At 41.6% G+C, this 43,094-nt stretch carries 30 protein-coding genes and 1 tRNA gene; 14 read left to right on the top strand and 17 right to left on the bottom strand.

Annotated elements, in window-relative coordinates; translation table 11 throughout:
- From V7K79_RS28135 to V7K79_RS28125, 3 genes are all read right to left on the bottom strand, one after another.
- The coding region (locus tag V7K79_RS28135) for a hypothetical protein (protein ID WP_335052574.1) at positions 1-529 on the bottom strand (529 nt) is incomplete at its 3' end.
- Between the two features lie 316 nt (positions 530-845).
- The gene (locus V7K79_RS28130) at positions 846-2,618 is read right to left on the bottom strand and encodes an alpha/beta hydrolase (RefSeq protein WP_335052572.1); all 1,773 of its coding nucleotides are present in this window, start codon (positions 2,616-2,618) and stop codon (positions 846-848) included.
- Between the two features lie 507 nt (positions 2,619-3,125).
- On the bottom strand, positions 3,126-4,049 hold the full coding sequence (locus tag V7K79_RS28125; protein WP_335052570.1) for a DMT family transporter: 924 nt from the start codon (positions 4,047-4,049) through the stop codon (positions 3,126-3,128).
- Positions 4,050-4,326: 277 nt separating this feature from the next.
- Here V7K79_RS28125 and V7K79_RS28120 point away from each other — a divergent pair, with 277 nt between their 5' ends.
- Positions 4,327-6,480: a cytochrome-c peroxidase gene (locus V7K79_RS28120; RefSeq protein ID WP_335052568.1), complete on the top strand. Its 2,154-nt coding sequence runs from the start codon at positions 4,327-4,329 to the stop codon at positions 6,478-6,480.
- A gap of 222 nt (positions 6,481-6,702) precedes the next feature.
- On the opposite strand, the gene V7K79_RS28115 is transcribed toward V7K79_RS28120, so the two are convergent.
- Positions 6,703-8,001 carry a serine hydrolase gene (locus V7K79_RS28115; protein ID WP_335052566.1) on the bottom strand — a complete coding sequence of 433 codons (1,299 nt, stop codon included), beginning with the start codon at positions 7,999-8,001 and terminating at the stop codon, positions 6,703-6,705.
- An 813-nt stretch (positions 8,002-8,814) separates the two neighbouring features.
- Positions 8,815-9,993, bottom strand: coding sequence for a GNAT family N-acetyltransferase (locus tag V7K79_RS28110; protein ID WP_335052564.1), 1,179 nt, complete (start codon positions 9,991-9,993; stop codon positions 8,815-8,817).
- A gap of 486 nt (positions 9,994-10,479) precedes the next feature.
- On the opposite strand from V7K79_RS28110, the gene V7K79_RS28105 reads away from it, so the two are divergent.
- Positions 10,480-10,800: a DMT family transporter gene (locus V7K79_RS28105; RefSeq protein ID WP_335052562.1), complete on the top strand. Its 321-nt coding sequence runs from the start codon at positions 10,480-10,482 to the stop codon at positions 10,798-10,800.
- Between the two features lie 56 nt (positions 10,801-10,856).
- On the opposite strand, the gene V7K79_RS28100 is transcribed toward V7K79_RS28105, so the two are convergent.
- Both V7K79_RS28100 and V7K79_RS28095 read right to left on the bottom strand, forming a co-directional pair.
- A complete protein-coding gene (locus V7K79_RS28100) occupies positions 10,857-12,521 on the bottom strand; it encodes an FAD-dependent oxidoreductase (protein WP_335052560.1) in 1,665 nt (554 codons plus the stop codon).
- Between the two features lie 64 nt (positions 12,522-12,585).
- Positions 12,586-12,795, bottom strand: a complete 210-nt coding sequence (locus tag V7K79_RS28095; protein ID WP_335052558.1) for a hypothetical protein — start codon at positions 12,793-12,795, stop codon at positions 12,586-12,588.
- Between the two features lie 398 nt (positions 12,796-13,193).
- Between V7K79_RS28095 and V7K79_RS28090 the strand changes: the two genes are divergently transcribed.
- Both V7K79_RS28090 and V7K79_RS28085 read left to right on the top strand, forming a co-directional pair.
- A complete protein-coding gene (locus V7K79_RS28090) occupies positions 13,194-14,012 on the top strand; it encodes a class I SAM-dependent methyltransferase (protein ID WP_335052556.1) in 819 nt (272 codons plus the stop codon).
- Positions 14,013-14,189: 177 nt separating this feature from the next.
- Positions 14,190-16,454: a cation:proton antiporter domain-containing protein gene (locus V7K79_RS28085; protein ID WP_335052554.1), complete on the top strand. Its 2,265-nt coding sequence runs from the start codon at positions 14,190-14,192 to the stop codon at positions 16,452-16,454.
- Between the two features lie 199 nt (positions 16,455-16,653).
- Here V7K79_RS28085 and V7K79_RS28080 read toward each other — a convergent pair whose 3' ends face one another.
- The 5 genes from V7K79_RS28080 to V7K79_RS28060 form a co-directional block, all read right to left on the bottom strand.
- The gene (locus V7K79_RS28080) at positions 16,654-18,066 is read right to left on the bottom strand and encodes a TolC family protein (RefSeq protein WP_335052552.1); all 1,413 of its coding nucleotides are present in this window, start codon (positions 18,064-18,066) and stop codon (positions 16,654-16,656) included.
- A gap of 259 nt (positions 18,067-18,325) precedes the next feature.
- On the bottom strand, positions 18,326-18,997 hold the full coding sequence (locus V7K79_RS28075) for an ABC transporter ATP-binding protein (protein WP_335052550.1): 672 nt from the start codon (positions 18,995-18,997) through the stop codon (positions 18,326-18,328).
- A 58-nt stretch (positions 18,998-19,055) separates the two neighbouring features.
- Entirely contained in the window at positions 19,056-20,336 is a 1,281-nt protein-coding gene (locus tag V7K79_RS28070; RefSeq protein WP_442938977.1) for an ABC transporter permease, read from the bottom strand.
- 155 nt (positions 20,337-20,491) lie between these two features.
- A complete protein-coding gene (locus tag V7K79_RS28065; RefSeq protein WP_335052548.1) occupies positions 20,492-22,078 on the bottom strand; it encodes an efflux RND transporter periplasmic adaptor subunit in 1,587 nt (528 codons plus the stop codon).
- Between the two features lie 101 nt (positions 22,079-22,179).
- Positions 22,180-22,671, bottom strand: coding sequence for a hypothetical protein (locus V7K79_RS28060; RefSeq protein ID WP_335052545.1), 492 nt, complete (start codon positions 22,669-22,671; stop codon positions 22,180-22,182).
- A 478-nt stretch (positions 22,672-23,149) separates the two neighbouring features.
- On the opposite strand from V7K79_RS28060, the gene V7K79_RS28055 reads away from it, so the two are divergent.
- Positions 23,150-24,043 (top strand): tetratricopeptide repeat protein, encoded by an 894-nt coding sequence (locus V7K79_RS28055; protein WP_335052543.1) that lies wholly within the window; start codon positions 23,150-23,152, stop codon positions 24,041-24,043.
- A gap of 234 nt (positions 24,044-24,277) precedes the next feature.
- On the opposite strand, the gene V7K79_RS28050 is transcribed toward V7K79_RS28055, so the two are convergent.
- Positions 24,278-24,676 (bottom strand): response regulator, encoded by a 399-nt coding sequence (locus V7K79_RS28050; RefSeq protein ID WP_335052541.1) that lies wholly within the window; start codon positions 24,674-24,676, stop codon positions 24,278-24,280.
- 470 nt (positions 24,677-25,146) lie between these two features.
- Here V7K79_RS28050 and gyrA point away from each other — a divergent pair, with 470 nt between their 5' ends.
- The 3 genes from gyrA (at position 25,147) to V7K79_RS28035 (ending at position 28,664) form a co-directional block, all read left to right on the top strand.
- On the top strand, positions 25,147-27,696 hold the full coding sequence (gyrA, locus tag V7K79_RS28045) for a DNA gyrase subunit A (RefSeq protein ID WP_335052539.1): 2,550 nt from the start codon (positions 25,147-25,149) through the stop codon (positions 27,694-27,696).
- Positions 27,697-27,705: 9 nt separating this feature from the next.
- Positions 27,706-28,170, top strand: a complete 465-nt coding sequence (locus V7K79_RS28040) for a GNAT family N-acetyltransferase (RefSeq protein WP_335052537.1) — start codon at positions 27,706-27,708, stop codon at positions 28,168-28,170.
- 308 nt (positions 28,171-28,478) lie between these two features.
- Positions 28,479-28,664, top strand: a complete 186-nt coding sequence (locus tag V7K79_RS28035) for a chlorophyll a/b-binding protein (protein WP_104904897.1) — start codon at positions 28,479-28,481, stop codon at positions 28,662-28,664.
- 126 nt (positions 28,665-28,790) lie between these two features.
- Here the strand turns inward: V7K79_RS28035 and rpoD are convergent, their stop codons facing one another.
- The 3 genes from rpoD to gyrB form a co-directional block, all read right to left on the bottom strand.
- Complete coding sequence (gene rpoD / locus V7K79_RS28030) at positions 28,791-29,960, bottom strand: RNA polymerase sigma factor RpoD (protein WP_104904896.1); 1,170 nt, start codon at positions 29,958-29,960, stop codon at positions 28,791-28,793.
- Positions 29,961-31,486: 1,526 nt separating this feature from the next.
- A complete protein-coding gene (locus V7K79_RS28025) occupies positions 31,487-32,113 on the bottom strand; it encodes a fasciclin domain-containing protein (protein WP_335052535.1) in 627 nt (208 codons plus the stop codon).
- 297 nt (positions 32,114-32,410) lie between these two features.
- On the bottom strand, positions 32,411-34,348 hold the full coding sequence (gyrB, locus tag V7K79_RS28020; protein ID WP_335052533.1) for a DNA topoisomerase (ATP-hydrolyzing) subunit B: 1,938 nt from the start codon (positions 34,346-34,348) through the stop codon (positions 32,411-32,413).
- 232 nt (positions 34,349-34,580) lie between these two features.
- On the opposite strand from gyrB, the gene miaA reads away from it, so the two are divergent.
- Complete coding sequence (gene miaA / locus V7K79_RS28015; protein ID WP_335052532.1) at positions 34,581-35,486, top strand: tRNA (adenosine(37)-N6)-dimethylallyltransferase MiaA; 906 nt, start codon at positions 34,581-34,583, stop codon at positions 35,484-35,486.
- A 56-nt stretch (positions 35,487-35,542) separates the two neighbouring features.
- Here the strand turns inward: miaA and V7K79_RS28010 are convergent, their stop codons facing one another.
- The gene (locus tag V7K79_RS28010; RefSeq protein ID WP_335052530.1) at positions 35,543-36,292 is read right to left on the bottom strand and encodes a Uma2 family endonuclease; all 750 of its coding nucleotides are present in this window, start codon (positions 36,290-36,292) and stop codon (positions 35,543-35,545) included.
- Between the two features lie 302 nt (positions 36,293-36,594).
- Here V7K79_RS28010 and glcD point away from each other — a divergent pair, with 302 nt between their 5' ends.
- The 5 genes from glcD to V7K79_RS27985 all read left to right on the top strand — a co-directional run bounded on the left by glcD (position 36,595) and on the right by V7K79_RS27985 (position 42,819).
- Positions 36,595-38,067, top strand: coding sequence for a glycolate oxidase subunit GlcD (glcD, locus tag V7K79_RS28005; RefSeq protein WP_335052528.1), 1,473 nt, complete (start codon positions 36,595-36,597; stop codon positions 38,065-38,067).
- 249 nt (positions 38,068-38,316) lie between these two features.
- Complete coding sequence (locus tag V7K79_RS28000; protein WP_335052526.1) at positions 38,317-39,555, top strand: glycoside hydrolase family 10 protein; 1,239 nt, start codon at positions 38,317-38,319, stop codon at positions 39,553-39,555.
- Positions 39,555-40,118, top strand: coding sequence for a hypothetical protein (locus tag V7K79_RS27995; protein ID WP_335052524.1), 564 nt, complete (start codon positions 39,555-39,557; stop codon positions 40,116-40,118). The genes V7K79_RS28000 and V7K79_RS27995 overlap by 1 nt, the downstream gene beginning before the upstream one ends.
- A 316-nt stretch (positions 40,119-40,434) precedes the next feature.
- Positions 40,435-42,684, top strand: a complete 2,250-nt coding sequence (locus V7K79_RS27990) for a sensor histidine kinase (protein ID WP_335052522.1) — start codon at positions 40,435-40,437, stop codon at positions 42,682-42,684.
- A 63-nt stretch (positions 42,685-42,747) separates the two neighbouring features.
- A tRNA-Lys gene (locus V7K79_RS27985) sits at positions 42,748-42,819 on the top strand.
- The last annotated feature ends 275 nt before the right edge of the window (positions 42,820-43,094 follow it).

Raw genomic sequence — 43,094 nt, 5'->3', positions numbered from 1 at the left:
TGTTATCTCTAAAGCCACCGACAAAATCTGTGAGTACTGGGTTATTAAATAAACCTTGACCATTACTAATCCAACTTGTGGACTTGAATACTCCTTCATCTTGCCAAACTTCAATTAAATCAGCAGCACCATCTCGATCAACATCTCCAGTTACATACTGTGTGTTATACCTAAATCCACCGACAAAATCTGTGACTACTGGGTTATTAAATAAACCTTCACCATTACTAATCCAACTTGTGGAAGAGTATACTCCTCCATCTTGCCAAACTTCAATTAAATCAGCAGCACTATCTCGATTAACATCTCCAGTCACATACTGTGTGTTATCTCTAAAGCCACCGACAAAATCTGTGACTACTGGGTTATTAAATAAACCTTCACCATTATTAATCCAACTTGTGGACTTGAATACTCCTTCATCTTGCCAAACTTCAATTAAATCAGCAGCACTATCTTGATTAACATCTCCAGTTACGTACTGTGTGTTATACCTAAAACCACCAACAAAATCTGTCACAAGAGCCATAAAGTTCCTTTATGCTTTTCAAAGTATTGGTAAATATCTTCTCATCAAGCTATAAAGTGTTTATTAGGCTGTTAATAATATTTAACTAACTAAGTAAGTAGGTGGATGGAAAAATTTATAATTATGTCATTGTCAATAGGACTTACGTACTGTACAAAAAGACTATCATGTGTATGAACGAAAATGCGTTGTTTCAGGCTATTGGCTACTAGCTTTAGATCAAAGCGCGATCGCTAGCTAATGGTGAAAAATCAAACTTGAATGGCTGAAAAGCTATATCCATATTTAATTGCTTCTGTCAATGCGTAAGTCCTAGTCAAATAAAAATCATTACATGCAGCAATGCAACACCAATATCCAACATCCAAAATCCAAAGCTGACTATGGTGTTGGGGACTTTCTTTGCAGGTTTGGCTGCTTTTCTATCCAGCAATTGTACTAATTCGGCTGTATTTAATGATTTGATGAGATTCAAACCAAGCAACTTACTAGAAATGCTTTGAGTATAGGCAGCGTTTAAATAGGGTGTGTATTGCGGCTTGCCTGCAATGTATGTTTGGAAGAAAGGTAAACTTAAAGCATTCATGTAACCACGCGCTTGGGAAGCATCGCCAATCATATCGGCAGGTAATGCTACTTGTTGATTTGCAGGGTTTGCATTACCAATGGTGGAAAAGTGTGTGCCACCAACAAGCATGACAAGATACTTTTGGGAATTCGCTAACCAGGAGAAAGGTAAAATTTGCTCGGATAAAGCTGGTGCAACTGTATCATCACTACTGCTGACAATCATCACTGGAGTTTTTATTTGATTTAAGCCAGCTTTGCCGAAAATCGAACTCGTAATGGGATTAACTGCGATCGCAGCTTTTACTCTCTCATCCCGGAAGTTATAATCTTTGTCAGACTTGCTGATGCTCAATTCTAAAGCGCGACACTGGAGCAGTAAAGACATATTCCAGGTTTTTTGCAGTGCTGCTGGTTGACAGTCTTGTTTTAGCTGCTGAAAGTTAATTTTAGCGCCTGCTAGGGCCAAGGCTGTGTAGCCTCCCAAAGATTGACCAAATACTCCCACTTGTTGCAGATTTAAACGACCTTTAAATCGTGAATCAGATTGATTGCCTTTTTGCAATTGATTCAGTATATATGTTATATCCAAAGGTCGGTCTTGAAATTCGCTTGGTTCTGCTACTTCAATGGCGCGTCCTTTTAACAGAGAACGCAATTGTTTCGCATCACTACCAGGATGATTGGGAACGACGACGGCAAATCCGTAAGAAGCTAGATGAGTAGCTAAATATTGAAAGTTACTGCTATCTAAACCCAAACCGTGAGAAATTACAATTATCGGTGCAGCATTCTGGACATTGGGAATGTAAACATCAGTTAATAAAAGCCGATTACGGGTTGAGTCAAAAAACTTCAGGATGTATTTTTGCGACTTAAACTTTCCCGGAACCTTTAAATCGGGTAATTGCGAAAAATTTGGTTGAGAAATGCTATCAGCTTCTATTTTAGACTTTTGAGAAACGGCTGCGATCGCTTGATGGGTTTGGTTAACAAGTTCCTCTAATTGTGTACCTATTTCCAAAGTCTCGGCGACATCAAGGCGAATGCTGCTGGTGGGATATTTACGTAACACATTTAAAAGTGTCAAGCCTCCCGATTCACCAGAGGCTAAAATTAGCGCTGAACGCAAAGCACTCAATTTTGGTTCTGGTTGACTAGTTTTAATTACTTGCGCCAACCGATGCAGTAAAAATTCTCCTTGCGGTGTGTAGAGAAGTTGCGAAACTATTACCGGACTAACTTTCACACGATTAAGTAAAATCCGCCGCAATTCTTGAAGCTGTTCTAGAGGCAGATATTGCTGATAGGCTGCTAAGTCTTCGTCAATTACACCTGTTTTGGCGTAGTTCTCTAAAGTGGTTACTGAAATCGAAAGCTCTAAAGCTGAATAAGATGCATAAATCCGCTCTGCTGCCAAGACGGAACTACTAATTCCAAATGTTGGCAGCACCATTGAAAGAACCAGCAATAAAGAATTTTTTCTGAGGGTGCTGGCCCAATTACCAAACAAACTATTCATCGCTCAACTATTTCGGTGGTCTGATTTTATCGGGTGTTGGCTTTGGTAGTTATTCGGGCGCCCTGCTTAATTTACTTAAAGTTATTAGCCTCAATTTTATCAAAACAGAATTTAGGAGTCAGGAGTTATCAATTAAGATAAATTATGTATGAATTGCGAATGTAGCTTGCTGAAAATGGTGGGTGATGATGGGTTGGAAATGCTTACTTCATCTTAGTTTTGGTAGTTTTAAAAAGTAGTTATTTCCAATTCATTAGTAATGTATTCTGACTCCTGAATTCTGATTTTTGAATTCTTCTTCAAGGAGATTTCGGCTATAAAGTCAACAATCAAATACTACAAAATCACGCAGATGGGTAAAGTATCCAGCTGACTTCAGTAGTTTGCCTTCACTATTAAATCATAACAAATAAAAAATAGTCTGCCTCAGTATTTATGTTGTAGCTTTGAATATTGCCCAAAATCACTATATGAAAAAGCCAGTAAAAATCCTGAAAAACATTGCAATTAATTAGCTTTTCCCAAGGCGATCGCTACTGAACCTGTAACTACTAAACCCGCTCCAAATATTGCTATGAGGGTGAAGTGTTCTGGTGGTGTCCAATCAGGTGCAATAACTGATACAACTACAACTGATATTAATGTCACAATCGGAGCTAAAGCTATTACTGCACTTACTCGCGATGCTTCCCAATGTTGTAATGACTCAGAAAAAGCACCGTAAGCAATTAAAGTATTCAAGGCACAAAAAATCAACATTCCTAAATGGAAAGTATCAAGTATAAAAATTGATTTAAATCTAGCTAGAGGAGTGAATAATAAAGCACAACCTCCATAGATAATTAACATGATACTGGTGGAAGATAAAGATTGTAATAATTGCTTTTGTGCCAAAGCATAAATAGCCCAGGCTGTCGAACCTAGCGCGATTAAAATACTACCTAGTATATATGTGCCATGTGCTGTAATTAAATTCGTTAGTTGTTCGCGAAAAAATAAAAGATAACCGCAAATCATCACACTAACGCCAATCCATTGAGACAGCCGATAACGTTCTTTAAAAATTACTAACCCTCCGAAACCTAATAAAAGGGTAGATAATTGAATAAGAACTTCAGCGTTAGCAGGCGATGTTAATGCTAAACCTTGGGTAAACGAAAAGTAATTAATCCCTAAGAATATTGTGGCGATCGCTAATAATTTTCCAGAAGCAGAGCGCAATTGTTCTAATTTTGGTAATTTGCCGCGTATCCCTAAATACACAGCAAGCAGTATAAATGATACCAAAAAGCGAAACCAAATAACGGTATAGACATCAAGTACTTGTAGAATTACTGCTAGAGCAATAGGTAAAATTCCCCACAAGAACACTGTCAATAGCGATAATCCTAGCCCTAAGCGCCACCGACCAGAACTTTGATGTAGTAACATTTAAATATCCTACACCAAGTAGGACTGATAATAAGTTTTAGATATATATAACTGATTTTATCAAACTCTTGTTGAGAATAGATGTTAGTAACTTAGTTAATTCAAATTCAATATAAAATAATCAACTGACCAAACTCAATTAATTATTCGTAGCTCCAAGAGGGTATTTTTTGTTTACATAAAGTTCGTAATTTGCGTGTTCATTTTACATGAATATTAAATTTCAAACTTCCTCGTAAATGTATACTTTATCTCGGTGTTACTTTAGAAAAAAACTATGGGAATTATACCCATAATCAGTTTAGTAATCTTTATCACAGGATTATCAAGTTACTTATTGCTGACCTCAAGAGGTCGATTTTTGCTCAAATCTTTAGTGACAAAAATAAAGCAGCAAGAGTGGAAATTCAGATATAGCAAGCCTAAATACTTGAGATCGAGATTTTCAAGGACTATAACAATTGCTGCTATTATTCTGGTAGCAGTAATAGCCGGAAATACTGTATCAGCAGTTACAGGCCCGTCTCCAGTTTCGCTCAAAAGCGTATCGGTTCCAGAACCTGATAATCTTGGAGACTTCGTAGCAGACAAAACAGCTGCAATTGAGTTAGGAAAGACTCTTTTTTGGGATATGCAGATTGGGAGCGATGGAAAGACCTCCTGTGCTAGTTGTCACTTTCATGCTGGAGCCGACAATAGATCCAAAAATCAGATTGCTCCTGGGCTTTTGCGGGTCAACGCCAATGGTACAGCGAATCCAGATTCAGTTTTTAATGTCGGCGGACTACCAAACTATCAGCTTAAACCACAAGATTTCCCCTTTCACAAGCTGTCAAACCCAAACGATCCTAAGACTATTGTATCTGACTATAACGATGTCAGTTCTTCTCAGGGGATTTTCAATTCAAAGTTTGTGGATATCACACCTGGTAATGCAGAAGACAAAGTTACAACTGACAAAGATCCAGTGTTTAACGTGGGAGGTATCAATGTGCGGCGCGTTGAGCCGCGTAATACCCCAACCGTGATTAATGCTGCATTCAACTTCCGCAACTTTTGGGACGGAAGGGCACAAAATATCTTTAATGGGGTGAATCCGTTCGGTTTAAGAGATCCTAATGCCACTGTTGTCAAGGCTCTAAACCCAATTAGAGCAGAATTTGTGAAAGTCAGCCTCAAGAACTCGTCTTTGGCATCTCAAGCTGTCGGGCCGCCACTCAGTTCCTTTGAGTCATCCGCAGATGGTCGCAGTTTTCAAGAAATTGGTGATAAGTTTGGGAGTGACAAGTTGGGGCTAGTTGACAGAATATCTTTTACCGCTGCTGAGGGTAAAAAGCTCCCCCGAAAACTTGCGAAAAAGTTATTACCTCTTAGACCGCTAGTTAAACAGATTGTGCATCCACAAGACAGCGTTTTAGGTAAATATAGTAGATCGCCTCAACCTGGACTTGAAGATAAAACCTACGAGCAGATGATTCAAGATGCCTTCAAGCCGGAGTGGTGGAATTCTACTCGCCTCATCCAAGTTGACTCTGACGGTAAACGGAATATTGTCAAAAGGCCCGATCGCTCCTTGGAGACTAATGAATACACAGTGCTAGAGTACAACTTCTCCCTATTCTTTGGGCTGGCAATTCAGTTGTACGAGTCTACACTCATTGCTAATGATACGCCCTACGATCGCTACTTGGAAGGAAACACCAGCGCCCTAACTGCCCAACAGCAACGAGGGAAAGGGCTATTTGAGGGCAAAGGTCTGTGTATTGGTTGCCACACTGGAGTAGAATTAACAGCGGCTTCAGTGAGCAGCGTGGCTAAAGAAGGACGAATCAAACGTGCGCCGTTTGGCCCAAAATCCCCTGAAGACAATGGCTTCTTCAATATCGGTGTCAGACCGCCCACAGACGACCCCGGTTTGGGTGGTCATGACGGTTTCCCGGGTAGTAATCCGCTTTCAGAGGCACGATTGGCTCAGTTGGGTAAATTTAAGGATCTCCTTGGCGAAAACCCCCCAACCCTTAGTCCACCATTGAATTCCAGTGAAACTGTATTTGCAAACGGAGCTTTCAAAGCACCTGGACTTCGAAATGTGGAACTCACTGCTCCCTACTTCCACAATGGAGGTCAGGGGACTCTAGAGCAAGTGGTTGATTTTTACAATCGTGGTGGTGATTTTGGAGTACTTCCGCCGCTAAATCTGTCACCACAAGAAAAACAGGATTTGGTCACCTTTTTAAAAGGACTGACTGATGACCGAGTTCGGTATGATAAAGCGCCCTTTGACCATCCACAATTGTTTATCCCTAATGGACATGTGGGTAACTCTAATTCCGTTGTCAATGACGGCACTGGTAAAGCTAAAGATGACACAGTGGAAATTCCTGCTGTTGGTAGGAATGGTAATAGTGGTACACCAAATTTCCTGAGTTAATTCCATTTCACGACGAAATACCTAAATACAGATAGATATGTAGGGATGTACAGATGTACGTCCCTATTTTTGCTATTTAGTGCAATATTGGTGGTAATTTGTCCGATTAAATATGATCGGTTTGTGGTCAGCACAGAACGTGCTTAAAAATCCAGGACTAAAGTTTTTCTATGAACTTATTCATTTACCAAAGTTGATCTGGTGGACTAGACGATCGCTTGACTAAGGAGTGCGATCAAGTATCGGTTGTATATTACTAACTTTGGTATTGTCTAGGTAATTATAGACTCTTCTAGAAACTTCACGCACAAAATCTCCAGCTTTGGGATCGTAGTTTGGTCTTTGTACCAAAACACCTGCTAAATAGCTTTTGCCGTTGGGCATTTGAATAATACCCGCATCACCAATGATAAATCTCAATGTACCAGTTTTATGGGCGATAGTAGCTCCTTGACCAATACCTGCTGGTAGTAAACTATTGGTTTTGACATGGCGCATAATGCCTAAAACTTGATCGCGGCTAGTTGGGGATAACAAACGATTATTAGAAACTAACGCCGCCAATCTGACCAAATCTTTAGAACTAGTTGTATTTGTGCCAGCAATGTCTGGAAGTAGATTCCGAAGCGCTGTATTTTGCAATCCCCAACTGCGAAAACGTTGGCTAACTTTTGCTGCACCACCCAAGCGATCGAGAATCAGATTTGTGGCGGTATTATCGCTGATTGTCATCATCAACGTAGCAGTTTCTAGGACGCTAAATTTAGTGCCGATGGGTTTATATTGCATAATTCCAGATTCGCCAACCTTTAAATCGCGCCGCATCACTAATTTATCAGTGAGTTTAATTCTACCTGCGTCTATTTCTTGGAAAAGAGCCACTAATAAGGGAAATTTAATTGTACTGGCAGCAGCAAATCTTTTTTCACCATTAATATCTATATAGTTACCTGTAGATAAATCTAAGAAAAATATTCCCGTATTCAATGTTTTATAACTTGCTAACAAACTGCGAATCTGAGAAGTGATATCAGTCATTTCTTGACCAAGATTCACAACTCCAGCAAATGTAGATGCATCTGTAGATTTGATGGTAATATCTTCTCTGTTTTCTCCCACAAGGGGATTACTTTGGCGGTTAAATGAATTGAATTTAAAAATCCAATGCGAATGAGAATCTCCTTTAATTGATAGATTTTGGGAAGTAACATCATAACCAGGAGCTAACTCGACGACAAAACGAGTGGTTTGAGAGTCTGGTTTGCCAAGGCGAATTTCTTTTATCGCTTTACCAAAACTTTGTTTGACAGTATCGGAATTAAAATTAGTTCCAGGTAAGTCAATCACCAATCGATTCGGATTATCTAATAAAAAGGCTTTTGGTTCTATTCCCGAAGTGGTAGTTAAGTCTAATTGATTTTGGCTAGAATCATAGTACCAAGACTGTAATTGTGAAGCTTTAGCTTGTCCTGCAACTAGAACCAAACTACTCAAACCAATCGCCAGTAGATGTGATTTCATGTTGTAAATGTGGGTGTGCAAGTAAGAAGAAACTAATCAGGTTTACTTAGATTGTTTTCTGATGACTGTGCTGAACTTCCGGAGAAAAAGTTATAAATTCCGTTGAGTTATTTTTACCAGATGATATTTGGGGTTAGATAAGCACGATAAATTATCATTACTTTTTAAAAGTAAATCGCTGACAATTTTGTTTGTGGTGAGTTGACAACAACAGAAATTGTTAATCTAGCGCAAGGACGAGTAAAGGATTAATTATGTTTCCAACTTATCTAAATAGAATTCATGAGTAAATCAAAACCTCGATTCATAGAAGCAAATCGAGACTGTAGGTTTGATGGGAGGGTGTGAAGTATTATGTACTTACACTAAGTTCTGCTGAACTGCCAACTTAACCAAAAACATCTTGATAAACATTCGACCCAAATCCTATGAGGAAGCTAGTAAAATCCGGGATTACCTTATTTATTATTGAAACAAAAACCTCACCGGAACCTAATAAGCTAAACCACATCTAGTTTACATAATCTGAAATTGTACATTTATTGTGGGGTGGGCGTCTCGCCCGCCCAGTATATGCAAGGTTATTTGTGGAACAGCTTACCAATTTAATTAATGATTGCAACACATCCTTGGGTGAAGACGCGATGAATCGCGTCTCTACAAATGGTCTATTTGTCGCATTCTTTTTTTAAACTGGTATAACTTTAATCTCTCTGGCTAGTTTGACTACACAAAACTTTTCCTCTGCGACTTTCAAGAGGGACAGACTTTAACTTTAGTTCAACGCAGGGAAAGGTTTGTTGATAGCTCATATTAAAAAAAATCAGCCACCCAAGGAGAACTACCTGCAAATATTTGCGTAGCTGCGGAAATAGCGGTTTCTGTTCCATGCAGTTTTCCAGCTATTTGCAAATGGTAGGGAGAGAACAAACTTGTATATAGTGGTGCTAATTCTCGAACATCTAGCTGCAACTCACCCTTTCCACCTTTTGTAACTTCACCGTGTCCATTGGCAATAGAAAGAATGAATTTACCATTGTTTGCATCTAGCAAATTATCTTGAATGTCTAAGTGCAGTTCAGTCTGAATTCCTGGTGGATAACCCCGCATCTCCAGCGCCTTGACTACATCTACTATCCGCAGCATCCAACGCATCGTATACTTGAGCTTGGCAGTTTGCTCTGGTAGCAATAATGTCAAAGAATCGCTCACAGAACTTTTCCATTGCACTTGGTCAACTTGGGAGCGATGACTGGCAAGAAAAGACCAAAATGTTTGTGCAGCTGCAGCTGTGAGAATTACCCAATCTTTGATTCGCAGAATTGCGCCATCTTCTGCTGGATGTTGACTAAAAAGGATGTAACCTTCAGGTTTCTCTTTTGTACCGATAAAATATGCGTAAAATGTTTCTTTATCATCTGGCTGGATTAAGCGCTCCCAGATTACGGGATGCCGATCTAAATATCCATGTGTTAATCTGGCCTGCTGCTGATATAGTTCGTGAAAGACTTGATGATTGATACTCACTATTGGTTGCAAAGGTAGGGGTTGCTCCCGCAGTTGGATGCTTTTAGTCGGAACTTCCCAATTACACCAGCTACCCCCCTGCTCATATCCGACTTTTCGATACAAGCCTTGAACTGCTGGATAAAGAGCAGAGAGGGGTATACCTCTAGCATAAAGTTCCTTGAGCGTCTGCTGCATGAGAGCGATCGCAGCTCCTGAACCACGGTATTCTGGAACAATACCCACTGCGGCAATTCCCGTCATTGGTACACGCTTACCACCCCACCACTGACCCATATCCAGAGTTGCCAATCCACCAATTAATTGCTCTGAATGACGAATAATGCGAAAGTTTTCTAAGCCAACCTGGTTGATATAGACTTCCTCGGTGCCAAGTGTGTTGACAAAACACTGGTCAAAGATAGCCCCAAGCTGCTGAATATCCTGTGGATGGGCAAGAGTGCTGTATTCAAATCGAGCCGTCATCTCTCATACCATTAGTAGGACAAAAATACAATCATACTACAGCAGATGTTGCCCCAATGCTTGAGCAATTTCATCGCCATAAAGCCCCGGAATCAGCCTCAATTATACTACTGTACGTTTGGTTTAAAATGTTGGAATACTTGTATCACAATCAATAGACCTGCCTTAAAAATAGGAACTGAGGACTAGGGATTGGGGACTGGGAAAGAGATATTTTCATTATTGTTCCTTGTGAGCACCGCTCATGGAGTCTCTTGCACAAATGCAAAATTTGCCCACCCTGCGGGATCTTGCTACATCCCCTAACCCCTTCTCACAAAATTGGGAGAAGGAGAGCCAAATTTTAAAGTCCCTTTCCCAAGCTTGGGAGAGGGATTTGGGGTAAAAGCTCATTGATTCATGCAAGAAGTTTAATATAGCAATCCTAAATGAGATTGTGAAAATTTTTTAGGGCGAGTTGCTTTTAACAAACTACTTACAAAAAATATGTCAACAAGTTGGATTTACCTTATATTAGCAATCCTTTTTGAGGTTTCAGGCACAACTTGCATGAAATTATCACAGGGATTTACTAAAATAGTTCCTTCAGTATTAATATTTGTCTTCTATGGACTTTGTTTCGCTTTTTTGACCTTTGCCCTCAAAAGACTTGAAGTGAGTGTCGCCTATTCTGTTTGGGCTGGATTGGGAACTGTTTTAATTGCTCTTATTGGTGTTATTTGGTTTCGGGAATCTGCCACATTAATCAAACTTGTGTCGATCGCCTTTATCATCATCGGCATAATTGGCATCAACGCCAGTCAATAAAGCAGGCAGGGGAGAGGGTTTGCAGATTTTACACAGCTTAGTATTCGTTGCTTTAGCTAAACATTACTTAGGTAGCGGTGAACAAATTGAATAGCGATCGAACCTTCTCCCACACCGGAGGCCACCCGTTTAATTGAGCCATAGCGGACATCTCCGGCTGCAAAGATTCCGGGAATGTTGGTTTCTAATAAGAAAGGAGAGCGTTCTAAAGACCAACCACGAGGAGATTTGCCATTGTGCATCAAGTCTGGGCCTGTGATGATAAACCCCTGAGCATCACGTTGAATAACGCCATCGAGCCAATCAGTTTTGGGGCTAGCACCGATGAAGATAAATAGCGATCGCGCCGACACGGTTTGGGTTTGTCCAGTCTTGGCATGATTAATCACAATTGCTTCTAAATATTCTTCTCCCTTGACTTCCACGACGCTGCAATTTGTGCAAACTTGGATATTTTCAGTAGCGGCAATTTGATCAATCAAGTATTGGGACATACTTGATGCTAATGACTCTCCCCGCACCAACATAATCACTTTGCTGGCATACTTACAAAAGTGCATTGCTGCTTGTCCAGCAGAGTTTGCTCCACCTACCAAGTAAACCTCTTCGTTGGTGCAGGCGATCGCCTCAGTCATGGCAGCACCATAATAAATTCCTGCTCCTGTGAGCTTCTCGGCTCCTGGAACGTTTAGCCAACGGTAGGAAACGCCGGTTGCAACTAAAAGTGCATGGCAACTAATCTCGCTACCATCTGCTAATTGCAGAACTCGATAAGGATCTTCCAGTCGAACCCCAGTTACTACTTGAGGAGTGAGAATTTCTACCCCAAATCGTCGCGCCTGGGTGACTCCCCGCCTTGCCAAATCGCTGCCACTCAAACCAATGGGAAACCCTAAATAGTTCTCAATCCGCGAACTCGTCCCTGCTTGTCCTCCTGGCGCTTCCCGCTCAATTAAGACAGTACTCAATCCCTCAGAAGCGCCATAGACTGCGGCTGCCAGTCCTGCGGGACCAGCACCCACAATCGCTAAGTCATAGAAAGGGCGTTCTGCTTGAGTTTGCAGTCCAATTTTGGCGGCAATCTCTAAATTAGATGGTTGAATTAATCGGGAACCATCGGGAAACAGCACCAATGGCAATTGTTGTCTGCCATCAGCTTGTGAGTATTCCACTAATTTTGCGGCATCCGGCTCCAGTTCAATATCTAACCACTTGTATGGAATCTGGTTACGTGCTATAAAATCTTTCACCTGATGTGAAAAAGGCGACCAGCGATTACCAATGACTCGAATGCCTTCAAAGGGTGGGCGGAATCCAGCTAGCCAGTCATCTAGCAAATCATCTAAAACCGGATATAGTCTTTCTTCAGGTGGATTCCAAGGCTTGAGTAGGTAATAATCAAGTCTGGCACTATTAATCGATTTAATCGCAGCATCGGTATCTGCATAGGCTGTCAACAAAGCGCGTTTTGCATCGGGAAAGATGCCTTTTGCCTGTTCTAGAAACTCTACGCCTCCCATTTGGGGCATACGTTGATCTACTAGAAATAAAGCAATTGGTTCATTCCGCAATTTTAGTTGCTGTACCACATCCAGAGCCGTAATACCTGAATCTGCCCGGACAATGCGGAAGCGATCGCCATACTGATGACGCAAGTCTCGTGACACCGCTTGCAACACTTCTGGATCGTCATCGACGGTTAAAATTGCTGGTTTTGCCATAACTAGTGTTACTTCACAATTGCAGTGTCTAGCCGTTATCTTCAAAAATCTGTCGTCAAAATATCTACTCTTTAACCAGTTGCTTTAAACGAAAGTAAGCCTCTTCTGGTGTCAGCGATTCTGATTTACTTTCATTAGGTATATAAAATATCCAAGTATCAGGAAAGTAATGTACCACAAAGCTGGGAATCAAACCCAAGCTCACTGCTTGCTTTCCGAGTTTTTCAGCTTGTTCCTCTAAACTAAGTTGGTCATGAAATGGGTGTTTAACCATACTTTTTCATCTCCCTGTACTTTATTTGACTCTGGAAGAAGGTTCAAAACCAGTATTGCATAAATCGCCTTTCGGTAATTCACCATTCACCATGTTCCAGAATGAGCTTGAGAATATTTTGGTAGTAGACCTAAATAATTTTAAATATGCTTTCGTAGAGAATCATAAAACTATTTGGGTCATTCACGCTAATCTGAAATCGAATTGAATAAGGCAGCAGAACACTCTTTCCATTGAGGTTGTGGATTATGCGTTGTTCGTAAATAGCGTAGGCGCAGCCTGTCGTAGACATCGCACCAGTTGCAGCTTGCTTGTGCTGTTAGAGTTGGGTTCAGCAGCGAACAACTCAAGATTGCAACAAGAGTTACTATAAAGTGGAGAAAATTTGATATTTGGTTATGACCGATCAAGATAGCTATAAGCAGCAACTAAAAGAATTTTATGGTAGTAGAACGGCTTATGACCATGAACAAGGTACTCGCCATCCTTTAGAAGCCAAGCTTCTACTTGAATTTGTACCGCTAAATTTGGGACAGAAAATCCTGGATGTGGCGACTGGAACAGGTTTAGTTGCGATTCCCGCAGCTCAAAAAGTTGGTTTAGATGGCAATGTGATTGGCATTGACATGACCTCTGGAATGTTACATCAAGCTAGACAAAAAATTGCAGTAGCCAAATTACAAAACATCGAGTTAATTGAGGCAGATGCAGAATATTTCGACTTTAGTGATAGCAGTTTTGATGTTGTCTTTTGCTGTGAGGCAATTGTACTTTTTCCTGATATCCTGGCTATTTTGCAAAAGTGGTATCACTTCTTAAAAGTAGGAGGGTATGTGGCATTTACCTGTCCTCCGGAAACTGCTTATATGGCATCTCTTCAGCAGAGGATATGCGCTAGAGTTTTGGGCGAATCATTACCACATATCCTTGAACCACTGGGGACTCCAGAAAAATGTCGGAATTTGCTCAATCAGGCAGGTTTTAGAGATATCGAAATTAAGATTGAGCCATCAGGACATTATCGTTCTCTTAGCGATAACAGATTATCTGGGACAGCAATTAATATAAATTTTAAAGGTAATCCTTTATTGTCAAAATTATCACAAGAACAATTAAATCAGTTGGAAGTTGAGTACAGTATAGAAATTGAGAAACTAGCAACTGATCAAGGTCTTTGGCAAGACACTACAAAGTTGTTTGTTCGCGCTCGAAAATAAGTTGATGAGCAAAGCTTTCTTCCTGAACTGACAGCTTCGGGCTATCGCACATGATAATCTTGCGATTAATAATCACAATCACAGTTTAATCTCCTAGACCGATGTATAAGTAAACGTTTTCAGATTTACTTGAAGCAGCCCCTTTTAAAATTTCTAATCCAACCTGTGGACGCTTATATGCAAAACCTGTCCCTAATATTAGTGCCTGTACTCGCTGCACAGAAAGTAGCAGGTGACGGTGTAATTAAACCTCTCGGTCATCATGAACTGCTGTTGGTGCTGGTGCAACTGTCACTATTGCTTTTAGTAGCGCGGGGATTAGGTGAGTTGATGCGCCGGATTAACCTACCGCCTGTTGTTGGGGAATTATTGGCGGGTGTGCTGCTTGGCCCTTCTCTATTTGGTTTGCTCCTTCCAGACTTACAAGCGCACATCTTTCCCAAAAGTCAAGAACAGTCTAATTTACTTTCAGTAATTTCTTGGTTAGGCGTGTTATTTTTGCTGATTGTGACTGGGTTGGAGACGGATCTCAAGCTGATTCTTCGTAAGGGTAAAACGGCTCTTTTGATTTCACTGGGCGGAATTATTATCCCTTTTATCACCGGATTTGGACTGGGTTGGCTATTGCCAGATAGTTTTTTAACTGACCCGGAAAAGCGATTAGTATTCAGTCTGTTCATCGCCACAGCAATGAGTATTTCGGCAGTCCCAGTGATTGCGAAAGTGTTGATGGACTTAAACCTGATTCGCCGTGATATTGGTCAAGTCACTTTAGCTGCTGGGATGACTGACGACACCATCGGCTGGATTTTACTTTCTGTGGTTTCAGGTTTAGCTAGTAGCGGCAAATTTGATCTTGGGACAATTTTCCATTCTGTGAGTGCAGCTATATTGTTTTTAGCGATCGCCTTTACAATTGGGCGTACCATTGTAGACCAGATTTTGCGCTGGGTTGATGACTATGTTGGTGGAATCTCCGCTAGTATATCGGTTGTCTTGATTCTTTCGCTTGCAGCAGCAGCACTTACCCACGCATTAGGTTTAGAAGCTGCATTAGGTGCTTTCGTGCTGGGAATTCTATCCGGTCAATCCCGTCGGTTTAGTAATGAAGCTGGACACATGCTAGAAGTTTTCACAGCAAGCTTTCTAGCGCCAATTTTCTTTGCTTCAGCTGGCTTGAAAGTTAACTTGCTAGCTCTGTTAGTCCCTCAAACGTTGCTATTTGGCTTGATTGTTCTCGTTGTTGCCTGTGTTGGTAAATTTACAGGTGCTTACCTCGGTTCTCGCGTTGGTGGCTTGAGTCATTGGGAAGGTTTGGCAATGGGTTCCGGGATGAATGCTCGCGGGGCGATGGAAATTGTCGTTGCCACGATTGGTTTATCTTTGGGAGTGCTGAATCCCCAGATGTACTCGATTATTGTGATGGTGGCGATAGTTACTTCCCTTATGGCTCCACCCCTTTTGCGCTGGTGTTTGTCGAATGTGGTTATGAGTGAAGAGGAAGCTCGACGTTTGCAACAAGAAGAACAGGATAGCCACAGTTTTATCAAGCAGATTCAGCGTGTTTTAATACCTACTAGTGGTGGGCCCAACATCCAACTGGCGGCGCAACTAGTCGGTTACATGGCTCACCAAAACTCGATAGAAGTTACATCTCTATTTGCTCTAAGTGATAAGCAGCCTCAAAGCAGAACCCGCCGAATGGCAGCAACCCAGGTTAAAGATACCGCCGCCGAGCAAGCTCTGGCTGCTGTGACTGAGGAAATGCAGCTACCTGCTGATACCACTCTGCAAACAAAAACAGAGTCTGGGCGTAATAAAGCGGAGGTAATTTTGAATGAAGCAAACAAAAACTATGACTTAATCGTACTAGGAGCTTCTGAACAGATAAGCCCCCAGAAAGCATTGTTCAATTTGCTTGTTGATCGGGTTGTCCAAGAAGCGCCTTGTGCAACAATGGTGGTGAAGTCGCATCTACCCCACGCGAAAGGCGAGATTTGTAAAATCCCTCAACAACAACTCAACAAGATTCTGGTACCAACGGTGGGGACAGAATATAGTAAAAATGCTGTAGAGATGGCAAGTACGATCGCAGCTCAAACCGGAGCATTAGTAATGATCGTTAACGTGATTAATTTGCCACAGGTTGAGTATATTCTTTACGAACAGCGATCGCTAGCTCCAGTGAAAGAAATTGCTCACGATATGCTCGAACAGCAAGCAGAAATTGGCCGTAATCTGGGTGCTGATGTCAAAACTTATATTCTTCAAGGAAGCAGCCCAGAAAGAGAAATCCTCAAATTTGCCAAAACCGAGGAAGTTGACTTAATTATTCTAGGAAGTAGTATCCGAATGGTTACGGGTCGCGTTTTCTTCGGTCATAGAGTCGATACAATTCTGAGTAAAGCCCATTGCCCAGTAGCAGTAATTACTGTGCCATAAAAGTGCTGAGTGTTGAGTGCTGAGTTGTGAGTATAAACCCAGTAGCTTCAAGGTTTTGAGCAATCAACACTGTTTTAACATATCTGATTACAGCTATACATTTATGTAAAAAAGAATGTAGAGACGTAGCAGTGCTACTTCTCTATAAGGATTGTGGATAATGCATATTTAATTTCACCAGATGTCTAATGATTTGGTCTTAGCGCAAAGCCCTAGATGTTACCGATCTTTGCAAATTAGCTAGAGCGCGATTGTAATCTAAAATAGCTTCAACTCGATTACCTTCTGCTCTTGTCAGGTCATTTTCAGCATCAATTACTTCTGTTTGAGTGCCCACACCAGCTTGGAACCTTAACCTTGCTAAATTTAGAGCTTCCCTGGCTTGATTTAAAGCCACACTAGAAGTCTGCACATTATTTAAATTGGATTGCAATTGAGCATAATACTGTTCTACATCAAAGCGAATTTGGTCGCGCTGGGTAGCAAATTGAGTCTCTGCGATCGCAATATTAGCTTTCGACTGATCTGCACGCGCTTTTGCTGCTCCCCCTTCAAATAAAGTTAGATTTCCTTGAAGTCCTGCTGAATAACCATCAGTAATGCTCGCACCATCATTATACCGATCTAGCAGATTGTAGTTGCCTACCAAACTAACTTGCGGCCCTAGCTGTGAAAGAGCCTGTCGTCGCTGTTGCTCGGAAATATTACGTTGTGCCAAATACTGTTGCAACTCTGGACGATTTTGAAACGCTTGGATAATACTTTGTTCTACCGTTTGTGGCCAAAGACCGGCTAACTGTACAGGGTCTGAGGCACTGATATCAACTGACTGCGATATACTTAACAACGTGGCAAGCTGACGACGGGAAATTTGCTGCTGTGAGAAAGCATTAGTTAGTAGTTGTTGGGCGTTTGCTAAATTCACCTGAGCTTGCAGCACATCGAACCGCGTACCTACTCCAGCCTGTTCTCTAGCTTGAGTATCCCGTAAACTAGCCTGGGCATTTATCACAGCAGACTGATTAATTCTGACCAGTTGATCTGCTTGTTGCAAATCGTAGTATTGAGTTGTGACATTCAAGCTAATTGTCAAAGACTGATTTTCAACATTTAATTGATCTACCTGTAGCTGTTCTTCTGCGGCTCGGATAGTCGCTTTTATGTTCCCAGAAGTATAGAGATTATAATTCAGTTGGGCTGAACCATTAAAAGTGGTGGTGGATTGAGATGAATTGTTACTAAAACCACTACCACTATTAGTCACGCTACTGTTAATCCCAAGAGTAGGAAACAAGGCAGCTTGAGCCTCGCGGAGCGCCGAGCGACTGCGTTCTAGCTCTAATATAGCTATCTGTAAGTCTCGATTGTTACGTTTTGAAAGTTCCAAAGCTTGTGCCAAACTGATTGGCACAGTTCCCTGAATCTTTACTTCCTCCGGTTTAGTCGGAAATTGCAGAGGATTGGAATTGGGATTGAGGCGAGCGGGAACTTGTACAGAGCTTGAAGAATTCTGTGCTTTTAGCGGAGTTGCTGCACTTACTATAGTTGGAAGAAGAATGGCGAACGCGACAGTAACCCAGGCAGGATGCACGAAGAATAAGCTGAAATTCATAATCTAGATATAGTCATTAATTAGGTTTTTTGAGGATATAATCAAAAGTTTTCAGTAAGAATTCAGCACTCAGGAGTCAGAAGCCAGAATTTAAAAGCAATGAGCGCATAACTCTTCTATTGATTGAAAAGAATTCACTCTTCTTCTCTAACATTCTGACTCCTGAATTCTGACTCCTGAATTCTTATAGTTTTCATCCTGATTGACCTGACAATGGTTTAAATCCTAAATTCCTCCTCAGAAGGTTAATCTTAACAAATTAGCCGACAATTAAACCATCCTGAACTCGAATAATCCTTTGGGTTTGGGCAGCGATATCTGGTTCATGAGTGACAATCACAATCGTGATTCCTTGATCGTTAAGTTCAGTCAGTAAACTCATTACCTCATGGGAAGTTTCAGTATCTAAAGCTCCTGTCGGCTCATCTGCCAAAACTAATGCAGGTCGGTTGACCAAAGCACGAGCGATCGCTACTCGTTGTTGTTGTCCGCCAGAGAGTTGACTAGGACGGTTGGCTATACGTCCCCCTAATCCTACCTTTTCTAAGGCTTCTAATGCCCTTTCTCGGCGTTTTGGCTTGGGCAAGTTAGCGTAAACCATTGGCAACATCACGTTTTCCAACGCTGTCGCCCGCGCCAATAAGTTAAATTGTTGAAACACAAAACCTATCCTTCGGTTGCGGATATAGGCTAATTCATCATCATCAAAAGTCGTTAGGTTTCTGCCTTCAAAAATATAGTCTCCAGTTGTGGGACGATCCAGACATCCCAAAATATTCATCAGCGTCGATTTACCCGAACCTGACGCACCCATAATCGAGACGTATTCTCCTTCTTCAATAGAAAGTTCAATTCCCTTGAGTATGGGAACACTAACTTCTCCCAAGTGGTAGGTCTTAGTAATAGATTCCATCCAAATCATTGTTGGCATAATAATTAAGAGTTAGGAGTTTTGAATTACGAATTACGAATTACGAATTACGAATTATTTAGTCACTACGTAAAGCATTGATTGGATCTAATTTAGATGCATTGCGTGCTGGAATTACCCCAGCCACTAAGCCTACGCTCAATGAGAGTCCAAAGCCAGCAATGATTGACAATAAAGAAATTACAAAGGGAAATTTGAAAGTGTTTGCAGCCACAAAGGCTAATACAATACCAGTTGCCATACCAATACATCCGCCAACAATGGAAATCACGATCGCTTCCGCTAAAAATTGATTAAGTATTGCGGAATTAGTTGCTCCTACGGCTTTGCGAATCCCGATTTCTCGCGTCCGCTCGACCACAGAAACTAGCATAATGTTAGCAATACCAATGCCACCAACTACCAAAGAAATTCCCGCGATCGCTACCACCATGACTGTAAATAAACCCACAATACTAGTAAATGTGCTAACAATATCAGCTTGATTAGTCAGCCGAAAATCATCAGCTTGTGGCGGATAAATGTTATGACGTAGCCGTAAAAGATTGGTAACTTGAAACTGAGCGGCTTCTAACTGCTCTTGGTTCGCGCCTTTGACTAAAATTCCACTTACAGAAACGCCTACTAGGGCATTATTCCCAACTAGTCTCTTCGACATACTAGTTAGAGGAATAAAAATCTGGTCATCTCGATCCATTGGCCCTTGAGCGCCTTTAGGTTCCATCACCCCAATTACTTCATAAGCCTCTCCTTGAATCCGAATTCTCTCACCGATCGGATTTACACCTTGTGCAAAGAGTGTTTTTTGAACTGTCGGGCCAAGAATGGCAAGCTGTGCGGCAGTATCTAGTTCTTCTTGAGTAAAATATCTCCCTTGTTGGGGGTGAGTATTTCTGACTTCTGGGTAATTTAAATCAGTGCCATAAATGGTTGTTGAAGTGTTCTGTCCGGCATAGACAACTTGAGCAGTCCGTTGGAGATAAGCAGAAACCAGTTGTGCTGATGGCGCTTGTGTAGCGATCGCTTTCGCATCTTCCCAAGTCAAGGTACTGCTAGAACCTACTCCTTGACGGACATTCCCGCTTCTTGCCGCACCCGCCAAGATTTGGATCACATCTGTACCCAATGCTTGGATCTGTTGCTCAACTCCTTTTTGCACTCCCTGACCAACAGAAGTAATGGCAATAACTGAAGAAATCCCAATAATCACGCCCAACATAGTTAGACCTGTGCGTAATTTGTTACTCCACAAAGTCTCTGCCGCCATTGTCAAGATTTCCAGCAATGGTACTGTGCGGGTATTCTTCGCTTTGTAAAAGCCCTTAAATATCTTAAACATAATGTTCTATTTAAAGAAGAATACAGAATTCAGAATCCAGAATTCAGAATCAATTAGTGGAGGAATTAAGCCCACATATTTACCCGCCAGTCAAACTTTAATTCATACTGAATTCTGACTGCTGACTCCTGAATTCTTTATTGTTAAAACTAACTTTAAGGGGAACCACCGCCTTGAGAACGACCACCACCGCCGGAACGACCTCCGCCGCCACCTGCTCCTCCGGCTCCACCACCACCTAGACCAGGGAAAACTCCTCCTCTTGGTGTTGATTGCGGACGCGATCCTGGTGGGAAACTGAGCAACACCCTTTCGTCTCCTGTCAATCCAGACTTAACTTCGGTAAAGTTATTCGCGGTGACGCCAGTCTCAATGCGAGTGAACACAGGTCTGTTATTTTTTCCTTGCACAAACACGCCTGTGGCATTTTCTTGGCGAACCACTGAAGCTGTTGGCACTACTAAAACATTTTGCACTTGACCGACTTGAAAATCTACTTCTGCATTCATCCCAGACCGCAGTAGTCTTTGAGAGTCCAAAAGTGATACTCTCACTTCAAAACTGGTGACGTTTTGCTCTACTATTGCTTGGGCAGCAATTTGGCTGACTTTACCTTCAAAAGTTTTTCCTGGGTAGGCATCTGCTTTAATCGAGACTTTTTGCCCAAGGCTGATTTTGGAAATATTTGTTTCCGCTAAATTGGCAACAACTTCATTTGTGGAAGCGAGAGACAAGATTGAAGAAGAAGAAGAAGAAGCTACTTCACTACTGGCAGTTGTGGGTGTCACGAAAGCGCCTGGATCGGCATATTTCTTTGTCACCACACCATCAAAAGGTGCGCGAATAATCGTGTCATTGATTTCGGCTTGGATGTTTTGCAGCGAACCACGAGCCGATGTTACCTGGGCGCGGGATGCATTAATATCTTCTTGGCGCGTTCCAGCTTTCAAAAGTGCCAAAGCTTGCTGTCTCTGCTTCACCACAGCTCGGACTTGCTCGATGTCTTCTGGACGTGATCCAGCTTTTTGCAACCCCAGTGCTTGCTGTGCTTCATTTACACTAGCTTGGGCGCTGTCACGAGTGGCACGGTTTTGGTTAAGAGTCTGAAGGGAAATACCGCCTGCCTTGTAAAGCTGTTGATTACGAACAAAATCATCTTCTGCTTGGCGAAGGGTGGCTTGAGCGCTCTGCAAACGTGCCTGTGCTTGGGCAATATCTTGAGAGCGATTACCTGCGATCGCTTTTTGCAGATTCGCTTGGGCTTCGTCTAATGCTCCCTGTGATTGGGCAATATCTTGAGGACGATTACCTGCGATCGCTTTTTGCAAATTTGCCTCGGCTTGTGCCAATTGTCCTTGAGCGGAGGTAAGTTGCCCCCGGAGGTTGGAATCATCCATGTAAGCGACAATCTGTCCTTGTTTGACAATATCTCCTTCTTTCGCCAGCAGGCTTTTTAAGATGCCGGAATTTTTTGGGCTAAGGTTGATTGACCGCTCAGGTTTCACCGTTCCGTTCGCTGAAACTGTGATTGTTAGACTCTGCCTTTCTACAGGTCTTGTCAGCACTCGGCGTCTGGCTTGTTGCTGGGAAACAACCGTTACTTGATAATAAATTGCATAGCCAATTCCACCCAAAAGGCAAAGAGCAATTAGCCAAGAGAGCCAATTACGTCTGACCTTTTTTTTCTTTAGCTCTGGAACCAAAACTGATGAATCTACGGTATTTGGTGTATCAATTTTCATATCCATTTTGTCTATAAAAAACGGCTACCGAGCTATTTATTCACGGCTAAAACTATAGCCTGGTAGCCTAATACTGACAATGATTTTGAGTTTTTAGTGTTTTAAAGGTTGATTTGCAGTACTAATCCACTAGGAAGTCTGAAGTAATCATCACGCACTCTCACCAATCTCCCAGCAGGAACAACTTCTTGATTGGGAAGCAGAATATCCCCGTTAGGAAGTCTGAAGTAACCTTGATCGCGCAGTCTGACTACGGATCTAGCAGGAATAATTTGCCCATTGGGATATCTGATATCACCATTACCAAGTCTGACTACTCTGCCATTAAATTGGTTGTCACGGTTCCAATTATCCCGATATCTGGGGTTTCTGACTTCTCTAGAATTGGATCTGCCGTCACGGTTCCAATTATCCTGATATCTGGGGTTTCTGACTTCTCTAGAATTGGATCTGCCGTCGCGATCCCAATTTTGATTGCGATCGCCAACAACATAGACTTTTGTCTGAGCATTTGCAGGCGCAGTCAAGAGACTGGGAATAACGAGCAAGGCAGCAGCAGCTAATACCATCGATATACGGTTTGGTTTCAACATGGAATTGACTCCCTATTTAGATTAAAGTTTTATTCTGCCGAGGTATCGATTAAGCAATCTTAGACAGTTGCTTTTTTTGATATCAAAGTATTTAATATTTACCTCATCGTATAAATTCATACATAACAATTATCGTTTAAAACATGCAAACTGATGTATGACCAAAGTCACTAGTAATTCCAGACTGATGTATGACCAAAGTCATCAATTGTTTAATGGGTATGGGGCATTGGGAAGAGGACAAGGGGACTCTTGAGAATTGGGGACTTCTCCTAAAGGAGACGCTGCGCGAACGGAGGAAAAACTTGTTGCAATTTCTTACCTCTTGTCACCTTGTCCCCCTTGTCCCCTCCTGCTCCCCTGCTCCCTGCTTTCCACATCTCTTTCTCGAAAATTGGTAAGATTTTGCTACCGCCAACAGCGCAGATCGATTAAGCTAGCTGAAAGATTCTTTGATTAGTGGCTTAAAGGCGGTAGTGTGCCTAAACATGTTCGTTTGATTTCTCTTTTAATGGTCTGTAGTTTGTGGAGTATGCCAAAAGCCGCTAACGCGCAGGCATTAATACCCCATACACTGCAATTAGATACGACAAAGTTAGAAAAGCAAGGGTTGAGCTTGGCACAAGAGGCGGCTCAACTAGCTCAGTTTCAACAGGTTGAATTAGCTTTGCCACGAGCGCGGCTGGCTAGTCAACTGGCTCCTGGGAATGACAAAGTATGGTTGCTGCTAGGTGGATTGCAGTTGCAATCCAAAGAGTTTGATGGGGCGATCGCTAGTCTGAAAAAAGCACAATCTCTCAACCCCAAAAATGGTGATATTTTGTTTGCCTTGGGTTCAGCGAATTTTCAACAGAAAAATTACCAGGCTGCTGTTGTCAATTATCAAGATGGTTTAAAATTAAAACCCAACGATCCAGAGGGATTATTTGATTTGGGTAATGCTTATTATTTGCTGGGTAAATTGCCAGATGCGATCGCACAGTACAATAAAGCCGTTTCTCAAGATAAAAAATTCTGGCCGGCGCTCAACAATATTGGCTTAATCAACTACGAACAAGGTAATATCCCTGAAGCAATTAAGCGATGGCAATCTGCTGTAACCCTTGAGAAACAAGCAGCAGAACCGTTATTGGCCTTAGCCGTGGCACTGTATACTAAAGGCGATCACCAACAAGGACTAACCTTGGGAGAAGCTGCACTCCGTATCGATTCGCGCTACGCTAATTTGAATTTTCTCAAAGAAAATCTCTGGGGCGATCGTTTACTGTCTGATACGAAAAAATTCCTAGAATTACCACGTGTTCAAGCAGCTATACAGCAACGAGAAAACTCATCATCAGCGCCTACGCCAAGAATACAGCCTACTCAATAGACAGTGCTGAGTGCTGAGTGAGGAGTTATGAATTTACGAGTTCAAATATTTAATTGTTAATTCCAAACTTATAACTCCAAACTCTTTACTCAGCACTCACTACTCAGCACTCCTCCTTACCACTTGCCTAAAAGTACTTTTCGTAGTACATCTATACTAAATAAATACAGCAATTAGTTGCCCAAAAATATTGGCGGGCAAGTATTCCTGAAATTAAGTCGTTAATTCTCAGTGTTAGTCTGTGGGTAGAAGTGCGATGATTTGGTCAACGAACTGTTGATGGTCAACAACTGGTTTAGAAATGTAGCCATTAGCACCGCTTTGCTTGAGAAAATTCTCGCGATCGCCTTCCATAGCATGTGCTGTTACCAGAATTACAGGTAAGTTTGCTGTTTTTGGATCGGATTTTAACATTTGTGTAATCTTGATTCCATCAACAGACTTGCCTTGGTAAACACTTCTGGAGAGAGAAACATCCATTAAAATCAGGTCGGCTTCTCCTGATTGGGCAATTTTTATGACTTCTTCCACATTTTCAGTGTGTTTCACACCCAAGCCACCACGCTTGGACAAAATTTTGGAAAAAACACGAGCATTAATTAGATCGTCTTCGACAATTAAAACAGTTTTCATGAGAATTTTAGTTATAGAGGTGAGGAGATTCAAGAATTCCAGAATACAAAATTAAGAAATGCAATCATGATGAAAAGGAGTCAGAAGACAGAATTCAGAATTCAGAATAACTCAGCAGTAAAGTCAGAAGTAACAATCACAGAAAGAATTTTTTCTTCTGCATGATTAAAATAGCTTGCTCTAAACCTCAATTATCTATCCAGTCCCACAAAATCCATTCTGGATTCTGTCTCCTGAATTCTGAATTCTTCTTTGGTAAGTATCATGGCTACTAAGTTTATGTAGATTATACTCGTATGCATCCTTTTTAATAGTCAATGTATATCCTTGTCATCAAGGATGATACTACTGCTTTTTTTTCTGTGACTATCAAAATTTTGTTATGAATCTCATTTCATCCGTTATGCTGTGGTTGCCGCAGTGTTGAGTTGCATCAGCTTTTGTGTAGTTAAATTTCAGGGAAAAAACTCATGGCAAAACAGTTAAACCTTCTCTCAACGGGACAGGTAATTCCAACAGCCCTGCACACGGAGATGCAACGGTCTTATCTAGAATATGCCATGAGCGTGATTGTCGGGCGAGCGCTACCAGACGTGCGTGATGGCTTAAAACCAGTGCATCGACGTATTTTATATGCAATGCACGAACTCGGTTTAGTACCAGATAGACCTTATCGAAAATGTGCTCGTGTAGTGGGTGATGTGTTGGGTAAATACCATCCTCACGGCGACCAATCAGTTTACGATGCTTTAGTCAGGCTGGTGCAGGATTTTTCTAGCCGCTATCCCTTGCTGGCAGGACATGGTAACTTTGGCAGCGTCGATAATGACCCGCCAGCAGCGATGCGTTATACAGAAACGCGCCTCGCACCCATCAGCCATGAAGGAATGTTGACAGAAATTGGTGAAGAAACTGTGGAATTTATCGGAAACTTCGACAATTCCCAGCAAGAACCAACAGTGTTACCTGCTCAGTTGCCGTTTCTGCTACTTAATGGTTGTTCTGGTATTGCCGTAGGAATGGCGACAAATGTACCACCTCACAATTTGGGGGAAGTTGTCGATGGGTTAGTTGCTTTAATCGACAACCCAGATTTGCCAGATGAAAAATTATTTGAGCTAATTCCAGGGCCAGATTTTCCCACTGGTGGGGAAATAGTTGGTGAAGCGGGAATTCGGGAAGGATATACCACAGGTAAAGGTGGAATTCTGCTGCGGGGAGTCGCGACTCTAGAAGAAATTCCAGCCGCTAAAGGAAGCAAGCGCCGGACGGCAATTATCATTACAGAATTGCCTTATCAAGTGAATAAAGCTGCCTGGATCGAGAAGGTAGCGGACTTAGTAAATCAAGGACGCTTGCAGGGAATTTCCGATCTTCGAGATGAGAGCGATCGCGAAGGGATGCGGGTAGTAATTGAACTCAAACGCGATACCAATCCCCAAGAAGTTCTCCAGAATTTATATCACCAAACTGCTTTACAAATGACCTTTGGGGCGATTCTCCTAGCAATAGTGGATGGACAACCCCGCCAGTTAAGTTTGCGTCAACTATTGCAGGAGTTTTTGAAATTCCGAGAAGAGACGCTGAACCGTCGCTACAATTACGAGTTGGGTAAAGCCCAAAGTCGTGTGCATTTGGTAGAAGGTTTGCTGAAAGCGCTGTCTAATTTGGATGAGGTAATTCAAATTTTGCGCCAAGCTCCCGATGGTAGTACGGCAAAAATTAATCTTTGTAGCCAACTAGATTTGACTGAGGTACAAGGAGATGCAATTCTAGCTATGCCGTTGCGTCGCCTCACCAGTTTAGAACAGCAAAATTTGCAGCAGGAATTTGAGCAGATAAGCGAACAAATTAAATTGTTGGAGCTATTACTAAACGATCGCCGCGAATTATTGAAGGCGCTGAAAAAAGATTTGCGATCGCTCAAGCGCAAGTACAACGATCCCCGACGCACGAAAATTGCACAAGAGCAAACGTCTAGAGCAGAAGAGCAAAAGTCTAAGGCAGAGGGGCAAAAAAGCAGAGAAGCACAGGAGGAAGAACTTAAATCTTCTCAACCAGTAGAAGAAGCGATTTTAGAATTTACCCAACGGGGTTATGTCCGCCGCACCCAGCCATCTGGGAGAAAGTCAAAAGCTGAAAATGGTCTGCACGATAATGACTTCATTATCCAAACTGTTTTAACTGACACGGAAAAAGACTTACTAATACTAACTGGTGGTGGCAAAGTCTATCCGGTGAATGTAGGAGAAATTCCCCCAACTACTGGACGTTCTCCACGGGGAAAACCTTTGATTACTATGCTCAGTAGTACTGCTCAAGGCGCTCAAGAAGCTGTGGTCAGCCGCTTTTTGCTCCCGGAAAATCTCGAAACTCAGCAGATGATTCTCCTAACAAAAGAGGGAAGAATTAAGCGTTTATCTTTGGGAGAATTCACTAACCTGACTCGGCGCGGAATCACGATATTGAAACTAAAAGATGATGATGAATTGTCATTTACCCAGTTCACTAAACCGGGGGAGCATCTAATTTTAGCTAGTTCCGGTGGGCGACTGTTGCGCTTTGCAGTCAATGATGAACAATTACCGATTATGGGACGCACAGCGATGGGTTTACAAGCATTTCGACTATTGAAAAATCAGCAAATGGTTGGCTGTGTCACTGTCGGTAAAGATGACCAACTGCTGCTAGTTACTCAAGAAGGATATGCCAAGCGGATGGCTGCGAGTCAGTTAAGAGCGGCGAATCGCGGCGATTTAGGTACGCAAGCGCTGAAATTTGCTAGCAAAACTGACAACTTAGCTGGTATGGTAATGGCGATGCCAACTCTTGGAGACGCTACGCGAACGGCAGGCTACGCCAACGCATCTGGCGAAGTAGCTTTAGTAACGAATAAGGAGCGGGTAGTGCGCATACCTGTGGAAACAGTGCCGATTTTAGGTAGGGATGTCAAAGGTGAAAGCATCCTCAAACTCAGCCGCGATGAAAAAATCATCACCGTGGCGGAAGTGCGATCGTAAATTAGGGTAATGTTCAACTTGCGACAAGCCAACTTGCAGGACTTAGAGACACTAATTCAACTGCATCTTGAACTCCTGCAAGAGGCTGGCGAAATTAAAGGTGATTCTGACACCACAAACCTAGCAGAGGCGACTCGAAAATATCTTGGCGAAAAAATGCCGCCAGGTGAGTTTTTAGCTTGGATAGCTGAAGTAGATAACCAAATTGTTGCCACTAGCGGCTTGGTATTTTTTCAACGCCCCCCTTACAACGGCAATCTCTCAGGCTTAGAAGCCTACATTCTGAACGTTTATACAATTCCGATGTGGCGAGGCCAGGGAATTGCAACAGCATTATTAAAGGAAATTATTAGCTTTGTGAGAGCGACAGAGGCAAAACGCCTCTGGCTCCACGCAACTGAGAATGGTAAACGTATCTACGAGAAGCTTGGTTTTGTCTCAACTTCAAAAGAAATGGAAATGGTCTGGTACTAACTTAAATTCTCAATAAATTTTTTATTTTAAAATGCGATATATATTTAAACTCAAGCAATGTAACTAAATTAGTTGATAATTGATCTCAATAGTATAAAATTGTTTATAAAGCTAAAAGTCTGAATAACATTTCTTCTACCTCAGTAAATCTCACTGAAGGTTGATGTTTTAATTTGTCTAGATAGCTATCAAGACTTATGTCAAGCTTTGGAAACAAAAATATAAAAAATGTTGCCTTTCTACAAATATTTGTTATATTAGTTTACATAAGCCAATAAACCTTAAGAATTAAGTTTGGAGTCCTAACAATGACAAATGCAAGTACAACAAAAGTAACTACTCCCGTAATTGAAGATCGCAACGCTTGGCGTTGGGGCTTTACCCCACAAGCAGAAATTTGGAACGGTCGCTTGGCGATGATTGGTTTTTTAGCAGCCGTTTTGGTTGAACTTTTTTCTGGTCAAGGTTTTCTACACTTTTGGGGCATTCTATAAGTTTTAATATTTAAGATGACCTATAAATAAAAAAACCTGGAGTGCTAATTCACTACCAGGTTTTTTATTTGTTTTGTCATTAGTCATTTGTTTATTTACTAATGACTAATGGCTATTGACTAAGTACTACCGAATATACTCTTTGAGAACGCTGTTACGATTTGGGTGGCGTAACTTGCGGAGTGCCTTCGCCTCAATTTGACGAATTCGTTCGCGAGTGACGTTGAAAATCTGTCCGATTTCCTCAAGGGTCTTCATCCGACCGTCATCCAAACCGTAACGCAGTCTGAGAACATCCCGTTCGCGTGGGCTGAGACTGTCGAGGACTTTTTCGAGGTCTTCGCGCAGAAGATTTTTGGAAACTTGGTCTTCTGGTGTCTCACCATCGGATTCAATAAAATCGCCTAATCGAGAATCTTCTTCTTTACCAATTGGCGTTTCTAATGAGATAGGTAACTGGGCGGATTTAGCAATGAACCGCAACTTCTCGATGGTCATTTCCATGCGAGTGGCGATTTCTTCTTCGGTGGGTTTGCGACCCATTTCTTGAGATAGCAGTTTGGTAGTTTTCTTAATCCGCGAGATAGTTTCGTAAAGGTGAACTGGAAGACGAATTGTGCGGGATTGATCTGCGATCGCACGGGTAATTGCTTGGCGAATCCACCATGTAGCGTATGTAGAAAACTTATAACCTTTTTCGTGGTCAAACTTTTCAGCGGCACGAATCAAACCGAGACTGCCTTCCTGAATTAAGTCTTGGAACGACAAACCACGATTCATGTACTTCTTAGCAATTGAAACTACAAGACGGAGGTTAGATTGCACCATCTTGTCTTTCGCCCTGCGACCAACATGGAGGCGATAACGAAAGGCTGGTAGTGGCAGTTGTACTGCTTCTGCCCATTCACTATCTCGAGGATCGCGATCTAATTGCTCACAGAGTCTTTCGCGTACCCTCTCTAATTCCAGCAAATCGGCTATTTTCCGCGCCAATTCAATTTCTTCGTCTGCCCGCAACAGACGAATTCTACCAATCTCTTGCAAGTAAAGCCGAATTGAATCTTCGGTATAGTGCTTTTTCTTGCTTTGTGTCCGACGACGCGATTTAGCGGCTTTTCCAGACTTTGCGTCGTCCTCATCAGACTGAGGCTCTAAAAATTCCTCGTCACCTTCATCTACGATCAGCAAGTCCTCTTCATCGTCTATTAAGAGTTCTTCTAACTCGAGCTCAGGCTGATTCATTATTTCTAGGTCAGGCTGATATATGCTTTCGAGTACGTTGTTAGCCTGGTTCATGCCGCGTTCCTCATGCTCCTTGCAGAATCAATTACTCAAGATGTGTTTAGCGCTCTTTTAAACGAGCCAATTACCAACCGAAAATAAGCTTTTTGGCAGATTTGCCAGAGATATTTTCGGACGTTTTAAACCTCCAGTAGGAGGGTTTTTACTTCAGTTTAAGCAACTACTAAAAATGACTTGCTCACTTTAGTAAATGTTATATGTGTCACTATCACATATTGCTTTCAACTAACTGGTCAAAAGAAAGACTCGCCTTTATCACAAAATTTGCCACTCTATACAAATGAGTTCATACTGTTGGCAGATTTTCGTATAAAGACTCTTCCGATTGTAGCCTGTTTCACAGAAATTGCACTCTTTTTGTGTATAAATCATGAATTCATTAAGCAATTGTTAGCTATTTTCACCAAAAAGACATTGAAAACGGGATTTATACCCGGAAATTTTTTCCACTTTTCGGAATTGCAGTGACGCTCTTATTACATTACGAAGTAAGTACGCTTGCTCCTGCCGAATTTCATGTATTTTACACAACATTAATTACTGAGAGAGAGTGCATTTTATGTTAACTCAGACTATTCGTCTTAACCTACTCATTTTTACATTTCCTTCATAAATTAAGCATCCCTCAGACTAAAACAGGTATTGTCCTTGGGTTAAATACAACAACGGTGGTGCTTGCCTGAAAGCAGTTAACCTTCTGCGTACTAACTACCTTAACTGAGGAGTTGAGGCGGTGGTACAATCGACTTGATCGCAGATCAATTTAGGTTTACTAATTTGGTCTTATTCACACGTTAGCGCACTGTGGTGATTTCAGCCCTATGAAACTTGACAAACTTTTTTTATTGTATACAAAGATATTTTAATCAATTCAAAAACAATTTGTCCTGCGAACTTGCCAATATTGTCTTATCTTAGGCAAAAGTACATTTGATACATACGACATAATGGCGATCGCTACGCCACTATATGAAGATATTAACAAGTTTTCAGCCTTGTAGTGTCTACTTACAACAGCTATTACCACGAACACAGAAAACCCAGCAGATTAACTGATGATTTAGTTACAAAGAACTTTTGCGTAAATCACTTGTAAACTTAAGTACTTTTAATTCAGTAATTTTCTGTTATCTGATGATGATAAATCCTCAAAATACTTATTAATTGCTGTTGGATAGATAATATTTAGTTATTTTCTTAAAGCATAACAAATGTGTTTCTAGCGGGTGGTTCAAAATAATCAGCGAGTCAGAGCAAAGAGTATTATCTAGACTAAATTTCCAATAAAGTTAGTAGTTATGTTAACAATCGAGCATTGATTGTTTGGAAAATATTGACAATAAGCAAATTATATGGTTTTTCTAACCATATAATTTGGAATATTTGTAGTTTTTGTATTATTAAATATTTGCTCTTTTAACAAGTCAACCTAAATTTTTGATTGTTCGCGACTAGTTCAAAGTTAGGGAGGTTTTCAAAGCTACCCCTAATTAAAACTGGGGACTATGAACTTTGCTGAACTACCGTGGTGTTGGGGTGGTGTTTAGATTTGCAGGGAAATTAGGTGGGAGAAGTACTTGGTCAACTACATGAACGATGCCATTGCTAGCTGGAATATCTGGCTGAGTCACCTTAGCATTGTTAACTGTGATTGAGTTACTGGCACGATCAACTGTGATTTTAACGGGACTACCCTCAATTGTTTTAACTTCTCCAGATGTCAATTGCTGGGAGGTAATTCCCCCAGGGATAACGTGGTAGGAAAGAACCTTGATTAATTGTTGTTTGTTTGCTGGCTGTAAGAGTTGGTCTAGAGTAGCTTTTGGTAAAGCAGAGAACGCAGCGTCAGTAGGTGCAAATATTGTATAAGGGCCTGGTGTAGCCAATTGTTCAGTTAAGCCGGCAGCTTGCACTGCTTGGATGAGAATTTTAAATTGTCCTTGACTAGCTGTTGATTTTGCCAATTGTGCTAAATTTTGGGTGGCAATAGTCGCAGTAGGAGTTGGCGTGACGAGGGGGACAGTTGTTGGAGAGACAGTTGTTGGAGCTTCTGCGACAGGTTGAGCGCAGGCAGACAGAGCAACTAAGCTACCTATGCCAATAATATTGAACAATGCTCTTCCTACTATGCTTTTGCTTGCTTTCATAACTTTGTGTAGAATCCAGCTGAATAGGGAATTATTAACAATAGTTTATGAATTTATGGATATAGTCACTCATCTAACGACATAGTTTGTAGTAAAAAAATCTTGATTCAAAACTTTGAAAAAATACACAATTTGTCATCAACCAAAAGAAGTAGTTTTTATAAAACTTTGGATATAAAGTCTTTACCAAAATCTGTTGCAGTAATGTTAAGCAATACCTGAAAGCTAAATAGATCCCCTATTTCTCAAAGAAATAGGGGATCTAGTTTTTTAGGAATGATTTAGGACTGCTGGTATTTAGATATCTAGGTCAGTGAAATTGAGTTTAGAGCCATAGGTTTCGATGAATTCTCGTCTGGGTGCAACGCGATCGCCCATTAAAATTGTAAAGATGCGATCGGCTTCTGCGGCATCTTCAATTTCGACTTGCTTCATTTTACGGGTTTCTGGGTTCATTGTGGTGTCCCAGAGTTGTTGTGGCATCATTTCACCTAAACCTTTGAAGCGTTGGATGGTATAGTTGGCGTTAGCAGGAAATTTGGCGATTGTTTGATCTTTTTCGCGATCGCTATAGCAATACTCATGATTACGTCCCCGTTCGACTTTAAACAATGGAGGACAAGCAATATAAATAAAGCCTTGTTCGATGAGCGATCGCTGATATCGATAGAAGAATGTTAACAACAAAGTCCGAATGTGCGCTCCATCTACGTCAGCATCCGTCATGATCACTATGCGGTGATAGCGCAATTGGGTGGAATCGAATTCATCACCTTTAACACCTAAACCAAGTGCTGTAATTAACGATTGAACTTCGTTATTTTTATAGATTTTAGCGTCGTCAGTTTTTTCGATGTTAAGAATTTTACCACGTAGAGGCAAGATTGCTTGAGTGCGGCGATCGCGTCCTTGTTTTGCACTTCCACCTGCTGAGTCGCCTTCCACAATAAATATCTCAGATTCGCTAGGGTCACGAGAGCTACAGTCAGCCAGTTTACCAGGTAATGGCGAAGATTCCAGTACAGATTTGCGTCTGACTAATTCCCGTGCATGACGCGCGGCTTCTGCGGCTTTGAAAGCTTGGATAGCTTTATCTAAAATTGAGTCTGCTATAGCAGGATGAAATTCGAGATACTCAGTAAGGACTTCTCCTACCAAAGAATCGACAATTCCCCGCACTTCGGTGTTACCGAGTTTGGTTTTAGTTTGTCCTTCAAATTCTGGATCGGGGACTTTAACGGAAATTACCGCAGTCAAACCTTCGCGGACGTGTTCGCCACTGAGGTTAGGTTCATTTTCTTTAATTTTATTGCGCTTGCGGGCGATCGCATTTAATGTCCGCGTCAGAACTGCCTTCAAGCCTTCTAAGTGCGTACCACCATCCACCGTGCGAATATTATTGGCAAAACCTAACACATTATCCGTGTAAGCATCAGTACACCACTGTAAAGAAACTTCCACTTGTACATTGTTCCGTTCTCCCTGCACATAGATAATTTCTTCATGCAACGGTTGTTTCTCACGGTTCATGTAAGCAATGTACTCTTTGATCCCACCCTTATACTCGTAAGTTTCTACCTTGGGTGTATCGCTTTTTAGTAGTTCTAAACGGTGGTCAGTAAAAGTAATTTTGACACCTGCATTTAGATAGGCTAATTCCCGTAGGCGACCTGATAAAGTGATGTAATCAAACTCAATGCTAATAGTAAATATTTGGGTATCTGGCTTAAAAGTAACAGAAGTTCCAGTTCTAGCTTCTTTGCAAGGTTTGACTTGCAGATCGCTAACTGGGATACCGCGTTCGTAGCGCTGAAGATGAACCTTTTTCTCTCGCCAAACCGTAACTTCTACAACCTCAGATAGGGCATTAACAACAGAAATACCAACCCCGTGCAATCCTCCAGAAACTTTGTAACCACCGCCGCCAAACTTTCCACCTGCGTGTAGTACGGTCATTACGGTTTCCAAAGCCGATTTCCCGGTACGTGAGTGAGTATCAACGGGAATACCGCGACCATCATCTGTTACAGTTACAGAACCATCTGCGTTGATATCGACTTCTATATGAGTGCAATAACCCGCTAAAGCCTCATCAATTGAATTGTCCACCACCTCGTAAACTAAATGGTGGAGTCCTCGTGGTCCAGTGGTACCGATGTACATTCCTGGTCTTTTGCGGACGGCTTCCAGACCTTCCAGAACTTGAATCTGATCGGCACTGTAACTGCTCGTCATGTAAACTCTCCTGATGCGTGGGGTTGAAATCGCCGAAAGGCAAATAAAAGTAAAAACACTCCAAAATTGTAACACAAAAGCCTTGCTGGCGTCTGTAGGGCATTTTCAAGAGAAGTTTATACTGGGGTTGCAGTACCGTGCAATAGGAACAGAGGAGCAGAGGGGCAGGGCAGCAGGGGGAGAAGAACTATTAATTATTGCTCAATGCCCCATAAGAAATGACTAATTACTAATGACTAAATTAATTGTGATTTGTGGGGCGACAGCAACGGGTAAATCAAGTTTGGCATTGGCTTTGGCAAGGCGGTTGGGTTCTATAATTCTTAGTGCTGATTCTCGTCAAGTTTACCGTGAGTTTGATATTGGGACGGCAAAACCAACTGCGGCTGAACAAAAATTGGTGCAGCACTATTTAATAGATATCTGCGAGCCAACAGACATGATGACAGTAGCAGACTATCAGGAGCGAACACAAGCTTTAATTGCTTCTGATGGTGTTATACCACTATTGCTAGTTGGTGGGACTGGTTTATACATCCGTTCTATTGTTCGAGGTATGAAAATTCCGAGAGTTGCACCACAGATGGAATTGCGATCGCAGCTTGAATCTCTAGGTCAAACACAACTTTACGCAATGTTACAACAAGTTGATCCAGTTGCAGCACAAAAGATTCATGGTAACGATTGCGTGCGAACTTTACGAGCATTAGAAGTATTTTACGTCACGGGATATCCAATTTCAGAACAGCAAGGGGAGAATCCACCAAATTATCCGATTTTGCAAATTGGTTTAGATTGCAATGTTGAAAGGTTGGCTGCTCGTATTCAACAGCGTACTGAGGAGATGATAGCAAATGGTTTGGTTGCTGAGGTGGAGTATCTTTGTCAAAAATATGGCGCTGATTTGTCTTTGTTGAATACTTTGGGATATCAAGAAATCAAGCAATATTTGGCTGGGGATATTTCCTTAGATGAAGCGAAAGAATTAACAGTTTTGCATACACGGCAATTTGCCAAACGCCAACGTACTTGGTTTAGAGCAGATCCACAAATTGAATGGTTTGATTCAGATGATTCTAATGTATTAGAGAAGGTTTGGCATCGTATAAATGAGTTTATAATTTGCACAAGTTCGTGATAAATTTTTGCTCATGTAAAGACGTAAAGTTTTTTTGCGTCTTTACAGCGAGTGTCCTAAAAAGTATTGGGATCTATGCCCATAGCCCGTAACCTATCTGCTAATAATTGGGTGCGTTGTTCTGCTTGTTCGGCACGTTGTCGTTCCTGTTCGGCACGTTGTCGTTCCTGTTCGGCACGTTGTCGTTCCTGTTCGGCACGTTCATCTCCAGTCGATAAAATATTACCATCTTGGTAGCACCAGCGTAGCCAACGATCCTGTCTACCTTCAAATTCACCTTCCCACAAAGTTACGCCTAAACCAACTTGTTCTAACCAATTTTCTGAAGTTTCAAAATAGCGCCTTCCTCTAAGTTCATAAACGCGCAGGACTTTTTCTCCTAATTGCTGATTCGGGTCATATACGATGTAATAACTTGCCCGCATGTGTTCATAAATTTGCAGCTTTTTGCCCAGTTCATCACCTTCTTTATTAGAAACAATTTCAATCACGACTTCTGGAGGTTTACCAAAGCGCCAAACCATATAACAACGATTTTGTTTTTCCCACCAATTTTCAGGCACTTGCACATCTAAGCTGAGAAAGACATCAGGTACAATGGGGGGCTGAAGGTCTGTGTAGTAAATACCCACATTAGCTTCAGCTAAAAAAGTCTGACTTTGTAGAGAACTGTAAAGAGAACTGACTAAAAGGCGTTGTTGTTTGGCAGATGCAAAATTATCCACAGGTGTATCATTTTCAGTGACTAGCTGGTTGGCATCTGGCACATAGTAATCATCATCATTGATTAGAACTTTCTGAACCATGATTTTATCCAGTATTTAAGAGCGTTATTTCTAGGTTAATTGATGAAGAACGTCAAGTTTGGCTTAAGCAAGCAATAACAGTGTGTCCCCCTGGATACCATAGGTAATATTTGTAGATTATTCACTCGCTGTTGAGTTTTGATGAAATTAGGAAGCGACAACGCACTCTTAAGAGACATCGCACCTTCCGTACTTAAAATTATGCGATCGCTTTTACTCACTCTTAGCTGTTATTCTTGCAACAATAGTAATTACAGCTATACTAACCAGCCTGCAACATCTACCTTGAACTTTAAAAAACTATGCTTACCCAAGAGAAAAAACAACGCAACTGGAAACCCATTCTCAAAGCATTCGAGGTTGTTCTTGGCAAAAATGGCGTGGTGCAACGCCGTGAAGAACTCATTACCTATGAATGTGATGGTTTAACTGGCTATCGCCAACGTCCGGCTATAGTAGTGTTACCCAGAACTACAGAACAAGTTGCCCAAGTTGTGAAAATATGCAATCAATACTCTATCCCCTTCATAGCACGCGGTTCTGGCACTGGTCTATCTGGTGGCGCTTTACCATTAGAAAACTCTGTTTTAATTGTTACTTCATTAATGCGGCAAATCCTCAGCATTGATTTAGAAAATCAACGTACAGTTGTACAACCAGGGGTAATTAATAGTTGGGTAACACAAGCTGTTAGTGGTGCTGGATTTTACTACGCTCCTGACCCTTCCAGTCAAATTATTTGCTCTATTGGGGGCAACATTGCCGAAAATTCTGGTGGTGTACATTGTCTAAAATATGGTGTTACCACTAACCACGTTTTAGGATTAAAAATTGTCACGCCAGAAGGAGAAATTGTTGATTTAGGTGGACAAATTCCAGAAATGCCTGGTTATGATTTAACAGGTGTGTTTGTTGGTTCTGAAGGCACTTTAGGAATTGCTACAGAAATTACGTTGCGAATTCTCAAAAGTGCAGAATCAATTTGTGTGCTATTAGCAGATTTTACTAGCATTGAAGCTGCTGGGGCAACTGTTTCTGACATTATCAGCGCCGGGATTATTCCTGGCGGTATGGAAATGATGGATAACTTCAGTATCAATGCAGTTGAAGATGTTGTCGCAACTAATTGTTATCCCCGCGATGCTACTGCTATTTTACTAATAGAAATTGATGGTTTAGAAGTGGAAGTTGCAGGGAATAAGCAGCGAGTTACTGAAATTTGTAAAAAGAATGGGGCACGAAATGTCACTTCTGCTACTGATCCAGAAACCAGATTGAAATTATGGAAAGGACGCAAAGCTGCTTTTGCTGCTGCTGGACATTTAAGCCCAGATTATTATGTACAAGATGGTGTAATTCCTCGAACTCAGTTGCCTTATGTTCTGCACGAGATTAAGACATTAAGCGAACAATACGGTTATCGTGTTGCTAATGTCTTTCATGCTGGTGATGGCAATCTTCATCCGCTCATTCTTTATGATAATTCTGTGCCTGGAGCATTAGAGCAAGTAGAAGAAATGGGTGGAAAAATTCTTAAACTTTGTGTCCAAGTCGGTGGTAGTATTTCTGGCGAACATGGCATAGGTGAGGAGAAAAAATGCTATATGCCACAGATGTTTAGCCAAGTTGATTTAGAAACTATGCAATGGTTGCGGCAAGTTTTTAATCCTAAAGGATTAGCAAATCCTGAAAAGATATTCCCCACACCACGAACTTGTGGTGAAGCAGCAAATACATCGGCAATCAAGCAATTTGAAGGTGTGGAAAGATTTTAAGAAGAAAGAATTCAGGAGTCAAGAATTGGAAGTTAGGAGTAAGAGTTAGAGTTTGGAGTGCTAATTTATTAGGTTTTGGTATCGTTAACGTATATTCATTACCAAAACTGGCTCCGTATTATTTCAATTATTCTGACTCCTGACTTCTGGATTCTGTATTCTGAATCATCATTTTTTTACATTATCCGGAGAATTACAACTTTATTTTGTAGTTATATATATTCCGATCGCACTAGGTCACGCTTATAAATGAATCGGGTTATTCGTCGTTGTGTTTCTTGCTTGCTGTGTTTGGGATTAGTAATCGCTTTAACAGTTTTTTTACCCTCTTCACTGCCAGTTTATTCCCAAAAACCAAGTCCTTTAACTACAGAAATTCGCGGCGTTTGGCTCACTAATGTTGGTAGTGGTGTACTATTTTTACCTTGGGGTATTAACCGTGCTATAAATCAATTATCTGCTCTCAACTTTAATACAATTTATCCTGTAATTTGGAACCGAGGACATACTTTTTATAAAAGTGCAGTAGCAAAAATAACTACAGGCTCAGAAACTCAACCTTTGCTTAACTTCATGCATGGTGGACAAGATGTTTTAGCAAAGATAGTAACACTTGGTAAAAATAAAGATTTGAGAGTCATTCCCTGGTTTGAATATGGATTCATGACGCCACATTATTCACAATTAGCAAGGCGTTATCCCGACTGGTTGACAATTGGGCAAGAAGGTATAAAGTCTACTCAAGATGCCCCGCCAGAAGAAATCGACAATATTTTAGTAACTAAGCTGGCCTGGTTGAATCCTTTACATCCGCAAGTGCAAGAATTTATTCAAGAGCTAATTTTGGAAGTAGTCAGGGATTACGATGTAGATGGTATTCAGCTTGATGACCATTTTGGGATGCCTGTACAGTTCGGGTATGATCGCTTCACTATTGAACTCTACCAGCAAGAGCATCAAGGCAAAAGTCCCCCAACCGATCCTTTTAACTCAGAATGGATGCGGTGGCGGGCAGATAAAATAACTGATTTTATGGCAGAAATCTACCAAGCTGTCAAGGCGGTTAAACCCAAAGTTAAAATATCTTTATCTCCTAACTCTCAAGGTTTTGCTTATAAATACTATTTGCAAGATTGGGAAAATTGGGTAAAAAAAGGTTTAGTTAATGAGTTAATTTTGCAGGTATATCGAAATGACAAAAAGTCTTTTATCACTCAACTAGAACTACCATCTATAAAATTGGCTCAAAGTCTAATTCCTGTAGGTATTGGGATATCAACAGGAACCTTCAGAAATCCGGTGAAAATGGCACAAGTTAGAGAACAAGTTCAGGTAGTGCGCGATCGCAATTTTGATGGTATCTCCTTTTTCTACTGGGAGAGTTTATGGGGTTACATCGTACCGGAATCACCCCAGCAGCGACGCAAAGGTTTTTTTGAAATGTTTAATGCCAGAACTGTCAAATTATTACAAACAAAGAAACTTTGATGCCATTTGCGCCTAAAAATACTAGATTTGGCTTTACATTCCTGTGGACTTTAGCTACTTTTGGCGGATTTTTATCGAGTTTACTCTTTATTGAAGTCGGTGAAAAGCCAGATATTGGAGTAATAGAGGCGGCTATCGGCGGATTTGCGATCGCACTTCCTCAAGGTTGTCTTCTCAAAAAACCTGTATTTTGTATCAGGTGGATTTTGTCAAGTGTTTTGGGTTGGAGTGTGATCACTGCGATCGGTATTGGTGCGGTGGGTTGGATTGTACCTAGCACTCAGATTCTTCCTTTGAGAATTTTGTCAGGGGCGGTTTATGGTGCGCTTGGGGGCTTGGGAATTGGATTGGCACAATGGTTAGCAATTCCCCAACTTGTAACCTGGCGATGGATATTTGTCTCTGGGGCAAGTTGGGCTGTTGCTGTCCCTATAGGTTCTTTTGTAGGAACGATCTGCCGCTACTTAAGCCAGTTATTTTTAGGCGAAGTCATCGGATTAGGCGTCACTTGGCTGCTGGTTGGTATCCTCACAGGAATCAATGCTCACAAATTGCGATTGTAACTCCTCTTATTAAGAATTATAAATTTAATTGAGGTTTGCACTGGGATATATGCAAACATCTTAAAGAATTGTTAAAAATAAATTGCAGTAAGTTTGCCTTCACCTGCAAATGTATTTTTGCCTTCAAAAAGCAGGATTTTGTTAAGCTGACTCCTATTAGCTTTCCTAGATTTCTGAACAAGAAGTAGAGAAAGAGCAAAATTTCGATGAGCAACGGCTGATAAGACTTTGCTATAGGCGCTAAAGTGCATCTACTACAAGCGTAACAACAAGAGAGCGCCTAGAAGAGTCAGTAATACAAGACAGGGACTCTCGCATGAATATAAATCCAGTGGAATCAACTATGGAGTTGACAAAATTATCACCACCTGAAATTCTTTTTGGCACGGAAGTAAATGAAAAAAGTGGTAGCGAGCAGTTTCTACTAAGTATGTACGATTCTGTGCAGGCATCAATATTTGTAGTTGATGTTTTGGAGGATGGGGATTTTCGATATGTGGCCCTTAATCCGACTCATGAGCGGTGGATAGGGATTCGTTCAGACGATCTCCGGGGCAAAAAACCAGAGGATATTCTTTGTGCGATTGATGCTGCCAAGGTACGTCAGCATTATGCTGACTGCGTGCAATTCGGCACAACTATTTCTTACGAACAATGTTTGCAATTCCAGGGAGTTCCGACTTGGTGGAGTACGACTCTCACCCCCCTAAAGGATGCTAACTCCAGGGTTTATCGACTGATTGGTACTAGTAGTAATATTACCCCTGTCAAGCAAGCAGAACAAGCAATTAGACTCCAGACTGAACGAGAGCAATTGCTAGAAGCGATCGCCGCACGGATTCACCAATCTGTAGAATTAGAGACAATTCTGCATCAGACAACAATTGAACTGCGGCAGTTTTTGAATTGCGATCGCGTGTTAATTTATCGTTTCGAGGCTGATGATAGTGGAGTAATCATTGCCGAATCAACTGTAGCCGCCAGCGATCCCCTATTGGGAAAAAACATCACCGATCCCTGCTTTAGTGGCAAACATCCAGAACACTACAAACAAGGTTGCATTCAAGTTATCGAAGATATTCATACAGCCGACTTGCATCCTTGCCATATAGATTTCCTGACATCTTTGCAGATCAGAGCTAATCTCGTAGTGCCGATTTTCCAAAAGCAAGATATCTGGGGGCTATTGATTGCCCAGCATTGTCACCAATCGCGTCAATGGCAGCAAACGGAAACTGACTTGCTCAAGCAGTTGGCAACTCAAATCGGCATTGCAGTCCAACAAACAAAACTTCATCAGCAAATTGAGGTTCTCAAAGCCAAGATGGAGTTACACAAGCAGAAGCATATTAATCAGTTGCAGCAGGTGCGAAACTTTGAAGCCTTGGTGCGACACATGACAGAACAAATCCGCGACAGTCTGGCTCAAACTCAAGTGTTGCAGACCCTTACCCAGGAATTAGCAAAGTTACTAAACCTCGATCGTTGCCAAATTGAACTTTACAGCACCTGCCAAACTCTAGTTACGATTACTTACGAATACTGCATTAACTTACCCCAGTGTAAAGGATTAACCAAACAGATTGCAGATTATCTTGAAGTTTATCAGCCGTTGTTGCAAAAACAACCATTACAATTTTTGGAAATTGTACCGGGATGGGAACCAAAGTTGCTAGTTATGTCCCAGATGGCTTGTCCAATTTTTGATCCTCAAGGGATTTTGGGGAATATTTGGCTGACAAGACCATCACAAGAGGCTTTTGATGAATTTGAAATTGAGCTAATGCAGCAGGTAGCAAATGAATGTGCGATCGCTATTCGTCAAGCCCAGCTTTACAAACAAAACCAGGAACAGGTAGAGGAACTAGAAAAAAGCCATCGGCTCAAAAACCAATTTCTCAGAACTCTATCCCAAGAACTGCGGACACCAATAACAAGCATTAGCCTTGCAGTCCAAACTCTCGAAAGTGTGCTCACACCAGCAGAAATATCAGAGATAGAAATAGTTCCGCAACTCTTGCAGATTCTGCATAACGAGTGTGGGCGAGAAAGCAAGTTAATTAACGACCTACTTACACTCACATATCTTGAAGCCGAACCCGATCCCCCAACCTTGATTGCCATTGACTTTCAAAGCTGGCTTCATCCGATTATCGAGTCTTTTCGACACCTCACCAACTGCCAGCGACAGCAGTTAAACCTGACTGTTGATCGGGCGCTGCCGCCTTTGGAGACAGATATCACTGATTTGGAGCGGATTGTCACCGAACTGCTCAACCACGCTTGCAAATACACCCCAGCCGGGGAATCAATCACAGTCTCTGCTCACTTGATCGGAGATAGAGTCGAGCTTAATATTACCAATTCGGGAATAGAACTTACCAGCAATGAACTCTCACGGATTTTTGAACCTTTCTATCACCTTTCCAAACACGATCCTTGGAAACATAGTGGTACGGGGCTGGAATTAGCATTAGTGCAGAAAATGGTCAGACATTTAGGCGGTTCAATTTATGTAGAAAGTGCAGCAGGTCAAACCACCTTCACCGTCAAATTCCCCTTTTAATTAGTTTTTTGGGCGCGGCACTAGCTAAATTGTCAAAAGTTGTGCTACGATTGTTATTCGTGTGGGTGACTAGCTCAACGGTAGAGCAGTAGACTCTTAATCTATTGGTTGCGGGTTCAAATCCCTCGTCACCCACTACTTTCAGCCTCCACGATTTTCCTTTGACTAATTCTTGACTAAATTGAGCAAGTGTTATCCTCCAAAAACGTTGTCTATCAAGGGTAATCACTGCTAAAGCTTTGACTAATTTGAATAAAAACGCCCACTGCCCACTGGACACCCTAGAATGTTCAGTGGGCAGAGAATTGCTAGAGTGAATCCCCAAAGAGTTAAGAAAGTTTTTTAGCGGCTCTCCACGCCTCGACGCAATTCCAGGCTTCATCGTATGAGTGATGCACGTGAGCGCATAA

This window comes from Nostoc sp. (assembly GCF_036917575.1).
In the GTDB taxonomy this organism is placed as follows: Bacteria; Cyanobacteriota; Cyanobacteriia; order Cyanobacteriales; family Nostocaceae; genus Nostoc.
This window is presented reverse-complemented; position numbering and strand designations above follow the sequence as displayed.

Bases quoted from the DNA above. Each gene is read 5' to 3' on its own strand.
- V7K79_RS28130 (WP_335052572.1), bottom strand. From the start codon at position 2,618: ATGAATAGTTTGTTTGGTAATTGGGCCAGCACCCTCAGAAAAAATTCT.
- V7K79_RS28125 (WP_335052570.1), bottom strand. From the start codon at position 4,049: ATGTTACTACATCAAAGTTCTGGTCGGTGGCGCTTAGGGCTAGGATTA.
- V7K79_RS28120 (WP_335052568.1), top strand. From the start codon at position 4,327: ATGGGAATTATACCCATAATCAGTTTAGTAATCTTTATCACAGGATTA.
- V7K79_RS28115 (WP_335052566.1), bottom strand. From the start codon at position 8,001: ATGAAATCACATCTACTGGCGATTGGTTTGAGTAGTTTGGTTCTAGTT.
- V7K79_RS28110 (WP_335052564.1), bottom strand. From the start codon at position 9,993: ATGACGGCTCGATTTGAATACAGCACTCTTGCCCATCCACAGGATATT.
- V7K79_RS28105 (WP_335052562.1), top strand. From the start codon at position 10,480: ATGTCAACAAGTTGGATTTACCTTATATTAGCAATCCTTTTTGAGGTT.
- V7K79_RS28100 (WP_335052560.1), bottom strand. From the start codon at position 12,521: ATGGCAAAACCAGCAATTTTAACCGTCGATGACGATCCAGAAGTGTTG.
- V7K79_RS28095 (WP_335052558.1), bottom strand. From the start codon at position 12,795: ATGGTTAAACACCCATTTCATGACCAACTTAGTTTAGAGGAACAAGCT.
- V7K79_RS28090 (WP_335052556.1), top strand. From the start codon at position 13,194: ATGACCGATCAAGATAGCTATAAGCAGCAACTAAAAGAATTTTATGGT.
- V7K79_RS28085 (WP_335052554.1), top strand. From the start codon at position 14,190: ATGCAAAACCTGTCCCTAATATTAGTGCCTGTACTCGCTGCACAGAAA.
- V7K79_RS28080 (WP_335052552.1), bottom strand. From the start codon at position 18,066: ATGAATTTCAGCTTATTCTTCGTGCATCCTGCCTGGGTTACTGTCGCG.
- V7K79_RS28075 (WP_335052550.1), bottom strand. From the start codon at position 18,997: ATGCCAACAATGATTTGGATGGAATCTATTACTAAGACCTACCACTTG.
- V7K79_RS28070 (WP_442938977.1), bottom strand. From the start codon at position 20,336: ATGTTTAAGATATTTAAGGGCTTTTACAAAGCGAAGAATACCCGCACA.
- V7K79_RS28065 (WP_335052548.1), bottom strand. From the start codon at position 22,078: ATGAAAATTGATACACCAAATACCGTAGATTCATCAGTTTTGGTTCCA.
- V7K79_RS28060 (WP_335052545.1), bottom strand. From the start codon at position 22,671: ATGTTGAAACCAAACCGTATATCGATGGTATTAGCTGCTGCTGCCTTG.
- V7K79_RS28050 (WP_335052541.1), bottom strand. From the start codon at position 24,676: ATGAAAACTGTTTTAATTGTCGAAGACGATCTAATTAATGCTCGTGTT.
- gyrA (WP_335052539.1), top strand. From the start codon at position 25,147: ATGGCAAAACAGTTAAACCTTCTCTCAACGGGACAGGTAATTCCAACA.
- V7K79_RS28040 (WP_335052537.1), top strand. From the start codon at position 27,706: ATGTTCAACTTGCGACAAGCCAACTTGCAGGACTTAGAGACACTAATT.
- V7K79_RS28035 (WP_104904897.1), top strand. From the start codon at position 28,479: ATGACAAATGCAAGTACAACAAAAGTAACTACTCCCGTAATTGAAGAT.
- rpoD (WP_104904896.1), bottom strand. From the start codon at position 29,960: ATGAACCAGGCTAACAACGTACTCGAAAGCATATATCAGCCTGACCTA.
- V7K79_RS28025 (WP_335052535.1), bottom strand. From the start codon at position 32,113: ATGAAAGCAAGCAAAAGCATAGTAGGAAGAGCATTGTTCAATATTATT.
- gyrB (WP_335052533.1), bottom strand. From the start codon at position 34,348: ATGACGAGCAGTTACAGTGCCGATCAGATTCAAGTTCTGGAAGGTCTG.
- miaA (WP_335052532.1), top strand. From the start codon at position 34,581: ATGACTAAATTAATTGTGATTTGTGGGGCGACAGCAACGGGTAAATCA.
- V7K79_RS28010 (WP_335052530.1), bottom strand. From the start codon at position 36,292: ATGGTTCAGAAAGTTCTAATCAATGATGATGATTACTATGTGCCAGAT.
- glcD (WP_335052528.1), top strand. From the start codon at position 36,595: ATGCTTACCCAAGAGAAAAAACAACGCAACTGGAAACCCATTCTCAAA.
- V7K79_RS28000 (WP_335052526.1), top strand. From the start codon at position 38,317: ATGAATCGGGTTATTCGTCGTTGTGTTTCTTGCTTGCTGTGTTTGGGA.
- V7K79_RS27995 (WP_335052524.1), top strand. From the start codon at position 39,555: ATGCCATTTGCGCCTAAAAATACTAGATTTGGCTTTACATTCCTGTGG.
- V7K79_RS27990 (WP_335052522.1), top strand. From the start codon at position 40,435: ATGAATATAAATCCAGTGGAATCAACTATGGAGTTGACAAAATTATCA.